The organism is Timonella senegalensis JC301, assembly GCF_000312125.1.
GTDB lineage: Bacteria > Actinomycetota > Actinomycetes > Actinomycetales > Cellulomonadaceae > Timonella > Timonella senegalensis.
The window spans coordinates 689,058-736,411 of the sequence record NZ_HE978641.1 but is presented as its reverse complement, the minus strand read 5'-3'; the positions used below and the strand labels follow the sequence as shown (position 1 = coordinate 736,411).

Below are 47,354 nucleotides of genomic sequence, written 5' to 3'. Positions count from 1 at the left end.
GGACCTACGAAATATTGAAAGGGGCGGGCACGGGTGACAGTTGCGGAGCAAGAGGCCGAGCGGGAAGAACGCGCAGGTCAGCAGGGGAAATTTGGTAAGAAGAGTCTTATCAACCTGCTGGGCCCTGCCTTCGTGGCCTCTATCGCCTACGTGGATCCCGGCAACGTCGCCGCCAACCTTTCCGCGGGCGCCGAGTTCGGCTACCTGCTCGTGTGGGTGCTCGTGGCCGCGAACCTCATGGCTGTTCTGGTCCAGTACCTGTCGGCCAAGCTGGGCATCGTCACCGACCATTCGCTCCCGGAACTCCTTGGCCTCCGAATGAAGCGTGGGCCGCGCCTCGCCTACTGGGGCCAAGCCGAACTGGTTGCTGCGGCCACCGACCTTGCTGAGGTCATCGGCGGTGCCATCGCGCTCAAGATCCTGTTTGACCTGCCGCTTCTCGTGGGCGGAGTCATTGTAGGTGCGGTGTCGATGGGCCTCCTTCTACTCCAGGGCACCGGCCGTCAGCGCAGGTTCGAGTTCGTCATCATGGGGCTGCTCCTCATCATCACGATCGGTTTCATGGCCGGATCGTTTGTCAGCCCCATCGACTGGCACCAAGTGGGCGGCGGCCTTCTCCCGCAGTTCGAGGGGCAGCAGAGTGTCCTCCTCGCCGCCTCCATGCTCGGCGCCACGGTCATGCCGCACGCTATCTACCTGCACTCCTCCTTGGTCAAGGATCGCCATGGCGTTGGCCACGGAACCGCCACCAAACGTCGGCTGCTGCACGCCTCCCGCGTGGACGTCGTCCTCGGCCTCTTTATCGCGGGGTCGGTGAACATCGCAATGCTACTCATGGCTGCCGCGGCCCTGCCCGGAATCCCCGGGACCGACACCATCGAGGGCGCCGCTGCTGCGATCACCGAGCACCTTGGCCAAGGCATCGGCATCGTCTTTGCCGTGGGCCTACTGGCCTCGGGCCTCGCCTCCACGTCCGTGGGAAGCTACGCGGGCGCCACCATCATGGCAGGTCTGCTCAAGCTCCGAATCCCGATCCTTGCTCGTCGTCTGGTCACTCTCATCCCGGCGCTTCTGATCCTCGGCTCGGGCTTCGACCCCACACGCGCCCTTATCCTCAGCCAAGTCCTCCTGAGCATCGGTATCCCGTTCGCTCTCATCCCACTGGTCAAGCTGACCAGCTCCCGCATGCTCATGGGCGAGTTCGTCAACCCCGTCTGGCTGCGTTTTGCCGCCATCGGCGTGGTCGCGGTAATCGTGGTCCTGAACGTCGCGCTGGTCGCACTCACCATCACCGGTTCCGTCTAGCGCCCGCTGCGCGACCCCCATTAACGACGATTACCTCGCCTTCCAGCACCACCCCATGCTGGTGGGATGGTGCTGGAAGGCGAGGTAATCGTCGTGAAGCAGTGCAGTTAAAGGCGCGTTAGCGCCTGACCAGCACCGAACGCGAGGGGTCAGGCCGAGACGGCGTCCAACTCGGCGAGCTGCGCTGGCGTCAGGTTGAACATGACCGATCGCACGATGTCCTCGACCTGGCCGACCTTGGACGCCGAGGCGATGGGTGCGGCGACCATGCTCTGCTGGCGCAGCCACGCTAGCGCAGTCGCGGCGATCGAGGAGTTGTGCTCGGCACCGATGCGCTCGAGGGCGTCTAGGATGGCGAGGCCCTTCGCGTCTGCGTACTTGGCGGCGCCGGTCGCGCGAGGCGAACCGTCGCCTGTGGAATCTTGCGATCGGTACTTGCCTGTGAGGAACCCGGAGGCCAGTCCCGAGTAAGGGACGAGCGAGATCTCGTGGCGCTCCGCAAGCGGCAGGAGCGTGGACTCGACCTCGATGCGGTGTAGGAGGTTGTAGCGCGGCTGGATCGCCACGGGGAGCGGGGCGCCCACGCCGTGGGAGATGTTGAGCCACTCCTCGATCCGCTCGGGAGTGTAGTTGGAGACCGCAATGTTCCTGATCAGGCCGTCGCGCGCAAGGTCACCAAACGCCGTCACGGTCTCCTCGAGCGGTACGGACGCGTCGTCGAAGTGCGCGTAGTACAGGTCGATCGAGTCCACGCCGAGTCGCTGGAGCGAGGCCTCGGCGGCCTTGCGGACGTTCGGTGCGGAGAGCCCAGGAAACTCCGGGTGTTGCGAAACCTTGGTTGCGATGATGGCGTTGCTCGGCTTGCGGCTGGCCAGCCACTGCCCGATGATCGTCTCGCTTTCGCCGCCCGAGTTCCCCGGCACCCACGCGGAGTACGCGTCCGCGGTGTCCACAAAGTTTCCGCCAAGCTCAAAGAACCTGTCGAGAACCGCAAAGGACTCGTCTTTGTCAGCGGTCCAGCCAAACACGTTTCCTCCCAGCGATACCGGGTAAACGTTGAGGTCGGACTTTCCGATCAGGGTCATCACATCTCCTTTGAAGTGCATGTGGCGCGTATGCGCTGGTCGCGCGCGCCCGCCGAGCTACGGGTACTCGGTCGGTTCCGGGTCTGTGTGCGGGAGACCCAGCGTGTGCAGTTGTGCGCACGTTTCGTGCGCTCCATTCTGCTAGATAACCGCGCAGATCCGTTAATTGTTCCCCGATTCCTTCAGCGAGATTGCACTTGGGGGTCCGAGATTGCACGGCCGCCGGGAAATCTCGGACCCCCAAGTGCAATCTCGGCGGGGTGCGGGGAGGGCGTGCGAGGGGAGGGGGGGAAGTCCGAGGCTCAGGAGTGCGACTTGCGCAGCGAGATCGCCGTGATGAGCACGGCGCCGAGCAGGATGACCGCGCCGGCCATTGAGGTGAGGTCGGCTCCGTGGCTGAACGCAACCTTGGCGGCCTCGGTGAGCTGGTCGCCCACGCTTCCGCCGATTCCGGCTGCCACATCCAGCGCGCCACCGAGGGTTTCGTGTGCGGCGGCCGAGTCCGCGGCGCTCACGCCCTCCGGCACCGTCAGCCCGTTGCGGTACGCGGCGGTCAGGACCGAGCCGAGGATCGCGGTGCCCAGAAGCGCTCCGACCTCGTAAGCAGTCTCCGAGATGCCGGAGGCAGCGCCGGCCTTGTGTGGTGGGACGGAGGCAAGGATCGCGTCGTTGGTCAGGGTCTCAGCCAGCCCAACCCCGAGGCCCACCATGAAGAAGGCTCCGACAAGCAGCCACACGCTTGAGTGGGCGCCAAGTTGTGTTGCCGTGGCGAAGCCAAGCATGGACAGCCCCAGACCCACGGGGATGAGAACCCGCAAAGGGAACCGATTCGCAAGCCGCACGGCGAAGAGACCGGAGGCAATCGTCGCAAATAATCCGGGCAACAGGTAGAAGCCGGCGTTCAGCGGGCCGTAACCGAGGACCAACTGGAGGTACTGGGACAGGTAGTAGACCATGCCGGCCATGGCCAGGACGGACATGAGGTTTGCCGCGATCGACGCGGAGAACACGCGGTTGGTGAAGAGGTGCATGTCGAGCATGGGGTTTTCGGCGCGTAGTTGCCGGCGCACAAACAGGAAGCCCAACGCGAGACCACCCACGAGGAATGCGACGCCAGCGGGCGCCTGGCCGCTCGCGGCCAGGGTCTTGATGCCGTAGACCAGCGTGAACATTGCGGCGATCGAGAGGAACACGGAGGTCCAGTCGAGTCGGCCGGGGTTGGGGTCGCGGGACTCGGGAAGCAGGAACAGGCCGGTGGCGAGCAGCACAGCGATCACGGGCACGTTGATGAGGAAGACGGAGCCCCACCAGTAGTGCTCGAGCATCCAGCCGCCCACGATGGGGCCGAGTGCGGCACCCGCGGAGAAGCCCGCAGCCCAGATGGCGATGGCCAGGCGGCGTTCGGTGTCGTTGAGGAACAGGTTGCGCAGGAGCGCCAGGGTGGACGGCATCAGGGTCGCGCCGAACAGCCCGAGTAGTGCGCGGGCGGCGATCAGGTGCTCGGCGGAGGTGGAGAAGGCCGCGTACACCGAGACCGCGCCAAATCCGATCGCGCCGATCAGCAGGAGCTTGCGGCGGCCGATCCGGTCGCCGAGCGTGCCCATGGTGACCAGCAGGCCGGCGAGTACGAGCGAGTAGATGTCGATGATCCACAGCAGGGCGGTTCCGGAGGGGTGCAGTTCGCGGGAGATTTCGGGCAGGGCAAAGGACAGAACCGTGTTGTCGATGGACACCACGAGGACCACGAGCATCAGGACCGCGAGGCCCAGCCAGTTGCGCACACTCGCCTTGGGGCCCTCGTCCGTGAGGGTCGTGGGGTTGGAAAGCTGCGACTGCTGGGTGGCAGCGTGAGGTACCCGTGCCGTGGTGTCCGGCAGAGTTGTCTCGCGCATGAGAGGTCCTTTCGAGTGTTTCTGACAAACCGTTACTGTACCGGCTAGACGGTATCACGCGCTCTTGTCAGAAGTCACGAGTAAAGTGAGCGATGTGACCACACACTCAACCCCCCAATCCGCCCAGTCTGAGTCTCAAGCCTCGCGTCAGCGGGCCCACAAGGACGTGCACCAGGAACGCCGTGCCTACAAGCGCGGAAGTGGCCGCGAGCGAGTGCTCGACGCCTACGCTCTGGTCCTGCGCGAGGAGGGGGTCAGCGCCGCAACCCTCGACGAGGTGGCCAAGCGCGCCGACATTTCCAAGGGTGGGTTGCTCCACCACTTCGCCTCCAAGGAGGCCCTGGTTGAGGGGCTCATGGAGCGTCTGAACAGGCAAAACATCGAGGATATTGAGAACACGATGGACGGCGACGACGGCGTCACCGGGTACCTCCAGGCCTCCATGGTTGGCGAGGACGAGTACAGCGCAACGTTCATGGCAGTCCTCAAGTTGGCGGGATCCGGCAACGAGGTCGTGGACAGCGGGCTACGTGAGGGCCTCGATGGCTGGCGCGACGCGCTCGACTCCGTCATCGACAACAAGGTCCTGGCGCGCCTGATCCAGCTGGTCGGGGATGGCCTGTACCTGCACACCCTCGTGGGCGACGCCCCCGACGACATCGACCGCCGCGTGGTCGAACTGGCTCGCGAGATTGTCAAGGAACGCACGGGTGCATAGCGGCGTGACTCCCGATTCGATGGCAGCTGCGTCCGCTGGTGCGTCCGCCACCAAGACTTCCAGCCCCGCCACCATGGCGGACGTCGCCCGCGTTGCGGGCGTTTCGCGCGGGACTGTGTCCCGCTACGTGCGCCAGACCGGTTACGTGTCTGCCGAGGCTCGCGCGCTTATCGACGATGCAATTGGCCAGGTGGGATATGTCCCGAACGCTGCAGCTCGTTCTTTGGCGGGGTTGCCCTCGCGCAACATTGCACTGATCGTGCACGAGGACGCCTCCACGTTCTCGCAGGACCCAAACCTGATGGCGATCATGGTCGATGCCAACCGGGTTTTGGTTGAGCAAGACCACCAACTCATGGTCCTCATGTACTCGCCGGCCCAAGGGGTTGAGCGGCTCAAGGAGACTTTGAACTCCCGGTTTATTGACGCGGTGATGGTGGCCTCCATCCGCATTGACGATCCTGTCGTGGAGGTAGTGCGTGCCTCCGGCCTCCCCGCCGCCCTGCTCGGCGGAAGCCCGGAGATGGGCCTGGCGCGCGTGGACGTGGACAACGTTTCCGGCGCGCGTGAGGTAGTTGAGCACCTCATCTACGGCGAGGGTGCCCGCGGAGCGGGAACCCCTGTCCGAGAGCTCGCCATGATCACCGGCCCGGAGGACGTGCAGGCCTCGCTCGACCGCCGTGCGGGCTTTGAATCCACGGCTGAGGCCGCAGACCTCACCCCTCGCTTCGCGCACGCCGGCGCATGGACCTATGAGGCAGGGGCTTGCGCCATGCGCCAGCTCCTCGAAGCGCACCCGAACGTGGATGCGATCTTCGCGGCCAACGATGCCCTAGGTGTTGCGGCTCTGGATGTCCTCGCGGAGGCTGGACGTAGCGTTCCAGCCCAAGTCCGCGTAGCGGGCTTTGACGATTCGCAGTGGGCAATCAAGCGCGAGTTGGGGCTGACAACGGTACGTCAATCGTCGTCAATGTTGGGCCAGGCGCTAGCGGAACTAGTGTTGCGGCGCCTAGCCGGGGACGCCTCTCCAACTGAATCGATCATGCTGCCCACGAGCCTGGTGGTTCGAGGGTCGACTCGGCGGATGGAACGCGTCTAAATCTTGCGTTCAGCACCGCTATCTTTCCCGCGAGCGTCCTTGATACACTCTGATGTGTTCGCGCGAACACACCCGCTAGGGACATTCCGCACACCCAACCACAACCACCCCACGGACACGCCACGGGGTGCCAATCCACACCGGAGTGAACATGACCAGCGTTAAGCCGTTCGTCCAGACCTCGCCCGCCTACGGCGGTGACTACAACCCCGAGCAGTGGGATGCCGCAACCTTTGATCGCGACCTCGAACTGATGGTCGAGCAGGGCGTGAACATGGTGTCGCTGGGCATCTTCTCGTGGGCCCGACTGGAGCCCACAGAGGGCACGTACGACCTCGACTGGATCGCCGACCTCATCGACCGCCTGTACGCCAAGGGCATCAGCACGAACCTGGCTACCGGAACCGCGTCCCCACCTGTGTGGATGGCCGAGACCTACCCGGAATCACTGCCCGTCAACGCCAACGGCGTGCGCCTGGGCTTCGGTTCGCGCCAGCAGTACTGCCCCTCCTCCCCTATCTACCGGGAAAAGTCGGCGTCGCTCGCAGGGGCACTGGCCGAGCGTTTTGGCGCGCACCCCGCGGTCAAGCTCTGGCACATCAACAACGAGTACGGCTGCCACATTTCCGAGTGCTACTGCGACACCTGCCGTGTGGCATTCCAGGGCTGGCTGTCCGAGCGCTACGGCACGATCGAAGAACTCAACCAGGCCTGGGGAACGGACTTCTGGTCCCAGCGTTACGCGGCATTCGAGCAGATCAACGTACCAAAGGCGATGCCAACCTTCCGCAACCCCGGGCAGATGCTGGACTGGAAGCGGTTCTCCAACCACCAGATCCTCGGCTGCATGCTGGGCGAGCTGAACGCTATCCGCGAGCACTCGGCGCTACCGATCACCACCAACTTCATGGGCGCTTTCGCGCCTCTGAACTACCGCGAGTGGGCCCAGCACCTAGACCTGATTACCGACGATCACTATCCAGACCCAGCGGACCCTGCAGCAGGCGCTGACATTGCGTGGCAGGCAGACGTGATGCGCGGTCTGGCAAAGGGCGCGCCGTGGCTGCTCATGGAGCAGACCACGGGCGCAGTCCAGTGGCGCCCACGCAACTCGCCCAAGCGCCCCGGCCAGTACGCGATGTGGTCGATGCAGCGTATGGCGCACGGCGCAGATGGCATCCTTCAGTTCCAGTGGCGCCAGTCCAAGGGTGGCTCCGAGACCTTCCACGCGGGCATGGTTCCGCACGCCGGCAAGGCCTCGCGCACCTGGCATGACTCTGTGTGGCTGGGCCAGGCGCTCAAGCGCCTCGCCCCGGTTCTGGGCGCGCGCTCCGAGGCGAGTGTGGCTGTTGTTATCGACTGGGAGTCCGAGTGGGCACGCTCCGTGTCCGTGGGCCCATCCGATCACGGCACCCCGTTTGAGGGCGCCAAGGCCTGGCACCGCACACTCTGGGAGCAGGGGATTGCCACGGACGTGCTCGGTCCGGACGACGAGCTGGACGGCTACAAGGTCTTGATCGTCCCCGAGTTGTTCATTGACCGTCCATCCGTTGCCAAGGCCGCGGAGCGCATTACCGCCGCTGGCGGGCACGTGATCGTGACCGCAGGAACCTCCGTGGTCAACGAGACCATGGGTGCACAGCTGGGCGGATACCTAGGCTCGTTCAAGGAATTGCTCGGCGTCCAGGTTGCCGACCACGCGCTCCTCACCGGCCCCGTATTCGGCCCGGGAGAGAACCGCCTCGCCACCACCGAGGAAACCACCCGCGCCAACACGGTCAACCGCATGTCCCGCGCAGTGGGAATCCCAGCCGCACACACCTGGCTCGGGCTCGAGGCCACCACCCCGGCGCTCGAGCGGGCGCTTGGCGCCGCAGGCGCCGAAGGTCTTGATCTGCGCGGCGGAATGTGGGCCGAGCACGTGATTGCAGCCATCCCAGCCGATCTGCTGGAACGTTACGACGGGGACCTGCCGGAGGGAATCGTCGCTAAGGGGTTTGCGGTTCCGGGCAAGATCGGCGAGGCCGACGTCATTGCGAGCTTCGACGGCCGCGGCGGTTCCGTGGACCTCGCCGGCATGCCGGCGATCACGCGCCGCACCATCGCGGGCGAGGGCGGCACCAAGGGTGGCGCCTGGTACGTGGCCACGGACCTTGACGCGCCGTCGCGCGCCGCACTGTGGACCATGGTCAGCATGTACGCGCGCATCACCCCGGTGATCGCGGGTCTGCCGGACGGCGTGGAGGCCCAGAAGCGTGGCGAGTTCACGTTCCTGCTCAACCACTCCGACAAGTCTGTGCAGCTCGGCGGCATCGTGGGCATCGACCTGATTTCCGGGCAGTCGTGCACGGGTCACGTCATGATCGCGCCGCGTAGCTCCATGGTGGTTGCGCCCGCCGAATAGGCAGGTTGCCTGTGGGGCAGTGGGCTGGTGACCAGCTTGCCCCACAGATGTTCGACGATCGGGCCGGGTTCGCAGCACACGCTGCGGGCTCGGCCCTCTCACTTCTTCGAACACACCATCGAACGGATGATTTTTAATCCGTTGGGTATCGAACGGATGATTATCGATCCGTTCGATGGGGAGGGTAGGGCTGGGCAAAGTAAGGGTGGGAGCACCGGATTGCACCCATTTTTCCATCGAGAGTATTCCTGAGCCCACTCTCGACGTCGAGAGTGGGCTCAGGAATACTCTCGATGAGTGGGTGGGGCGGGTGAGGGGCCCTATGTGCCCTATCTAAGCAGGCCAAACCCTGCTACAACGGAAGTATGAACGCACAACTTTTCAACAGGGAGACCGCAATCCGCGAGGGTGGCAACACCCAGCTGATTTTCGCTGCTGTGCTGTTCGTAGGCGCGGCAGTATTTTCGTTGCTGTGGGTAGTCAACGTGATTGAGCACCCCAGCGGCGGGGACGGTCGCGAGATCTCGTATCCGATCATCGCCGGAGGCGCGGCGCTCATAGGTTTGCTGTTCCTCATCCGCGCGCTGTGGAACAAGGCTCGACGCGCTGACGTGGACTATCACATCGCCATCGAGTTTGCGGCGCTCGCGGAGCGCCAGGAAGCTCAGGTTGAGGAGCTCGTGGACCGCGTGCGCCGAATCAATGCCTCCAAGGACCACTTCAGGCCCGAGAATACTCACCTTGAGCCTGATCTCGAGGTCAAACTCGACAACGAATAGCAGTACGTGGGTCGCAGCGCGGCTCTACCGCTCGAGTCCCTCGCGGGTGAGCAGCGATTCCTTGATCGCGAGCCCGTACCGGAACCCGCCCAGGCTCCCGTCCGTGCGCAGCACGCGGTGGCACGGCACGAACAGCGCCGCCGCGTTCATCGCGCACGCGCTCGCGGCCGCTCGTACGGCCGCTGGCCTACCTGAACGCTCCGCGTACTGCGTGTACGTGACCACCTCGCCCGGCGCGACCGTGCGGAGCACATCCCACGCGTGTTCGCGGAATGGCCCGGATTTTTGCCGCACCGGTACCTCCGCGAGCGCGCTTGCGTCGCCGTCGTAGTAGGCGGTCAGCGCCCTGTGGGCGCCCTGAACTACCTCGATTTCCGACGATTCACCTCCTTCCAGCACCACCCCACCTTCGGAGAGGTCGGCTGGGGTGAGTGTGGCAACGGCAGCTCTCGCGGGGCGCAGGCTCGCGTGTATCAGCGGTAGGAGCTCGTCGAGCTTCTCGGTCCAGCCCGAGGCCAACACCTCTGCAGTGGTGGCGATGAAGGTGAACGGGCCGTCGGGTGTGGAGGTGGTCAGTGCGTACGCCACCGTGGCTGCGTCCACGCTGGAGAGAGATTCTGGGGCAGTGAGTGGGGTGGTCATGATTCCTCCGGTGTGGAGCGATTGCTGGTTGGCTGCGAGTTTCCGCGTGCGTTGCCGAGGTCCCGGTTGGCAGTCGGGAAGTCGAGGTGGGAAACGGGATCTCGTGGAAGTGAGGGGCGTGTTGAGGGGGAGCCCGCCGCCTGCCACAGGTGCATGGAGGCGTACGAGCGCCAAGGCGCCCAACCCCTTGCGCGCTCCGCTAGAGCCCGATGGGCGGCCTGCTTGCTCGCGGCAGACTCCTTGCCCCGCTGGGACGGAGGTGGTGCTGGAGGGTGCGCAGGATCGTCGTTAATTGCGTTGGGCAGCAGCCCAAGGGCGCGCGCGCCCGCCACGAGCGCGACGTCACCTGCCATCCAGGCGTCCGTGTCACCGAGGACGCGAAGTGCCACGTAGGCGGCGGTCCACTCGCCGACCCCGGGCAGGGCAACCAGGCGTTTCCGCAGGTCATCCGAGTCGAGGCCTACGTGCAGCGCGAGGTCCCCCGAGGCGAGCGCGAGCGCGGCGCCGCGAACCGTGTTGATCGAGCGCCGGGGCAGGCGCAGCGTGCGATCGGGGTCGAGGTCGCCCTGAGCGGGAGGCTCGGGGACGGCATACGAGATTGCGTCGGGCGTGGGGAACAGGAGGTCCAGACCGGGAATCGAGGACTCGTAAGGCTCCCCGGCGCGGTGTGCCAACCGGGTTAGGTGCTTGCGCGCGGCCGCAACCGAGATCTGCTGGCCGATGATCGCCCTGATGAGCAGCTCGGCCGGGTCCACTGCGCCGGGCACGCGGATGCCGGGGGTCTGGGCCACGAGTGGGGCGAGCGCTGGGTCGGCGGACAGCGCGAGGTCGATTCCCTGGGCGTCCGCGTCAAGGTCGAACAGGCGGCGGATGCGCGCGGTGGCCACGGAGATGTCGGACAGGGTGGAGAGCTCTAGGCGGGCCTCGATGCGCCAGCTACCGACCGCGCGAGGGAGGCGAGAGGCCACTACCTCGACGGCGCCCGGCCCACCGGGCAGACTGAGCGTGCGGGCGTAGGAGAGCCGATCCGGGTCGCTCAGGTCTGCGGATTCGACGCCGGGGATCGCGCGCACGGCCAGGAACTCGAACACGCTGTGGGCGTCGAACGGGTCGCGGACGGGAAGGGTGATCCGGACGTTGATTCTTGAGTCTGAGCGTGCGGTGCGTCCTTGGGTGTTGCTGCTTCTCAGGGCGCTGGCGTTTCCTTGGGCGCTGGCGTCGCTGGCGGGTCCATCGGGAGTGCTGCAGGTGTGCGAGTCCGCGGTGATGCCCGTGCCGATGGAAGTTAGAGCGCTCGCGCGAGCTATGTCGGGCGCAGGAGCATTGCTATGCCGGCGTCGGGTGCGCTCGCGGATCTGGGTTGGGGTGGCATCAAAGACCTGTGCAAAGGTCTCGTTGAACTGGCGCACCGAGCCGAAGCCCGCGGCATGAGCCACGTCCGCGAGCAGGAGGTCCGTGCCTACCAGCAGTGCCCGGGCGGTCTGTGCGCGCCGAGCACGGGCGAGCGCCAAGGGGGCCGCGCCAAGTTCCGCCACGAGGGTTCGCTGGAGCTGGCGGGCGGAATAGCCAAGCCGGGTGGAGAGGCCCTCGATGCCCTCGCGGTCCACCACGCCGTCCCCGATGAGCCGCATCGCGCGGGCCGCAACATCGTGCCGGATGTTCCACTCCGGGGAACCGGGAGTTGCCTCAGGTAGGCAGCGCTTGCACGCGCGGAATCCGGCCTCCTGTGCGGCGGCGCTCGTGGAGTAGAACGCCACGTTCTCGGGCTTTGGTGTTCGTGCCGGACACGACGGCCGGCAGTAGATTCCCGTGGATTTCACGCCCGTGAAGAACTGGCCGTCGAACCGCCGGTCGCGCGTGCTAATTGCCCGATAGCGCGCCTCAAACACCGCGGAATCCTGCGCGTGGCGCGCGGATCCGACCGGTTCTGCGGTGGGGCGTTCAGTGGACATGACTTCACGCTAGCACGCACTCCGTGCCGTGGGCTGGCGGTTTTCGGACACGCCTGTGGGGTTGGTCCCACGCTGGAGAATTACACGTACTGGACCTCGATGGGCACCCCCAGGAACGTTGCATACCGCTCTGCCTCGCGGCGGACCCCATCCACGAACGCCTTGGGGATCTTCCACGACAGATCGAACAACTTGATCTGAACTACCGAAACCTTAGACAGGTCCTTGCGCGACCAGGTTCCCACGACCTTCCCACGCCACACCACCGTTGGCTTGAACATGCCGTTTCCGCCCGGCACGATCTTCTCCGAGTCTCCGGGCGATAGGTGCGCCGACCGGTCCTTGAACCCCAGCAGAAACTCGTCGAAACCCGGCAAGAGAAGAGCGTCCCGCACCTTGGCCGCACCCTCGGACTCGTGCTCCTCCATGCGCCGGGTGCTGATCCAGTACTCCTGATCAACTCCCTGAAGGCGAACCGGGTGGATCTCGTCCCCCAGTTCCTCCAAGCTAGCCCTCACGCTTGTGACCGGGAGCTTGGTGAAGTTGGTAATGTCAGCAACGCTCATGGGGCCACGCCCGTGCACCAGCCTGCCCGCAATCCGGGTGACGGTCTGCTGGAAGGTGAGTGGATCGTCGATAATTTGGGGGCGGGAATCCGCCCCGGGGGCGTGCGTGAGCCAGTGGCGAACCGACACGAGCAGCTGCTCCTTGCCCCGGATCGGGCCCCAGGCGATCAGGCCCTGATTGCAGAGCGTCAGGATCAGGTGGTAAACCTGCGGTGGATCGGCCGGCAGGCCGGCACGTTTCCACAGGTCAGTGGCCTCCTGGCGGGAAAGGGTCTGCCCGCTGTCGAGCGCCAACAGGAGCTCATTCCCGGCGGCCTCGATGATCTCGTCCGTGAGGCCGAGATGCTCGCGCCGCGGCGCCCACGACTTGAGCGAACGTGGGCCCATCGCATCCAAAACCCAGCGAATATCCTCGGTGGCCATCACGTGCAGGGTGCCGCGGAAGGGCCAATTACGCATGAGCGCGCCGTGATTGAACAGCTCCTCCACGTCCGCCCGGGTTGCCCCAGGCGCGCGCAACCCCAGCGACCACAGCACCCCTGGCAGGTCCTGGCCTTGCGAGGCTAGGGCATCGAACGCCCGCCCCTGGATGATCTCCCGGGTGGATGTGGTGTCCCCGCGAACGGGCTGCACCAGATCAAGTGCGCGTAGCCGCAACTCAATAAAGTCCTTGAGCGGCAGGGTTGTGGCGTTGCGAGGCGAAGTCGGCATCGGAGGCATAGGACTAGTAAAGACCCACCCGCCGACACTCGCACGTGGTGGTGCGGTTGGGTGGGGCTCGGTGCCACGGCACCACCCCACCTTTCGATCGAGAGTATTCCTGAGCCCACTCTCGATGTCGAGAGTGGGCTCAGGAATACTCTCGATGTGGGGATGGGTCAGTTTGCCACGGTGAAGCGGGTGTTCTGGTGGGCAGGGTTCTCAAGCTCGTCAACAACGGCCACCGCAAAGTCCTCGGCGGAAATCGAGTCGCCAACAGGCGAGTCCTTGCCCACCTTGTAGGAGCCCGTGCGGGTTCCCGGCGCAATCAGGGGCGCAGGGGACAGGACGACCCAGTTGAACCCGGTGGATTCTTTGTACATGTCCAGCACAGTGGACATGGTCTCGGCCTCGGGCTTGAACGCGGCGGGGAAGCCCTCGGTCTCGTGCAGGTGCCTGTCTCCCGCCATGAGGCTTCCGGCGCCGCCCACCACAAAGGTGCGGCCGGCGGGGCGGTTCTCGATGATGTTCTTGTGCAGTTCAAGGGTCGGGCGGTGGGACTGGCCCGTGCGGCTTGGTGGGATTGAGATAACCACGGCGTCGTGCTCGCGGGCAGTCTGGAGGAACTCGTCAGTGTCAGAGGCGTCGCCAATCTGAAGGGTTGCGCCCTCAACGTTGGCCTGGTGTCGGCCGATGACGGTGACTTCGTGGCCGCGGCCGATTGCCTCGAGTGCAACTCGTGAGCCGACCATCCCGGTTCCGCCGTAGATTGCGATCTTCATTCTTTCCTCCTGTGTGGTCATCAGATCTTCATTAGTTACTGTAAGAGAGTTACTATCGTTTGGTAAGTAGGCACTTTGAAGTAACTAGGATGTTGGCTCATGGAAGCAAATCCGTATGACAGGAACTGCCCATCGCGCCGTCTGCTCGACCGCATAGGGGACCGCTGGACTGTGCTTGTGGTAGGTATTCTGTCCGAGGGCCCAACGCGTTTCGGGGAGATCGCGCGGCAGATCGACGGCATCTCACAGAAGATGTTGACCCAGACTCTGCGCAAGCTTGAGGCTGATGGGATCGTGTCCCGCCGGGCATACCCGGAGGTTCCGCCACGCGTGGAGTACTCACTTACGGATGCCGGGCGCTCACTGCAGGAGCCGTTGAAGGCGCTCGAGAGTTGGGCTCGGGAGCACTTCGAGCTCCTGGATTCTATTGAGGTCTAGCGGATCTCGGGCCGCGAGTGTACGAACGTACTAGTCCCGGGTAGGCGACCGTTGCCCGAGCAAGAGGCGATGTGTACGCTCGTACACATGACGGAGTATTTCGCAGGCGACCCTCGAACCAACAAGCAGCGCATGGAGGACGGCGACTTCTACATCGCCGATGACCCCGACCTCGAATCAGCCAGCCAGCGCGCCTACGCGCTGCAAACGCAGTACGCGGAGTTGCACCGGACCGACCCGGACGCGGCCTACTCGGTTCTCCAAGAACTCCTTGGCGAACTCGGGGAGCGCTCGTACATCAAGCCTCCGCTGTTTGTGGACTACGGCTCCTACCTCAAAGTAGGCAAGCGGACCTTTGCCAACTACAACCTCACCGCGCTGGACGTCGCCCCAATCACCATTGGTGATGACTGCCAGATCGGCCCCAACGTTCAACTCCTGACCCCGATCCACCCGCTCGAGCCAACTCCGCGCCGCGACAAGCTCGAGGGCGCACTGCCGATCACGATTGGCAACAACGTCTGGCTCGGCGGCGGAGTGATCGTGTGCCCGGGGGTGACCATCGGCGACAACACAGTAGTGGGCGCCGGATCCGTGGTCACCAAGGACCTTCCCGCCAATGTGCTCGCGCTGGGATCACCTGCGCGCGTGGTGCGAGAACTCGAGGAGAAGGACTTCAACGTTCGCCCGGCAACTGGTGGCTCTGGCGCCTGAACAAGGCCTTCGCAGGAGCAAAACACGTGAGCAGGGTTGCGGAAGGTAGGAGATAGGCGTGGCAGAACGCAGAATCGACCCGGAGCGCAGGGAACGAATCCTTGCGGTGACTAGGGAGTTGATTGCCGCCAATGGCGTGGATGGGGTGACACACCGCAAGATCGCGGCTGCCGCGGACGTGCCGCTCGGTGCCATGACCTATTACTTCTCCGGCCGTGATGAGCTGTTGTTCGAGGTGTTTACGCGGTTCGCAGACGAGGTGGCAGCTCGGTTCGCCGCCCGAATGTCGGCGGCAACCAACTATCTAGAAGCGCGCGATGCCGTGGTCTCGATCATCACGCACGACGTATTTCCAGACAGGGAGCGTGCAGACGCTAGAGCGGAGCGTGCGCGTTCAAACGACCTCGTCATCACGCACGAACTGTATGCGCTGGCCGCCCGCCGCCCGGAGTATCGCGAGATCACGCACGCATGGATGGTCAAGAGCCGAGCCGCGCTCGAGCAGCACTTCGATCCCGATACTGCGCGCATGCTGGACGCTCTGATCGAGGGGCTCACCATTCACCGGGCGCTCGACACAGAGGACGTGGCGGACCTCGCCGTTGAGGCGGTCCTGCGGATCACCAACTAGTGCGAACCGCGTTACTTGGCATCCTTGATGGCGCTGACAAAGTCTGTGAGGGACACCGTGGTGCTGAAGTCCTCGCCAAAGACCTCGGGGTAAACGTGCTGTGGGCTGGAAATCTGTGGATCGTCGTCAATCTGGTTAATCAAGAACGTGCCCTGGCCGCCCAGCGGCATGAACCAACTCGCCGTGACGTCATGTGAGTAGCTGAGGAAGAGGACGTAGTCCTTCCCGGCCACCATGCGTGAGTACGTGAGTTCGTTGCTGCAGACCGAATTGGCATACTGGGTGACCTTGATGGGGGAGCCAGCAGCGGGTGGAGCGCCGAGGCCGTCTTTTGTCCACAGGACTTCCTGAACATGTGTGTTCACGGTTGTGCGCAGGAGATCGTCGGCGCCGAAGCCCGAGTCCGCCAGGTCAACCGCATGCGCCACGATGATGGCATCTGAGTCAGCCTTGGCCTCGGCCAGCTCGCCATACGCAAAGTAATCGAAGGCGACCGACTGCGAGCAGTTCTGAGGGCTCGTAAAGTTACGGACCCGATCCTTGATGAAGAACCATCCGCCAGCAGCCACTGCGGCAAGCGCAAGAACAACCAGGACGTTGGTGATGGCGTTGTGGCGCTTGGTGTTCACAGCGAGTTCCTTGCGTCGGTGGGTGGGCGCTGGTGGCTGGTAGTCACGTGCTGGGGCGCTGGTTGGGCCTTTCTAGCGGACATAACTGCGGTGTGACTAAGTAGAAAGTCCCAACCTTGCGCGTGAGGCGTACGATAAAACTGATGTCGGGAACGGCGATTAAGTTACAGCCTACCCAGTTTCATCACCCACTTTGGGGCTATGGCGCAGTTGGTAGCGCGTCTCGTTCGCAATGAGAAGGTCAGGGGTTCGAATCCCCTTAGCTCCACCATAAGAGGCTTACTGCAATCGGCGTCCTCGTAAACGCCGCCAGGCAGGTCAAGCCAGAGATTCTGTAGTTTGGCCAGGTCGCCCTTCGGGGCGGCTTTTGGCGTTTCTGGGCCGGTGTGGCGCGCTGTCGCGGCCTGGGCCGTACTGCGTGCTATCTCGGGCGTTGCGCCCGCTGTGAGGGGCCTCCCAGCCGCGTTCGGCGGCGAGGAGTTCCCGTAGCGGCGAGCGGATGTCGTCTCCGACGACCTCGTCGTGGGCGACGTAGACGTGGGCGAAGATTGCCTGGTTGGGCTTGCGGCGGGTGGCTTCGCTGGCGTGGAGGTACAGCTCATAGGGGTTCTCGAGCAGGTTCAGGTGCGCGTCGAGGAGCGCTCGGCCACTGGAGAGGTCGCCGTGGACTTGGCTGAGCTGTTCGGTGACGCGCTGCCGGTCGCAGGCTATCTCCCGGAGTCGCTGCCGGATGCGCTCCTGCGGGAGTGAGCTGTCTGCGGCGAGGTCGAGGAGGTTGTCTTCCTTGGTCGCGAGCTGCGCCAGCTGATCCTCCAGGTTCTTGCGGAGCAACTGCTGCGCGGCGACCTGGTCGTCCAGCGCCGCCTCGATGTGGTCGCGGACAGCGGCGACGAACGCGGGACTGAGGCGGATGGTCTTGTAGTGCTCGGCGATGGCGTCCTCGACGCGGTCGATCGAGGAGTAGGGGGCGCCGCAGACGTGGTCTTGCACGCCTCGGCAGAAGAAATACCCGTAGTCGGCGGTGCCGTGCCTGCCGGTGGTGCGCATGAGGATCATGCGGCGGTTGACGTGCTGTTCGAGGCGGCACTGGCCGCACCAGATGCTGCCCTCTCGGACGGCTTCGGCAGCGAGGATGAGCAGGACGACGACGTTGGAGCCGAGCGCGAGGAGCGAGACCGGGAAGCCGAGTGCGTAGGTCAGCACGCGCAGGCGGATGATCACGTTGATGTGCCACCGATCTTTGCGGGACAGGCGCATCCAGTCGGGCTGCTGGCGGATGTGTGCGAGGGCTTGCATGGCGCCGAACACCCAGCGCTCACGCTGTTTGTAGGCGGCCTTCAAGGTGAACGGCGGTTGCTCGATCATCTCGGTGTGGTGTCAGCCGAACACGTCCTTCCCGAACTTGAGATAGGCAGCGAGACCGAAGACGAGGTCTTCGGCGATGAGGGCGGAGCCGTCGAGGTTACCGATGTCCCAGCCGATCTGGTTCTCCAGATCCTGACGGACGACGAGGTTCGAGCCGTGCAGATGCATCGGTGGCGGGCTGGTCATGACGGAGTAGCACTCGTGGCAGCCGAAGGGACGGTTGGCCTCCATCGCCTTGTTCAGCAGCGTCGTCTCGTTCCAGCCCAGACCGTAGGAGATCATGCCCTCCGAGATCCCCACCGGATGACGACTCAGGCGATGCACCAAGCGTGCGAGGTTGTCGGGGGTGAAGACGGATTCTTCGTCGTAGTGCACGACGTAGGACTCGGTCGGAGAGGCGCGGTGCTGCTCGACCAGTACTCCAGCGCACGAGCCTTGAGGCGGGTGTCTTTGGGTGTGCGGTAGTCGGTCGGCAGGAGGTACGGCGTCACCGGGATGATCGCGTTTCGGTAGCGGGTCTGGAGAGCGGCCACCTCATCGGCGCCCTCAGTGATGATCTCGACCCTGACGACCTTCTGCAGCACCGGATAGCGGGCCACGCCTGCGAGGACGTTGTCGATGCCGCGCTGGACGACGGAGAGCGCACCGCCCTTGGTGGTGATCTGGATCAGGAAGCGATGCGTGTTCCCTTTCCGCTTCGCGTGAGCGAGAGATGCGGTGAGCTTCCGGTTGGTGACCTTCTCACGAGAGGCGTGCTTGTGGGCGCTGGCCTTGATCACCATCCACCAGAAGTAGAGGTAGGTCAGGATCAGGAGCACCATCGCCCCGAACAGGAACCAGCCGACTGGTGTGAGATCGGGCGCGAGACGCACTACGCGCGGACTCCCGAATCACCCCCTCGTGAGACGAAGATGCATGAACTGCTGGAGATGGTGTGGTGGAAAGCCAGGCGCATTACTGCTCTGGGATATAACACGAATCGATTACTGAGACAATAATGAAATTGTCTCTCTGCAGGTATTTATCCGTCGCTTTGCGATATTCCTATTCCGGCAAATTGCGGATTATGAGAGAATAGAGGGCAGATCGCAGCGTCCCGGTCGAGCCGTCCGGCTCCCGCCTGCGACAGCACGACCCGCCCGAGCGGCGCGGCACCCTAGCAGTGTCGGAGGCCGCCGGTACCGTGGGACACGGCACTATTAGCACAACTTAAGACGCGCCCAGCGGCGCAGAGGAGACTCACAGCATGGCACGCGCCGCGAAGCCGAAACCGACGAAGACACTCGAGCAGACCCTCTGGGAGGCTGCCGACAAGCTGCGCGGCAACCAGGAGCCGAGCGAGTACAAGCACGTCGTGCTGGGCCTGGTCTTCCTCAAGTACATCTCGGACCGGTTCGAGGAGCGTCGAGCTACTCTGCAGACAGAGTTGGCCACGGAGGGGATCAAGCCGGAGCGGCTGCCTGATTTCCTCGAGGATCGCGACGAGTACACCAGTCACAACGTGTTCTGGGTGCCTGAGCTCGCGCGCTGGGGCTACATCCAGTCCGTGGCGAAGCAGCCCGAGATCGGGCAGCAGATTGACCAAGCGATGGATCTCATCGAGAAGGAGAACCCGTCACTGCGCGGTGTGCTCCCGCGCAACTACGGCCGCGACGGCCTGGACAAGCGACGTCTGGGCGAGCTGGTCGACCTGATCGGTTCGATTGGCTTCACCGAGACCGACGATCACGGCGCCGACGACGTGTTGGGTCGGGTCTACGAGTACTTCCTCGGCCAGTTCGCCGGTAAGGAGACGGGCAAGGACGCCGGAGCCTTCTACACGCCCCGCTGGGTGGTCAAGCTCCTCGTCGAGATGCTTGAGCCGTACAAGGGGCGCGTCTACGATCCTGCGGCAGGTTCAGGCGGCATGTTCGTGCAGTCAGCCGAGTTCGTGAAGGCTCATGGTGGTAAGCGCACTGACATCTCCGTCTACGGGCAGGAGTACACCGACACGACGTGGAAGCTCGCCAAGATGAACCTCGCGCTTCGAGGTATCGAAGCCGACCTTGGGCCGCGCTCGGCCGATTCCTTCACGGAGGACTTGCACCCGGATTTGCGTGCCGACTTCGTCATCGCGAACCCACCCTTCAACGTCTCTGACTGGTGGGATTCCAAGCTGGCCGATGATCCGCGTTGGAAGTACGGAACGCCGCCGCAGAGCAACGCCAATTTTGCGTGGGTGCAGCACTTCATCCACCACCTCAGTCCCACGGGTACTGCGGGCTTCGTGCTTGCGAACGGAGCGCTCTCATCGCGAGCGGCAGGTGAGGCGGACGTTCGAGAGCGACTCGTCCAGGATGACCTTGTTGATTGCATCGTGTCGCTGCCCGATCGGCTCTTCTTCAATACGGCCATTCCAGTGTCGCTGTGGTTCGTATCCAAGGGCCGCCACGGGAACGGCCATCGCGCTCGCGCGGGCGAAGTGCTCTTCATTGATGCACGACGTCTTGGTCAGATGGAGACTCGTCGTCTACGTGCACTGAGCGACGACGACATATCGAAGATTGCAGGCACATACCACGCATGGCGTTCACGCAATCCTGCGGAACCTTATGTCGACATTGAGGGTTTCGCTCGGGTAGCGAGAGCCGAGGAGATTGCCGCGCAAGGCTACGTACTTACGCCGAGCCGCTACGTCGGGTCTATCGACAATGTAGTGGACCCAAACGCACCCGAATCGCTCACAGCACGAATCAACCTAGTCTCTGAAGCCCGGCAACTCCTGGTGGATTTTGACTCGGCTCGTGCCCAAGCAGAAGCTGCGCTTGCTGTGCTCTCGGACGCGCTCGAGGTCGATGAGTGGAGGGAAGTGTGCGTCGGCGATGTTGCGAAAGTCGTGGGCGGTGGCACACCGCCTTCGCGTGACGAGGCGAACTTCGGCGGCGGTATCCCTTGGATAACACCCAAGGACATGACAGGACATCAGGGCCGGTATATTCGTGCGGGCGCCAGATCACTGTCGGAGGCGGGTCTGGCTAACTCAAGCGCAAAGCTGCTCCCGAAAGATGCGGTACTCGTCTCCAGCCGTGCTCCAGTAGGCCTCGTCGCGATCGCCGCTCAGCCGTTGGCCACGAATCAGGGCGTCCGTTCTCTGATATTTGACGAGACTCAGGATCCCCTCTTCTGGTATTACCTGTTGCGCCAGTCCACTGGAGTCCTGGATGCACATGCCAACGGCAGCACGTTCCGAGAGATCAGCGGCGGCAGTATCGCCAAGCTCGCGTTCACCGTGCCATCGTTGGAGTGGCAGCGACGGATTGCTGAGACTTTGAATCGGATCGATGGACTGATTGAGCACAACCTCAACCTCAACGCTGTGCTCGGTCAGCTATCGGTCCTTGGCTCGCACTACGCAGTGAGGCGGAGCGAATGAGGATCCCAGATCTCTGCCTAATCGAGGGCTGCCTCCGTGTGGCGGCGCACAACGGGGACCATGACCTGCGGCCAGTGGAAGCATGGGATTTCTTTGGTGCAGCGGATCTGAACAAGATCAATAAGGCTGGATATGCGACACCGCGGGGCGGTGATAAGGGCGCCTATCAGAATCATGTTTATCGCAACAACAAGGTGATTGTTCCGTTTGAACACCTTGATTACGTCGACCTCACTCAATATGCCGACGGATACGTCGTGCGCCTGTTCCCGGATCAGTACTTTGAATCACCAGGGGTCGTACGGCAACGCTTCGCCGAGACGGGGTCTCCAGTTGTGGGGCGAGACGCGTTCGTGTTGTATCGCAGTCACGCGTCGCTGGAGGCGTTCCCGCCGCTGGCGGACTGGGAGGTGCGTTGGCTGTCGCGAGATGGTCGTCCCGTAGCCCGCCGTGGAAACCGTGCTGTCGACTCGGGGGAGTATGTCCTTCGTCTGTCGAACGCTGGCGCAACGAGGCCGAAGCGGTATGAGGGGCCCCCTCAAGGTATTTTCGCTCCCGAGTACGCTCCTGCTCAGACGAACTACGAGTGTCAGGCCATGCTCTCTTGGCTGATCGTTCATGCGCGGTCCAGTCCCTACACGACGTCCCAGGCATTGCATCTCAAGGCGATACTCGACCATAGCGGGTTGCTTGGAGATCGCTTGGAACGCGCGGGTGTCACTCGGAACGGGCTCTCTATCTGTCCGCTCTGCCTTCGGGTGATCGACTACGAAGAGCTCCACAAGTCCGTCGACTTCAGTCAAGTTGATGGGCTGCTGAACGCTGCGCTGCAAGTCGAAGGGGCCACGCGTTCCACGAAGGTCAACCTTTTCCATCTCGAACCTCTTGTCTACGAGGCATTGAATCATCGTCCGACCTCCGTCGCGTGGGGGCATGCAACCTGCAACACTTTGCTCGGGCAGCGTCACTGCTACTCCCTCGCAGAGCTGCAGGAAGCGGGACGGAAGATCGGTTTCCTCGATGAGGACGATGAGCTTGTGACGTTCGGCTGGATATCCGAAGACTTCAAGATGATCCGATCACCACATGGCGCGGTATGGGTCCAGCTAAGCGATGACATGAGTGCAGACGAGCAGGCAGCCTCCTTTGATGCAACTCAAGATCGCCCACTCGCTCCACCAGCCGCCGAGGAGCACGAGCAGTGAGCGCGTTCAACGAGAACATCGTCGAGCTGGCGGCGCTGGAGTACTTCGCGGAGCTGGGCTACCGCACCCTGCACGGGCCGGACATCGCTCCTGGCGAGCCGGGCGCGGAGCGCGACTCCTATGAGGAGGTATTCCTGTGGGCCCGGTTGCGTGACGCGATCCGTCGTATCAATCCGGGGACTTCCCCTGCCCTTGTCGACGAGGCGATCAAGCGGGTGCGGCGTGCGGAGTCGCAGAGCCCGATCGATGAGAACTACCGGCTGCATCAGCTCATTACCGAGGGCGTGCCTGTCGAGCACCGGGATGCCGACGGTGCGCTGCGCACGACCAGGTTGTGGTTGGTTGACTTAGATCGGCCGGAGAACAACGACTGGGTGGCGATCAACCAGTTCACGATTGTCGAGAACGGCAAGAACCGCCGGCCTGACGTGCTGGTGCTCGTCAATGGCATGCCGTTGGCGCTGCTGGAGTTGAAGAACCCGACTGCCGGGCACGCCACGTTGAAGTCGGCGTGGAACCAGGTGCAGACGTACCGACAAGACATCCAGTCCGTGTTCGTGCCGAACGCTGTCACCGTGATCTCCGACGGCACGTCGGCGGCGATGAGCAGCTACGCCGGAGCGTTCGAACACTATGCGCCGTGGAAGACCATCGAGGGCCGCGAGGTAGTCAGCGACCGCCCTGCCCTTGAAGTGCTTATCAAGGGAGTGTTCGAGCCGAAGCGGTTCCTAGATCTGTTGCAGAACTTCATCGTCTTCAGCGATGAAACCGTCACCGACAAGGCCGCTGGGCAGCCGAGGCGGGTGCTGGTGAAGCGGGTGGCGAAGTACCACCAGTACTGGGCGGTGAATGCAGCGGTCGAGTCGACCGTGCAGGCGTCTCGGCCTGATGGTGACCGTCGTGGTGGTGTGGTCTGGCATACCCAGGGGTCGGGCAAGAGCTTCGAGATGGTGTTCTATGCCGCGAAGATCATGCGCGATCCCCGGATGGCGAATCCGACGCTCGTGTTCATCACCGATCGCAACGACTTGGACGACCAGCTGTTCGGGGAGACCTTCGCCCCGGCGCGCATCCTGCCGGAGACCCCGGTGCAGGCCGCGACTCGCACTGACCTGCGGACGAAGTTGAAGCGCGCGTCGGGCGGCATCGTCTTCACGACGTTGCAGAAGTTCGCTCCCGGCGAGGATGGCGATGCCAACCCCGTGCTGACGGATCGTCGCAACGTCGTCGTGGTGGCGGACGAGGCGCATCGAAGCCAGTACGGCTTCGGAGAGACGCTGGATCGTCACGGACGCTTGCGCTCGGGCTTGGCGAAGCACATGCGAGATGCTTTGCCGGGTGCCACCTATCTTGGCTTCACCGGGACACCGATCGAGTCGAACGACAAGTCCACTCGATCGGTGTTCGGTGACTACGTCGACGTCTACGACCTCACTCGTGCGGTCGAGGACGGCGCGACCGTCAAGATCTTCTACGAATCGCGTCTGGCGAAGATCGATCTGTCCGACGACGACCTTGCCGCGCTCGACGAACTGGCGGACGAGATCACCGAGACCGTCGAAGAGGATGCCGCCACGGCTGCGAAGTCCCGCTGGTCACGGCTGGAGGCCATCGTCGGCGCCGACTCGCGGCTCGACCTCATCGCCCGCGACATCGTCGAGCACTGGGAGAAACGACGAGAAGCGCTGTTCGGCAAGGGCATGATCGTCACGATGAGCCGCCGTATCGCGGTGCGGCTCTACGAGAAGATTGTCGCGCTTCGCCCGGACTGGCATTCGGACGATCCCGCTAAGGGCAAGATCAAGGTCGTCATGACCGGCTCGGCTGCCGATCCGGCCGAGTTCCAGCCGCACATCCACTCCAAGGACGTCCGCAAAGACCTCAAGCTCAGGGCGAAGAACCCCGACGACGAACTCGATCTGGTGATCGTCCGCGACATGTGGCTGACCGGCTTCGACGCGCCGTCTATGCACACGATGTACGTCGACAAGACCATGCAGGGTGCTGGCCTGATGCAGGCCATCGCTCGAGTCAACCGCACCTTCCGGGACAAGCCCGGCGGGCTCATCGTCGACTACATTGGCGTGTTCGCGAACCTTCAGGCGGCGCTCCAGGAGTACTCACCCTCTGATCGTGACCAGGCCGGCGTACCGATCGACGAGATGGTCGCCGTCATGCTGGAGAAGCACGACATCATCCGGGGACTGCTGCACGGCGTCGGCTACGACTCCTCGCCGACGCTCACCGCCTCGCAGCGCCTGGCGGAGTACGCCAGGGTACTCGACTTCGTCATGGCCGACCCCGACCGCACGAAGCGCTTCAATGACCAGGTGCTCGCGCTCGCCAAGGCGTTCGCGCTAGCCGGAGCACGTGACGAGGCGGCAGCGATCCGCAACGACGTGCGCCTGTTCACCGACGTCCGTGCAGCCATCTTGAAGATCCAGAACCCTGACTCGGGGCGTGGCGGCTCTGGGGCGGTCGAGATCGACACCGCACTGGGGCAGCTGCTCAACGAGGCGGTCGCCGCCGACCAGGTCGTCGACATCTACAAGCTCGCTGGTGTCGAGACACCGGAGCTGTCCATTCTGAGCGATGAGTTCCTCGACTCGCTCGTGGAGAAGGACAAGCCGAACCTCCAGATGGGGCTCTTGCGGCGCCTGCTCAACGACCAGATCCGCACCGTGCAGCGCACGAACCTCGTACAGGCGCGGAAGTTCTCCGAGCTGCTGGACGAGGCGATCAATCGGTACACGAACCGGTCGCTGACGACGGCGGAGATCATCGCGGAACTGGTGAAGCTCGCCAAGCAGATGCGCGACGACGAGAAGCGACATGACGAGTTGGGGCTTCGCGAGGACGAGGTCGCGTTCTATGACGCCATCGTCCAAAACGACGCAGCCGTGCTGGAGCTTGGCGACGAGGTTCTCAAGGAGATCGCGCAGAAGCTCGTCAAGGCAGTTCGGGAGTCCGCAACCATCGACTGGAATCTCAAGGACTCCGTCCGTGCCACCATGCGCACCAAGGTGCGGCGCTTGCTGGCGCGCTACGACTATCCGCCTGATGCTGAGGCCAAGGCGATCGAGCTGGTGCTGGAGCAAGCTGAGTTGTTTGCTAAGGGGGAGGTATCGGAGGGATGAGCTACGCCCCGAAGGAGCCGACCGAGAAGTCCAAGTGGAGTCTCATCCCACTCACCCCTGAGTATCTCGAAGCTGAGCACAGTGGCTACGTCTCGGCGCTTGAGGCTGCGCTTGAAGACGATGAGATTCGTAACATCGCGCTGTCCGGAAACTACGGTGTCGGCAAGAGCAGTATCTTGCGGGAGCTCGGGAAGCGACTTGACGGCCGCGTTGTCGAGCTTTCGCTGTCCACCCTTGCCCCGATTGAAGCGTCCAAGCTAGACGAGTCGGTGCCGCTGCAGGCCACGACTCCGACGAACCGCATCCAGCAGGAGATCGTTAAGCAGCTGCTCTACCGAGAGGATCCCAGCAAGACTCCTGCATCTCGGTTTCGCCGGATCGAACGCTTCCAGGGGTGGAGAGAACTCGGCACTGCCGCCCTGTTGGGCCTCGCCGTTGCCGTCATCTTCCTTCTGACCGGGTGGACCGCGCGGATCGCGGCCACCTTCACAGCACTGAACGATCTCGGGGTCTGGGCACACCTGATCGTTTGGGTCGTGGCAACGACAGCGGTGCTCCTGGTGCGCTGGCTGTTCTACGGGAAGATCCGCATCAAGCAGTTCTCGGCGGGTGCGGCCACGGTCACCCTCGATGACAACTCCGTCTCGTACTTTGACCAGTATCTTGACGAGATCGTCTACTTCTTCGACGTGTCGGATCGTGACGTCGTGATCTTCGAAGACATCGACCGGTTCAACGACTCACACATCTTCGAGACGCTGCGCGCACTCAATACCTTGCTCAACGCCTCACCACAGATCGAGAAGCCGATCCGCTTCATCTATGCGATCAAGGACAGCATCTTCGATCGAATCGGGCTGGAAGCGGAAGGGCGCAAACTCGAGACCGACGTGCTCGCAATCGCAGATCCTGCGCAGGCCGAAGCGGTGCGTGCTAACCGCACCAAGTTCTTTGATCTCGTGATTCCGGTGGTGCCGTTCATCACGCATCGCAGTGCACGGAACCTGGCGACTCGGTTGCTGGCCGAGATCGAGCACAAGGTGGAGCCGGAACTGCTCGATCTGGCTGCGCAGTACGTCCCTGATATGCGGCTGCTGAAGAACGTCCGCAACGAGTTCATCGTCTTCCGCGATCGAATCTTCTCAGGCGACGGTGAGCAACTCGATCTGAGCGAGACTGACTTGTTCGCGATGATGCTCTACAAAAGCACGCACCTCACGGACTTCGAGACGATCCGACTCGGTAAGAGCAATCTGGACACCCTCTACAAGCTCAGTCGCGAGCTGGTAACCGAGAACATCAAGCGGATCGAGGGCGAGCGTCGTACGCTTCGGCAGCGGCTTGCACGCAAGAGCGGCGCAGAGTCGCGCAGCTCCCACCTTGCGGACTTGCTGGCGGCGCACATCGAACGGACGGCAGCCTCGGCCTCAGCGCTAGGAAGCCGACGTCGGAACGGTTTGACATCCTCGGTTGATGGCGCCCCGAAGTCGGACGCGGATCTACGAAGTGCGGAGTTCTGGGCGGCTTTCGTTGCGGCGGATGGTGACCCAGAGCTCCGTCAGCAGATGTCGTCTGGCAACGTACTAACGTTCTCGCGATCCAGCCTTGTCGGCGCGCTCGGTGATCCATTGGATGCTGACAGCTGGAGCGATGCAGATCGGGATCCGCTGAATGAACAACTCAACGAGAAGTTCGAGGACATCAAGTTCCTGCGCGGTGCGGACATGGGTGATCTGATCAAGCGCCCGGAGTTTCTAGTCATGTTCAAGGAACTCGACACGCCTGCGAGCGAAGGTACGTCTGCGACCTACAAGGAGACGGCGCAGTCGCTTGAGTACGTCGCCAAGGCACTGCTCAAGCCCGGCTTGGCCTATCAGCTTGTTCGGGCCGGACACATCAACCGCAACTTCACGCTGTACACCTCGACGTTCCACGGCGACCGCGTAAGCCCAGCGGCGACGAACTTCATCATCCACCACGTCGAGCGAGACCTGATGGATGCGCACTTTGAACTCGGCCCGGAGGATGTCGATGCCGTCGTGCGGGAACGTGGCAAGAGCGCACTGAAAGAACCAGCGCTCTACAACATCGCGATCCTTGATCGTCTCCTTGCAACCAACGCTGATGCAGCCGACATCATGATTCGCTCGCTGGTTGGCCTGGGAGAGAGTCAGACGCAGTTCCTGCAGGCGTACTTGACCGCCGGTGAGCAGCGCGCACAACTCGTCCAGCGGTTTGTGACAGTGTCGCCGAGAACGCTTCTCTACCTCGTGAACCAAGCGGAGCTGGACGACGCTTCGCAGCTAGAACTAGTAGACGTTGCACTGGCGAATCTGTCATCGTCAGCGCAGCGCACGGACGCGCGGGTCGTCGATTATCTACGAACGCACTACGCGGAGTTCTCCGTCCTCACGAACGACGGGATGTCCGCCCAGGCAGAGCGAGTTGGAGCGCTCTTCGCCGAGGCGAGTATCACGCTGCCTAGCCTGACGCCGCTCTCGGCAAGTGCCCGTCCGTCGTTCGTCTCGCGCGGTTTGTACGACATCACGCATGAGAACCTGACCCTCGCGATTGGCAATGACGAGACGGTTACTCTCGACGTCATCCGAGCGGCGAACAAGACGGTCTATGACTACGTCCTCGAACATATCGATGTCTATCTGGGCGCGATCGAAGGCTCTTCCGCAGCGGTCGATACAGGTGAGCAGTTCATCGCAGTGCTCGAGGAACTACTCGAGCAAGGGACGCCTCGCCTGGCCGACGTGGTTGAGCGCGCTGCGCCAGCGTGCCAGGTTGTCGATCTTGGCGCCATCTCCGAGGGAGCGTGGCCGGCGTTGGCTATGCATCAGCGGTTCCCTGCAACGTTCAACAACGTCAGCCGATACGTTGCTGCTCTTGGAGTCGATGCCCACCTCGCTCCGCTGCTGGCCGCAGCAGGCACGCTCACCGAGGCTGAGTCGGCCGACGAGGGCGAGAAGGCCACGTTGGCGACCACGATCCTTGCGGCGCGGGAGCAGCTGCCAGCCGCAACACTGCGCGCGGACCTTGTTGCGAGCTTGAAGCTGGGAAGCCACCTCGAGATTGGGGAGATTGCTGCCGAGACCGGCGACTTGTTCGCGCTACTCCTCAAGTACGACATCATCTCGGACACCGCCGAGTCATATGCGCACCTTGCGGCGACTGATTGGCCAACGCGAAGGGCGTTCATCCGCGAGTCGGAGGAGTTCGCGAGCCACATGACGCCGGAGCTGGTGCAGCCGGATCTGGCGGCGCTTCTCGCCGACAATGAGATCGAGGACGCGATCAAGCGGGTGATCGTCGAGCAGTCTGAAAGCGTACGCCGAGGTCGCTGGGCAGCGAGGGCTGAATGGACTGGCGCGCCTTGCTGTGAAGCACGGGCACACCATCCCGTCCGTTGTCGTGCAGAAGATGGCGCAGGGTGGCGCTTCTGCGCAGTACGTAGTACCCCTTCTCAAACCGCACCTTGGCGACCTTGCCCGCGCAGACCTCTTCGCGATCTTGCAGTCGCTGGGAGGCGACTATTCGAAGTTGACCACGGTGGGACGCACCGCCCTGCACATCGCAAATACCCCCGCAGACCGAGCCCTACTTGAGTGCTTGAAGGGTCACGGAACCGTCAGTTCGTATGACCCAGATGTATCGCCTATCAAGGTGAACAGGAGGCACAAGTGATGTGCATTTGCAGGCTGCGAGGACAGAGATGAGCGGGAAGACAACACATGGAGCGCGGTGGGTGCGAGCTGCACTCCAGGTGAACCCCTACGAATACCAGGGGAAGAACGCGCCATCGGCCACGTACAACACGGAGGCAGACTACAACAAGGCTCTGCTCGACGAGTGCGAAGCGCAGGGCATCGAGCTGTTTGCCATCACGGATCACTGGAAGGTCGACTCCTCATTTCAGCTCATCCGCGACGCGGCCGAGCGGGGCATCGTTGCCCTTCCCGGCTTCGAAGCGAACTCCGACGAGGGCATCCACATCCTTGTGATCTTCGAAGCGGGTACCACCGCAGCAACGATCAACGCCGCGATCGGGATGTGCGGGGTCGCGCCCGGCTGCGCCAACGGAACAACCGGCGAGCCGTTCACCGACATCCTCGAGAAGATGACCGCGCAGGGCGCCCTCGTGATTCCTGCCCACGTCAACGTTCCGAACAGTGGCCTCCTGACCGGCCGCGCTGGACAGCCACTCGTCACCAAGATCAAGCACTCGGACCTTCATGCACTCGGCATCACGCCGAGCCAACCCGATGGCACAGACCAGTCGGCGATCCTCAACGGCACCAAGCCCTACGACAGAGCTCACCCGCTCGCCGCGATCCATGCCGACGATGTGACGAAGCCCTCCGCCCTCCAAAGCGAGGGCGCGAGCTGCTGGTTCAAGGTCAGTCGCCTCTCCGTGGACAGTCTCAAGCTCGCCGTCCGTACTCCGGAGACCCGCGTCTCGCTGGAAGATCCCGCGATCGAGGCGCGCCCCATCCTGAAGGAGATCTCGTGGGTCGGCGGCTTCCTGGACGGCGTGACGATCCCGCTCTCGACCGATCTCACGACACTCATTGGCGGACGAGGAACTGGGAAGTCGACCGCCATTGAGAGCCTCCGATTCGTGCTGGGGCTCACTCCGATTGGTGCAGAGGCGAAGCGAGACCATGACGGCATCGTGAACGGCGTGCTCAAGTCAGGCACCGTGGTGAAGCTGCTTGTCGAGACCACCTCGCCGTCGGTGCGCACGTTCACCGTCGAACGCTCTGTCAACAACCTTCCGGTAGTGAAAGACGAGAGCGGTACTGCCACCAACCTGCGGCCAGTCGATGTCATCGCAAACGTGGAGATCTTCGGACAGCACGAGCTCGCCGAGCTGACGAACGACAGCTCGAAGGTCGCGAGTATGCTGCAGCGGTTCCAAGGGAGCGGCGAACTGACAGTCGAGCACACCGACACCTTGGAGAAACTCAAGCTGAATCGAGAGAAGCTGACTCGTGCGGAGGAAGGGCGAACTCAGCTCGAAGATGAGCTTGCGGATATCCCGCGGCTAGAGGAGCAGGTGCGGCACTACACCGACACGGATGTGCCGACTCGCCTCAAGGAAGTTACGCGACTCACCCAGGATGAAGCGGTGTTCACCGAGGCAACGGCGCGCGTGGCTACAGCTCAGGAATCGCTAACAGCGCTCACCGACCCGCAGCTGATCACGAAGCTGGAGGCCGCGTTCGAGAACATTGACGACTCACCCAGATCTGACTATCTCAAGCGCGCTCAGGCTGCGTCGACGACACTTGCCGCCAAGCTGGCTGCTCTTGCGGCTGAGGCCCGCACAGCGCTCGACGCGGCATCCTTGGAGATCGAGACAGCGAAGACCGAATGGTCAGACGCAGTTCGCGAGCAGCGCGACGAGCACGATGATGTGCTTCGCAAGCTCGTGGCGGAGGGGCTGGAACCCAACAAGTACCTCGACACGACCAAAGCGCTGGAGACGCTGAAGGCTAAGGAGTCTCGACGCGCCGGTATCGCAACGAGTCTCCAAGGCCTGCAAACCGAGCGGGACACCCTGCTGCAGACACTCGCAGGCCACGAGAACGACCGGGCACGAGAACTGACCGAAGCGATCCGTGCCGCGAACGCCGCGACCGGCGGTGTCGTGATCGTAAAGCCTGTCCCCGCGCCGGATCGGAAGCACATCAAGTCGTTGATCGACCAGTCCATCTCCGGTCAGCGTAATCGCATCATGGCGGCGATTGACCAGGACAACTTCTCAACGCGTGCTTTCGTGGAGGCGGCACGAGCTGGCGAGTCTGAGCTGAGTGCACAGTTCTCGATCACCGGCGCACAGGCACGATCTCTGATCGAGGCCGGTGAGCCCCTTTTCCGCCAGCTTGAGGAGCAGTCGGTTGGGCAAGCTGTGGAGGTGCAGCTGGACGTGCAGGCAGGAACCGGCACACGCGAGTTCAAGAAGATGGACGATCTGTCGAAAGGACAGCGTGCGACCGCACTGCTCCTTCTCCTGCTCGGCGCATCGAACGCTCCGCTCGTGATCGACCAACCTGAGGACGATCTCGACAACCGATTTGTTTATGACGGCATCGTCACCAACCTTCGGAGCCTCAAGGGTAAGCGTCAGATCATCGCGAGCACCCATAATGCGAACGTTCCCGTGCTCGGGGATGCTGAGTTGATTGTGGCTCTCGAAGGAGATGGCCAGAACGGCCGTGCGGCAGCGGACGGGATCGGCTCCCTGGACGATGTAGCCATTCGCTCACACGTTGAGAACGTGCTCGAGGGCGGGCCAGCAGCTTTCAACGCTCGCCAGCACCTTTACGGGTTCTAGCGTGAATTCCGGTCAGTACCGTCCATGTGAGTCACGCGTCGCTATGCCGCTTCGTAGAAGCATCGTGCGGATCGTTGTTGCGTCGAAATTGAGCTGCGCGCCGACACTCGCAAGCGAGAGGCCAGACTCATAGAGGCGTGCGGCCATGTCGACTTGGCTCGGGCTCATGCCCTTCGGTCGTTTCGGCGTGCCCGTCCTATCGAGTACCTCGCTGACCGTGACGCGATGAATACTGTGCTTCGTCGCGATCGCTTTCATCGTCTGCCCTGCCTGGTACTCGGCCACAATGGCCCGCTCCGTTTCAGTAGGCAAGTGCTTCCCTTTACGCCCCGATCGCGGAGGGCGCGGCACGCGTCGCGGCGCTGCACCTCTGATCTGACCTCGGGCCTCTGCCACCAGGCCATCGAGTTGGCGGACTGTCTCGTCTTGATTGCAGTAAGTCCGTAGGAGCTCCACCACTGAAATCCCTGGTCAGCGCGCTGACTGGGGTTTTTTGTTGCGCTGACCCCGCCCATGGAGCCTATTTTCGACGATCGTGGTCACCACCTAGCGACACGCTATAGCTCCGTTTCGCAATCTCGGAGACAAGAGGCCCGTAACCGATCCGCTGACAGATGCACTAGATACTCTTGCAGCATGGCCGATACTAAGCAGATCAAAACGATCGGTGAGCACCACGTTGCCGCTGCGGCTTGGATTGAGCACATGCACTGGCTAACCGAACCCGGTATACCAATCGGACAGCGTAATGCGCCGGTTGATCGTTCCAGAGTGCGCCTGCAAACTTTCGAATCATATGAAGGTCAGTGGGATTTTTTACTTGCTGTTGAGCCGGAAGTTCCTGTGCTCCTGCCGCGGTACTACCGTGAACTTGCTCAAGACGGTCGTGTCGGTTTGCCGCCGGAACATCCTTGGAAGAAGTCGCTACCAAGTTGGTAACAAAGGGTTGATCCGCGAGTGGTTTTCGATCCGGTCTAGTCTGCATTCGTCCTTGTGAGATCACCTTGCCGCGCGCCTCGTCTCCGAATGCCAGGTGGGGACAACACTCGGATGGTTTGTATGCCGCTGAACTGCGACAAGGGAAGAGTGGATGATTCTCAGAGGCTGTTGCTGAAGGTGATTGTGGGGCACGGGCGATAGGTTTACGATCTCTAGCAGATCAGACATCGTGCACACCCCCACCGAAAGCAGACTCATGCCTAATCTCAGAAAGTTCTCCGCCTTCGTGGTCGCAAGCTTCACGGCGCTAGTACTAGTTGCTCCTACGGCACATGCAGTACCTGTCCAAGCGCAGACTGCGGCCGCAGTCGTGCAAACCGCCAAAGTGGCGCCGACGGTCACAATCAAGAAGATCGCGAACAAAAATGTTCTGAAGGGCAAGACTGCAACCATCAAGCCGAACGTTTCGATAAAGGGAGACGTCAAACTGGTGGCGAAGACGGTCACGGTCAAGAAGGGAAAGCAGACGACTGCAAAGACCAAGACGTCTGTGAAGCTGAAGGCCGGAACGTACAACGTCACGACCGCCGTCACATACAAAGTGAAGTCTGGTGCCTCGTGGAGTGCAACCAAGAAGAAGAGACTGGTTCAGACTCTCAAAGTTGTCACACGCACGAAGACGTGGATGTGGCTGGATGAGTATGAGCGAGAACTGATTGCGAACCTGAACGATACTCGCGCCGAAGAAGGTCTTCGGCCTTTAAAGAAGGACGCAACTGTAGATGCAGCAACTTACAAGGTTGCAAGAATGTATACAGGCGACCTCAAGTGGAGCACGAGCTTTGTGAAGGCAAATGTTCACGACCAGTTCTCAACCTATTTTGACTATCCAAGATCAGCGGCCAAGCAAGCATACTTGGACGCCCTGATGGTCTCCTTCAGTGAAAAGCTAATAAAGAAGAGCTACACCAAGATTGGTGTGAGCATGATCTACTACATTGATCCTGATACCGGTGGGCCAGGCTATGGAGAAGTGTTCATCAAGTACGCAAAGTAACGACCGCACTGGTAGAAAGGCCCTATGGGACTGCTTGATAGGTGGTTTGACCAGACTGACTGGCCGCGGGATCCGCGGTTGGATATCTTTCGCGATGGCGTGTGGGAGCTGTCGCTTGACGGTGAGGTCAAAGGGTGGCTGACCACGTCCGTGAACATTATGCGCGGACGGCCGCTCTTCTGGGTCAAGCAGGAGCAGATGTGGTACCAAACGCACTGGCTCGATGGCACGCACGGGTTCCCGGAAGAGGACTATGGCCCCGCTTGGTATGCGGTCAAGGAACTGCGGGCTGGGAAGTTCGAGGGGCGGTATCCCGAATCTGACCAGGACGCGTGGTTCGAGGCCGCACCACTCACGGGTTTCGAGCGCGATCGACTTTGGGACGCTTTGAAGCACGGATAGCTTGGGTTGGTTGATGCGCCCCGCGCGGGTAACGTTTAGCGGTCCTGCCCGAGCGCTTGAACGATTGAGTCCCACAACCCGCTCAACCCACCAGACCAGGCCCCACGTCATGCCTGAGCGAAATAGCCGTTCGACTTCAATCAGCGGCCCCAACTCGCGGATCGACAACTTTGGCAGGTTCATCCTTCAACCGTCGCCGCCCTCGCCGCACCCCAGGTCCACAGCCGTGCGGTGGGCGCTCGAACCCGCCTTAGCGCTCGGTGCGGAATCAGCTCCAACTTCCGTCTTAGCCATCAACTCCGCCACCACGGCCGCCGTCGTCGCGTTCACCTTCCCTGAGCGCACCCGGTCCGCGCCCGCATACCGCGCCTCCCAGTGGTCGGCGGGAACGGCTGCGCTGGTGTCATCGTGGTGGTGCGTCATGTTGTTTGTCCTCCCACCAGCCACTGATTTTCGACGATTCTGCCTGCGCCCCAGCCCCAATCGTCGTCAGTTTCTTGGTGCGTTGGGTGGGGTGCGCCCGGCGCAGCTGCTCCCTACCGATGTATGGCGCGCTCTGCGCACCACCCCCCACCGATGTATGCCGCGCTCTGCGCGCCATCCCCACCGATGTGTGCTGAAGTCACCGATGTATGATTCCCGGTCATACATCGGTGACTTCAGCACACATCGGTGAGCCCGATCTGCGATCCGCACCCAGTTCTGCTCAGCAAACCCCGGCCTTGCCGGGCCAAGGCTGGCGCGAGGTGGGGCTGGAATGGGGCCAAGATCGTCGGGAATCAGTTGACGTAAGCCCAGTGCCAGGGTTCCTCGCTGATGGTTTCCTTGAAACCGTACTTGCCGGCGTTGGCGCGGAGCCACTCGACGGCTTCCCAGCTGAGGGTCATGTCCACCGCGGTGCCGAGGCCGTGCTCGGAGGTGCCGACTTTGGCGGCGCGGCCGCCGTCCTCGAGGGTCCCGAGCTTCGCCACCAGATTCTTTTGCTCATCGAGAGAGCGGTACGCGGAGTTCACTGTGTATTCGTGACCTGCAGCTTTGAGCGCTCTAGCGAGTTTCTTGAACGCCTTGGCTGGCTTCTTGGCAAGCTGATGGCCGTTGCCAATGCTGGTGAGTACGGAGTCGGGAAGTTCGCCGTTCTTGTACTTCTCGTGGGAGACCGGCGCGGACTGTGTCGCGCCCTCACCCTTCGCCCCGCCATCGTTTGCGACACCGCCGCCTGAGGTCAGAACATACCCCAGAGCCGCGAATAGCGCGGCAACGGTCCCAATCACGATCACCTTGAACGCATCCAACGAGACTGCTCCGGACTTGGGCGCGGGAGTTGGCGCTGGCCGTGGAGCAGGCCGATTGGGCGGGACAGTAGGCGGGACGGACGAGCGTGAAGTCGGCGCGGAAGGCGCAGGTGGGGGAGTGTGGGGGTGGTTCGGCATACTTTCCATCTTGGTGGGATCTTCGCCGGAAATCGTCAGCCTGCGAACCCGTAGATGTGTGCGGTTCGTGACGAAAAACTGCGAGCGTGCGACTACGGTCGCACGCCCAAATGGTTACGTGGGGTGGAGGGGATCTTCTGGTGCCGAGATCTACCGTGGGGGTTCGAGATCTACCGCCCGCCGATAGATCTCGAACCCCCGCGATAGATCTCGCGCGGAAGTGGGGAAAGCCGGGGAAAGCCGGGGGAAAGGAGGGGAAAGTCGGGGGAAGGGTGGGGAAGGTCGGGGGAAGGGTGGGGAAAGAGAGGGAGCCGAGAGCACCTCCGGGTGGGATGAGCGCCCCAACCCGAAGCTCGCCTACCTAGTTGGCGTCGATCCAGAGCCTCTGCTCGAGCTCCGCGATGACCTGAGGGATCCGTTGCGCGGATACTGCCTCGCTGAAGTAGTAGCCCTGCGCGTACTCGCAGCCGAGTTCGCGGGCAAACTCGAGCTGCTCGGCGGTTTCAACGCCCTCGGCGAGCAGCTTTGCGCCGTGTGCGCGGCCCTCAACGATCAGGCTTTCGAGCCGTGCGCGTTCGGTCGGTACGTTCATGGCGCGCATGAGGAGGAGCCGGTCGAGTTTCACAATGGTGGGGCGCAGGTAGCGGATGCGTAGTTCGTCGGAGTTTCCCTCGCCGGCATCGTCTATCAGCAGCATGCAGCCCAGCTCCGCAATCCGAGCCATGAACTGGTCATACTCGTTCAGACGCGCGGAATCTTCCAGGATTTCCAATCCCCAGGTTCGTTCTGAACGTCCCTCAACGAGCTTTTTCAAACGTGGATTCAGAACGCCCTGCGCCGAAATGTTGAGTGTGCAGAAAAGCGCGGTCGGAAGCCCACGGGCCTCTTTCATCGCGATGTCCAGCAGTGGAATCTCGACTTCGTCGTAGCGTCCCTCGCGCTTGGCCTGTACCAAGAATGGGAAGGCTGAACTGCCATCCTCATGGCGCGCCAATGCTTCAACGCCGCTCACCTGCCACTTTTCCAGATCCAGAATTGGCTGGAAATAGGCGGTGAGCCCGTTAGTTGTCACTCTTGATTCAGTCATAGTCATCACTGAAATCACCCCCTGACATGCAACCTTACCTGCATGGAGGGGGTCTCCTGATAGTTTGATGGAGGTGGCGCACTACGAGTCCGCCGAACGATCTATTGTCTCGCTCACCAGCTCCGACGTCCATACGGAGGGTTTAGAACTGTTTGCCGGAATTCTCGCGCGTTATCAACGGCTGACTCGCGTTATCTCTCGTTCTTATCAATCGCTCTTTGATAAAGGATCGTCGTATTCGGCGGTTACCGCACTATTTGCGGGTCTCTTTGCGATTTCTCTTTTGCTGCAGTTCTTCGATGAGGGCCGTACCGCACTTTCTCGCCCCGCCATCGCAATGGCAATCGTGGTGTGTATTGGTTCCGCGTGGTTTGCCCTGCACCGCGGACAGGCGCTTCCCCGGTGGTTCGGTATGGCGGGAGTTGCGGCCCACGCGGTCGTTGCAACCTACGTCTTGTCCACCGCCCCGGCGCTCATCGAGGCGACCGCGATCCTGCAAGAGATGCCACTCATGGCAATGTACCTGGCGTGGTTCTACCCCAAGCAGACGGCGCGGCTCTCGCTCACCGCATACCTAGTGCTCGTCCTCGGCGTCTCCCTCGCGAGCGACGGCCGCTATCTGGGCGTGTCTGGTTCCATGCATGAGGTCATCCGCGTGACCCTCTTCATGGTGCTCTGCATGGAGCTTGGGTTCCTGTGGCGGGGTCGAGTTCGGGCAGATCAGCAAGTGGATCAGTTGACCGGCGCGATCTCGCGCGAGGGGTTCTCGCCTCGCGCTCTTAAAGAGTTGGATCGGGCCAAGCGCCACGGCTACGAGCTTTCCCTGGCGCTCATCGACCTCGACGACTTCAAGTGCGTGAACGACACCAAGGGCCACGACGCCGGCGACCAAGTCCTCGCAAACGTGGTCTCCGAGATCCGCAACTCGATCCGCGAGACCGACTCGATCTACCGCATCGGCGGCGACGAGTTTGTCCTCCTCCTGCCTCACACCAGCGAAAACGCCGCCCGCACGATGCTCACGCGCCTGCGCTCCAACGCGCATCACCCGTGGTCACGCGGCGTCACGCAGGCAATCGACAACGACACCCCCGAGTCCATGGTGCTCCGCGCCGACAAGGACATGTACGCGGACAAGCGCCGGGCCTGACGGCCCTCGTGTGAGGGATTCTTACTCGGCTTTCGCCTCGTTTCACACTGATCTTCGACGATCGTGCCCCAGCTATCAGGACCCGTCTGGTTGGTCCACAGCCTCGCGCCGTTCGATGGTTTCCCCAACCCTGGGGGCCGCGTGAGCGCCCTGGTACGTGTTGAACTGTTCCGCAGCAGTAGGCGCTGACGCAACTGGCGGAAGCGCGGGCGGAACTGCCGGGGATGAGGCGGCAGAATCGTCGTTAATCTTCTCCCGGGCGGTCTTAGCCCAGCTGCGGGCGCCAACGAGTTGGCGCAGTAGCGCCCGATACACAACCGGGTAAATGATCCACGAGTACACAAGGTAAACGTGGGCGAACACGATGTTCACAAGGAAGCCCACGAAGCCGCGCTGGCGGCGCGTGAACATGACGCCCAGGATGCTCGGCATCGCGGCCAACAGGTACAGGACCAGGATCAGCCAGAGCGACCAGTGGGGCTCGACCACGCCGATGGCGAGGAACACCAACGAGAGCACAAGCGTCAGGCCCAGCCACGCCTGGATGAGTGGGGTGAGCAGGTACCAGAACTCGTCGAGCTTGGCGCGGAAGTTGATGTGTGGGTTCCGCATGGACGGGATGATGTGGTCGAAGACCTGCCAGGTGCCCTGTGACCAGCGAGTACGCTGCCTAAACAGGGCTCGCAGGGAGTTGAGGCCCTGCTGGTTGATCGACACCTCTGTGGATTGCTCGCCCTTCCAGCCGTTGTGGATAAGGCGCAGGCCGATGTCCTGGTCCTCGGTGAGGCGGCCAGACTTCCACGGGCCAACCCGGCCGTGGTCGTCCTCAACGGCCACGGAGTCAAGCGCAGTGAGGCGGTTGAACTGGCCGTTTCCGCCCATGTTGGCGGTGCCCCAGCCGGCCCTGCCCAGCTGGAACACTGTTCCGAATACGCCGAACTCGATGTCCTGCGCCAGAGTGAGCAGTGATGTGCGGTTGTAGATCCGCACCTGCGACTGCACGCCACCAACCTTCTCGTCCACGAAGTGCCGGGCGATGCGGCCGGCTGTGGGGTCGAGTCGGCCGTCGGCGTCCACGATGGTGACAATGACCTTGGCAGGGTCCCACCCCTGGTATGCCCCGTGGCCGAGCACCTGGGAGTGGACAAAGCGCCAGGCGTCGTTGAGCGCCTCGGACTTTCCCTGGCGCGCGTTCGGGGCGGTGCGGGTCAGGACCGTGAGGCGGTCGATGTCCTGGGCGAGCCCCGCGAGGATCGTGCCGGTGTCATCGTCGGAGCCATCGTTGATCACGAGGATCCGGGAGTGCGTGACCTCCACCTGGGACAGGCGTTCCACGGAGTCCGCGATAACCGCAGACTCGTTGAGCGCCGGCACCATGAATACCCACAGATAGTCGCTCTCGTGCTCCGCGGGATCGTGGTTGGTCTTGGCTAGCCTGCGGGCCCGGGCGAACTGGCGCTGAGCCTTGGCAAGCAGCACGACCAACGAAAACAGGCTGATTGCGATGGCAAAGAACGCGATCCAAAAGATCGGAATCGACCACCAGGGCAGGCCCGCATACAGGTTGGCCAGGAAGTTGGCGGCCTCGTGGACCCAGGTGGGGAGGGCTGAGCTAGACACGCGCCGGCTCCGCGTCCTCGAGCGAATCGAGCCCAAGCCTGCGCAATACGGCGGACCGCATGCCTCCAGTTTGGAAGTCTTCCGCAGGCTTGCCCTCAAGGAAGATGTGCTCAAGCGCGGCGACGATACGCTCCGACGCGCGACCGTCACCATACGGGTTGACGCGACCCGATCGTCGTGAATATTCGGCGTCATCGTCGAGGAGGCGGGACGCCTCCGACACGATCCGCGCTGGGTCGGTGCCCACCATGAGGAGGGTGCCGGCCTCAACGCCCTCTTGGCGTTCGGTGGTGTCGCGGGCCACCAAAACAGGTGTGCCAAGCGCGGGGGCCTCCTCCTGGACGCCACCCGAGTCGGTGATGATGATCGTGGCAGCGGCCATGAGGCGCGCGAAGGCGAGGTAGTCGCGAGGGCCCACTAGGTGGGCGTTGGGCTCGTTGCTGAGCGCAGCGAGCATGGGCTCGCGGGCCAGAGGGTTCGGGTGCATCGGCACCACAAACTGCGTGTCCGGGTACTCGGATGCGAGCTGCTTGATGGCGGCGGCAATGTTGGCGAGGCCCGTGCCCCAGTTCTCACGGCGGTGCGCGGTGACGAGGACGAGGCGCGGAGGTGTGGGGAGTTCCGAAGAGGCATTCTCTGAGCCGGCGGTAGCGAGGAACTTCGCCTCCAGCTCCTCGAGCCCAGGGCCAAACCCACCCTGCTGCTCGGTTGCCCACTGGAGCATGTCGATCGACGTGTTGCCCGTGACGAGCACGCGGTCGTAGTCCACGCCCTCGCGTACCAGGTTCATCTTGTTTGAGGTGGTGGGGGCCAGGTGCAGCGCGGCGATGCGCGAGATCAGCTGGCGGTTTCCTTCCTCAGGGAACGGGGAGAGCAGATTCGACGTACGCAGGCCGGCTTCCACGTGGACCACGGGGATCTGCAGGTTGAACGCGGCGAGTGCTGCGGCGAGCGCGGAGCTCGTGTCGCCGTGGACCAGGCACACCTTGGCGCCGTGAACCGAGCGGCGGCCCTCGTCCTGGTACTCGGAGGGGAGTTCCTCGGACGACCACACCCGGTCCACGCCCGTAATGATGCGGGCCACGACCTCGTTTAGGGTCGGCCGGCGGTCACCCATAGGCGCCGATGCGCGCAGGTTCACGTCTAGGCGCAGCCCCGAGGCGGTGATCAGGTCCTCGACCATGTCTGTGTGCTGGCCAGTGCTGACCACGACGGGCCTAAATTTGCCGGAATCCTGAAGCGCGCGGATGACCGGAATCATCTTGATAGCCTCCGGGCGTGTGCCAAAGACAACGAGCACACGAGTGCGGTCTGCGTAGGGAATCATGAGTGGCGGTCTCCGATACCAAGTGTTGGGTTGTACGCCCGGCGCGCACCCCTGCGCGGCCGACGGTTCTGCTCGTGCGTGCCCTGGTTGTGGGATAAACGCGCGGTTTGTGCGCTTTCACACGGCGATGTCTTCCCTGTGAAACGCGTGTTTCCATTATTACCTTGCACCTCCCCGAATCCGCGCAGAAAGGCCCTGCGGCGCTCGAAACCGTAGAGCCGCACCGCTCCCGCGCCCGCACCGACTCGTCCCTCCCCGCTTCCACACGTCCTGCTCCCGCACACCTCCCTCCCTGCGCCGTCCCACTCCCAAGTCTCCACCGATTCACGACGATTGAGCTGGGTACCAGCCAAGATCGTCGGGAATCAGGGTGGTCGCGCTGGGACGGCGCGCAAGCGCGCCGAAGCGCGCCGGAACGCACCGGGGATTTCGGCGAAACGCGCACCGGATATGACGCCAAGAAATAAAACTTAATTACCAAGATTCATAATCAAGAATTGTGGTCTGACCACAGGGCACTAAAGTCCCAGAGACACTACTGTGACGTTGGTTAAGGTGAGGTACAGCCAACGGAGACTTCTAGGACACACTCGCAGGCAACCACGTAATTTGACCTGTTTTTAGCGCCCACAATTGGCCGAAAGGTGTCCCCGGAATTCCCTTTCAAGAAACAGGAAAATCACGTGACAACTTCAGCCACGCGTAACAAGAGCAAAATCCACTATGCCTGGTGGATCCTCCTAGCAATCAGCATCATTGTTGGTTGCGGCAAGGGAGTTCTCATGAACACGGCGGGGCTCTTCCTGCCACCCGTTACCGAGGAACTCGGTGTGGGTATGGGAACCCTGATGCTGTACTTCTCCGTCTCGGCGATCGTCACCCTGGTCTTCCTGCCGCTCGGCGGAAAGCTCATGGCAAAGTACGACCCGCGGCAGATCATCATTGCCTCGATCATTTTCCAGGGTGGCTCGTTCGCCCTGTTCGGCCTGATGAGCTCGGTCTGGGGTTGGTACCTCCTGGCGATTCCGCTGGCAATGGGTGGAACGCTGCTCGGCGTGATTGTGGGCCCGGTCCTCATCAACACGTGGTTCCGTAAGCGCAACGGCCTCGCGCTGGGTGTTCTCACCGCAACGGGTGGTCTGATGGGCGCGATCGCGCAGCCCGTCGTGGCAAACATCATCGCGGGCTCCGGTTGGCGCACCGCATACATCACCGTTGGTCTTGCCTGCATCGCAATCGTCATCCCCATCGCGCTGGTCCTGCTCAAGCGATCGCCACAGGCGATCGGCACGCAGCCATTCGGCTCCGACGAGATTGAGCAGGCTGCGGACGCGGCAGATGCCCCAGCAGCGGCGGCGGCCGAAACTGTTGCGCCAAAGCGTGAGGACGGCATCGAGATTGGCGTTGCTCGCAAGTCGGTTCCGTTCTACCTGATCCTCTCCTTCTTCTTCCTGATCACCTCGATCTCGAGCTTTTCCATGCACATCCCTAAGCACGTGGCCAACCTTGGCTTTGACACCGTGTTTGCCGGAAGTGTCATGAGCCTCTACATGATCGGTGTGCTGGTTGCTTCCCTCCTGCTGGGTTACCTGGTGGACGCGCTGGGCGTAAAGATGACGGCAATCCTCACCATGGCCGTAGCAATTGTTGCGATCTTCATGATCCTGTTCGGCGGAGCAAACACCCTGATCATCAAGGTGGCGGTCGCGATGTTCGCAGTCGTCGGAGCCTCCATCACCATCATTGGTCCAGCTCTCGTGTCCGCACTGTTTGGTAAGCGCGACTACGCACTCGTGTACTCGAACGCCTCACTCGGTTTGGGTATCTCCTCGATCGTGGCGCTTCCCGCCTACGGATTCATCTACGACATCACCGGCTCGTACACCCCAGTGCTCTGGGCGCTCGTGGCAATGCTCGCGCTCAACATCGTCTGCGTCCTGTTCGCCTTCAAGAACCAGAAGAAGATGGTTGCGAACGGCCTGTGGATTACGGAAGGCGGCACGGAAGGCGGAGCGGAAAGCGGTGAAGCTGCCGAGGCAGCAACCGTAGACGCGTAAGCTTCCCAACTTGGGCCCAGAGGCAATCATCCTGCCGCTGGGCCCAACCTTTACCCCGAGGTTGGTGGGCCGTCAGCCCCACCCCACCCCATCTCTCCAACCACTCCCAGCAACGACGCAAGGGTTCCCCCATGAAACTCGAAAACAAGGTAGCCATCATCACGGGTGGCGCAGGCGGCATTGGTCGCGGAATCTCGCTCGCCATGGCAAAGGAGGGTGCAAAGCTAGCCATCGTTGACATTAACGAGGAAGCTGGCGCCAAGACCCTCGCCGACGTCTCCGAGTTCACGGAGGCCATCTTCATCAACAAGGACATTTCCAACCAGGACAATGTCAAGGCGATCGTGGCCCAGACGGTTGAGCACTTTGGCCACCTCGACATCTTGGTCAACAACGCCCACGCCTCCCGCCAAGTTCCGTTCATGGAGCAGACGCAGGAGATCATGGACCTGTCCTTCAACACGGGCTTCTACCCAACGTTCCACTTCATGCAGGCCGCATATCCGCAGCTCAAGGCGAACAAAGGGAAGGTCATCAACTTTGCGTCCGGTTCCGGCCTGACCGGTAAGGCCAACCAGACCTCATACGCCGCCGCCAAGGAAGCGATCCGTGCGATCTCCCGCGTAGCCGCCAACGAGTGGGGCGCCGACGGCATCAACGTCAACCTCATCTCCCCGATTGCGCTCACTGAGGGTGTCGTCGCCTGGTCCAAGGCCCGCCCGGAGCAGTACGAGCAGATGGTCAATGGCATCCCGCTCCGCACGCTCGGCGATCCCGAATCGGACATCGGCCGCGTGGCCGTGTTCCTCGCGTCGGAGGACTCGGACTACATCACCGGCCAGACCATCATGGTCGACGGCGGATCGATCATGCTCCGCTAACTCCCAGCAGGTCGCGCACGTAGGGCCCCGGTCATCGACCGGGGCCCTACGTGTTATGCGTGGCCGCAGTGCGCGTTCCGCGCGCCGACTCCCAGCGCAATCCCCTGATTCTCGACGATCGTGGTCACGACCCAGCCAAAATCGTCGTTAATCTGTGTCCGGTTTTCGGCGGGACGCCGGGACGGGACTAGAGCGCTGGCTCGACGCCGAGGGAATCGAGGAGGGCGAGGACGCGCTCGCGGATTTCGTTGCGGATGGGGCGGACGGATTCGATGCCCTGACCTGCGGGATCGTCGAGTTTCCAGTCCTCGTAGCGCGTGCCGGGGTAGAACGGGCAGACGTCGCCGCAGCCCATGGTGATGACCACGTCCGATATCTCGACGGTCTCGGGTGTGAGGATTTTGGGCTGTTCGGCGGAGATGTCGATGCCCAGCTCGGCCATGGCGGCTGTGGCTACGGGGTTAATGGCGTCGGCGGGCGCGGAGCCTGCGGAGCGGACCTCCACGTTTCCGGCGCCCAGGGTGCGCAGGAAGCCGGCGGCCATCTGGGAGCGGCCGGCATTGTGGACGCACACGAAGAGGACGGAGGGCTTGTGTGGGGTCGGCGGGGTCTGCGGTTCCATGGGTGTCCTAGTCTGGGAGGTTCGTTGTGGGGGCGGCGGTGTCGGGTTCCCAACGCAGGATCTCGCCCGGCTGGCACTCGAGTGCATCGCACAGCGCCTCAAGCGTGGTGAATCGGACCGCCTTGGCGCGGCCGTTCTTGAGCACTGCGAGGTTGGCCGGGGTGATGCCCACGCGGTCGGCGAGGGTGGCCACGGACATCTTGCGCTTGGCCATGAGGACGTCGATGTCTACAACGATCGGCATCAGATCACCTCGTCGAGTTCGGATTTGTAGGCCGTAGCTTCCGCATCCCTGCGCACGGCTTGCGCGAGAAGTGCGCGCATCACCAAAACTACCAGCGCGACCCCGGCAACCACTAACGCGAATCCGCCGATCAGGGCGATCATTCCGGGCGCCACCTCATCGCCGGGCACCAAGTGGTTTAGGCGCGCAAAGGCGATGCCATGCCCCACTATGAGCGCCGAGATCGCGAAGATCGCACCGATAACCATGTCCACGTACTTGAACGCGGACGAGGAAAACACGGTGCCCTTGCGGACCAAGCCCAGCAGCTTCCAGATGCATACCGCGATGACCTGGAGTGCCACGATCTCTAGGAAGAAGATGGCGATCACGGGGATGCGGATGGCAAGTGGGATGTCGTCGATGTCGCGCCACGCGAGAGTGAGCATGACTGTTTGAACGAACACGGAGCCGAGGAGCGCGAGGGCGATGACGACCCGCAGGGCTGTGATGACGTGGGATTTCATTGTGGGCCTCGAAGGGGAGAGCAATGCGTGATCAAAAGCGTGATCGCGCTGTTTAGCGGTAGTAATCTATCGCTGTTCGATAGGTCGCGCAAGCGGGTGCCGCCTGCTCTGCCCGCCCCGCCCGACCCGTCCGGCACAACCTGCCGACCAGCCCCAACCCACCCGGCTGTGGGCCACCCGAGTGCGTTCAGTCACTCTCGAATGTGTAACCGCGTATCCTACATTCATTTCCGCAGGACAGTATCCACAAGTCGCCTAACCAGGACTTTCGCGACGCGATCTTGATTATTTGACCAGTAAAATAACTGGTTGAATGGGACCTTGTTACTGCAATTCGACAACAAAGGAACGAGCAAGTGACTGACATCGACGCCCGACCAACAAGGTCCAAGGGCAAGGTCCACTACGCATGGTGGATCCTTCTGGCTGTTTCGATCATCGTGGGTATCGCAAAGGGCACCCTGATGAACACGGCGGGACTCTACCTGCCACCCGTGACCGCCGAGCTCGGCATCGGCATGGGCACCATGACCCTTTACTTCTCCGTATCTGCGATCGTCACCCTGATCTTCCTGCCCATCGGCGGCAAGCTCATGGCCAAGTACGACCCACGGCAGATCGTAATCTTCTCCATCATCTTCCTCGGCGGATCGTACGCAGCATTCGGCCTGATGAGCTCGGTGTGGGGCTGGTACCTCCTTGCCGTTCCACTCGCTGTTGGTGGAACCCTCCTCTCGGTCATCGTTGGCCCAGTCCTGATCAACACGTGGTTCCGTAAGCGCACGGGTCTTGCGCTCGGAATCCTCTCGGCCGCTGGAGGCCTCCTCGGCGCGCTCTCTCAGCCAATCGTCGCCTCGATCATTGCTGGTCCAGGCTGGCGCACTGCCTACATCGCTGTGGGCCTCGCTTCCATCGCGATCGTCATCCCGATCGCTCTCGTTCTTCTGAAGGCATCCCCTGCAGCACACGGTGTCCTTCCACTCGGCGTCGACGAGGTTGCAGCTCCGGCCGCAGCCGCCTCCGCCGGAAACGCAGCCGGTGCTGCTGGCGCTGCGGGTGCAGCTGGGGCAGCTGGCGCTCCAGCCCGCGAGCCTGGCATCGAGATCGCTGTGGCACGCAAGTCGCTTCCGTTCTACCTGGTCCTTGCGTTCTTCTTCCTGGTGACCTCGATTTCGAGCTTCTCCATGCACATCCCTAAGCACCTCGCGAGCCTCGGCTACGACACCAAGTTCGCCGGAACCGTCATGTCTGTCTACATGGTCGGAATCCTTGTGGCGTCCCTCGTGTTGGGTTACCTCGTGGACGTTCTGAGCACGAAGATCACCGCGATCCTGACCATGGCTCTCGCGCTTCTTGCTGTTCTCGCCATCATCTTCGCGGGCACGAACACCGTGATCATCACGGGCGCTGTTGCTGTGTTCGGTGTGGTCTCCGCATCGATCGGTATCCTCGCGCCGGCACTCGTGTCGAGCCTGTTCGGCAAGCGCGACTACGCTCTCGTCTACTCGAACGCTTCGCTCGGTCTGGGTATCGCCTCGATCGTTGCGCTACCTGTTTACGGCTTCGTGTACGACAAGACTGGCTCTTACATTCCCGTCCTGTGGACGATTGTGGGAATGCTCGTCATCAACATCATCTGTGTATTCGTGGCCTTCCAGAGCCAGAAGAAGATGGTGGCCAAGGGCCTGTGGATCACCGAAAACGCCTGATTCCCTAGGTTCTGGTGCTCTCGGGAGCTCGGGAGCTCGGGGGCGCCGGGGAATCCGGGGCACTGGGAATGCCCGGAGTTCCGGCTCCTCGTTTCAACCGCGTTCGGTCTAGGTAAACCCTGAGCCCGCACGCCAAGGGCGATGGCCCGTCACTGACCGTGACGGACCATCGCCCTTTTCGCGCTCTCTTCCGGCCTCTCGATCCCCGACCGCCCGCACCCTCGCCGTCCCCCGTTTTCCCCCGCCCCCCACCTCGACGAGCCTTGCCCCGCGAGATTGCACTTGGGGGTCCGAGATTGCCCGGCCGCCGGGCAATCTCGGACCCCCAGCTGCAATCTCGGCAGTGTGGGGTGGCATCCAAGGCAGTGGGGGGCTTCCAAGGCAGTGTGGGGTGGGCCGGCTTGCGCCGGCTCCCAGCGCACCACCTGATTCACGACGATTTTGGCTGACAATCAGCCAAAAGCGTCGCGAATCTATGTCTGGGACCCGTCAGGGTCCTCATCCCACTCTCACCCGTGCGCCG

Annotated in this window: 38 protein-coding genes, 1 tRNA gene and 2 pseudogenes; 22 read left to right on the top strand and 19 right to left on the bottom strand. The window is 62.6% G+C overall.

Features of this window, described 5'->3' with window-relative positions:
* The first annotated feature begins 33 nt into the window (after window positions 1–33).
* Window positions 34–1,305: an Nramp family divalent metal transporter gene (locus HGSM_RS03110; RefSeq protein ID WP_019147276.1), complete on the top strand. Its 1,272-nt coding sequence runs from the start codon at window positions 34–36 to the stop codon at window positions 1,303–1,305.
* A gap of 149 nt (window positions 1,306–1,454) precedes the next feature.
* Here HGSM_RS03110 and HGSM_RS03105 read toward each other — a convergent pair whose 3' ends face one another.
* Window positions 1,455–2,390 carry an aldo/keto reductase gene (locus tag HGSM_RS03105; protein WP_019147275.1) on the bottom strand — a complete coding sequence of 312 codons (936 nt, stop codon included), beginning with the start codon at window positions 2,388–2,390 and terminating at the stop codon, window positions 1,455–1,457.
* A gap of 302 nt (window positions 2,391–2,692) precedes the next feature.
* Window positions 2,693–4,282 carry an MFS transporter gene (locus tag HGSM_RS03100; RefSeq protein ID WP_019147274.1) on the bottom strand — a complete coding sequence of 530 codons (1,590 nt, stop codon included), beginning with the start codon at window positions 4,280–4,282 and terminating at the stop codon, window positions 2,693–2,695.
* Between the two features lie 94 nt (window positions 4,283–4,376).
* Between HGSM_RS03100 and HGSM_RS03095 the strand changes: the two genes are divergently transcribed.
* The 4 genes from HGSM_RS03095 to HGSM_RS03080 all read left to right on the top strand — a co-directional run bounded on the left by HGSM_RS03095 (window position 4,377) and on the right by HGSM_RS03080 (window position 9,282).
* Window positions 4,377–5,000 carry a TetR/AcrR family transcriptional regulator gene (locus HGSM_RS03095; RefSeq protein ID WP_019147273.1) on the top strand — a complete coding sequence of 208 codons (624 nt, stop codon included), beginning with the start codon at window positions 4,377–4,379 and terminating at the stop codon, window positions 4,998–5,000.
* Window positions 4,993–6,099 carry a LacI family DNA-binding transcriptional regulator gene (locus HGSM_RS03090; RefSeq protein ID WP_195891330.1) on the top strand — a complete coding sequence of 369 codons (1,107 nt, stop codon included), beginning with the start codon at window positions 4,993–4,995 and terminating at the stop codon, window positions 6,097–6,099. The genes HGSM_RS03095 and HGSM_RS03090 overlap by 8 nt, the downstream gene beginning before the upstream one ends.
* 151 nt (window positions 6,100–6,250) lie before the next feature.
* Entirely contained in the window at window positions 6,251–8,503 is a 2,253-nt protein-coding gene (locus tag HGSM_RS03085; RefSeq protein WP_019147271.1) for a beta-galactosidase, read from the top strand.
* 365 nt (window positions 8,504–8,868) lie between these two features.
* Window positions 8,869–9,282, top strand: coding sequence for a hypothetical protein (locus HGSM_RS03080; protein WP_019147270.1), 414 nt, complete (start codon window positions 8,869–8,871; stop codon window positions 9,280–9,282).
* A gap of 24 nt (window positions 9,283–9,306) precedes the next feature.
* On the opposite strand, the gene HGSM_RS03075 is transcribed toward HGSM_RS03080, so the two are convergent.
* The 4 genes from HGSM_RS03075 to HGSM_RS03060 form a co-directional block, all read right to left on the bottom strand.
* Window positions 9,307–9,924, bottom strand: coding sequence for a methylated-DNA--[protein]-cysteine S-methyltransferase (locus HGSM_RS03075; protein ID WP_019147269.1), 618 nt, complete (start codon window positions 9,922–9,924; stop codon window positions 9,307–9,309).
* A complete protein-coding gene (locus tag HGSM_RS03070) occupies window positions 9,921–11,876 on the bottom strand; it encodes a DNA-3-methyladenine glycosylase 2 family protein (protein WP_019147268.1) in 1,956 nt (651 codons plus the stop codon). The genes HGSM_RS03075 and HGSM_RS03070 overlap by 4 nt, the downstream gene beginning before the upstream one ends.
* An 80-nt stretch (window positions 11,877–11,956) precedes the next feature.
* Window positions 11,957–13,153, bottom strand: coding sequence for a winged helix DNA-binding domain-containing protein (locus HGSM_RS03065; RefSeq protein WP_195891329.1), 1,197 nt, complete (start codon window positions 13,151–13,153; stop codon window positions 11,957–11,959).
* A gap of 167 nt (window positions 13,154–13,320) precedes the next feature.
* Complete coding sequence (locus HGSM_RS03060; RefSeq protein WP_040594563.1) at window positions 13,321–13,923, bottom strand: NAD(P)-dependent oxidoreductase; 603 nt, start codon at window positions 13,921–13,923, stop codon at window positions 13,321–13,323.
* A gap of 99 nt (window positions 13,924–14,022) precedes the next feature.
* Between HGSM_RS03060 and HGSM_RS03055 the strand changes: the two genes are divergently transcribed.
* The 3 genes from HGSM_RS03055 to HGSM_RS03045 all read left to right on the top strand — a co-directional run bounded on the left by HGSM_RS03055 (window position 14,023) and on the right by HGSM_RS03045 (window position 15,706).
* A complete protein-coding gene (locus tag HGSM_RS03055; protein ID WP_019147265.1) occupies window positions 14,023–14,361 on the top strand; it encodes a winged helix-turn-helix transcriptional regulator in 339 nt (112 codons plus the stop codon).
* A gap of 87 nt (window positions 14,362–14,448) precedes the next feature.
* The gene (locus HGSM_RS03050) at window positions 14,449–15,075 is read left to right on the top strand and encodes a sugar O-acetyltransferase (RefSeq protein ID WP_019147264.1); all 627 of its coding nucleotides are present in this window, start codon (window positions 14,449–14,451) and stop codon (window positions 15,073–15,075) included.
* A gap of 58 nt (window positions 15,076–15,133) precedes the next feature.
* A complete protein-coding gene (locus tag HGSM_RS03045) occupies window positions 15,134–15,706 on the top strand; it encodes a TetR/AcrR family transcriptional regulator (RefSeq protein ID WP_019147263.1) in 573 nt (190 codons plus the stop codon).
* 11 nt (window positions 15,707–15,717) lie between these two features.
* Here HGSM_RS03045 and HGSM_RS03040 read toward each other — a convergent pair whose 3' ends face one another.
* Window positions 15,718–16,335 (bottom strand): hypothetical protein, encoded by a 618-nt coding sequence (locus HGSM_RS03040; RefSeq protein WP_019147262.1) that lies wholly within the window; start codon window positions 16,333–16,335, stop codon window positions 15,718–15,720.
* Window positions 16,336–16,530: 195 nt separating this feature from the next.
* On the opposite strand from HGSM_RS03040, the gene HGSM_RS03035 reads away from it, so the two are divergent.
* Window positions 16,531–16,606: transfer RNA gene (locus tag HGSM_RS03035), tRNA-Ala, on the top strand.
* A gap of 47 nt (window positions 16,607–16,653) precedes the next feature.
* Here HGSM_RS03035 and HGSM_RS13565 read toward each other — a convergent pair.
* The 3 genes from HGSM_RS13565 to HGSM_RS03020 are packed head-to-tail and all read right to left on the bottom strand — an operon-like array spanning window position 16,654 to window position 18,572.
* Window positions 16,654–17,700: a hypothetical protein gene (locus tag HGSM_RS13565; RefSeq protein WP_051009564.1), complete on the bottom strand. Its 1,047-nt coding sequence runs from the start codon at window positions 17,698–17,700 to the stop codon at window positions 16,654–16,656.
* A 12-nt stretch (window positions 17,701–17,712) separates the two neighbouring features.
* On the bottom strand, window positions 17,713–18,024 hold the full coding sequence (locus HGSM_RS03025; protein WP_230197490.1) for a hypothetical protein: 312 nt from the start codon (window positions 18,022–18,024) through the stop codon (window positions 17,713–17,715).
* Window positions 18,012–18,572 (bottom strand): hypothetical protein, encoded by a 561-nt coding sequence (locus HGSM_RS03020; protein WP_019147260.1) that lies wholly within the window; start codon window positions 18,570–18,572, stop codon window positions 18,012–18,014. The genes HGSM_RS03025 and HGSM_RS03020 overlap by 13 nt, the downstream gene beginning before the upstream one ends.
* Before the next feature lie 374 nt (window positions 18,573–18,946).
* Here HGSM_RS03020 and HGSM_RS03015 point away from each other — a divergent pair.
* The 6 genes and pseudogenes from HGSM_RS03015 to HGSM_RS02995 form a co-directional block, all read left to right on the top strand.
* Window positions 18,947–20,384, top strand: a pseudogene (locus HGSM_RS03015) (N-6 DNA methylase); the annotation flags it as partial.
* Between the two features lie 11 nt (window positions 20,385–20,395).
* Window positions 20,396–21,112, top strand: coding sequence for a restriction endonuclease subunit S (locus HGSM_RS15045; RefSeq protein WP_407635104.1), 717 nt, complete (start codon window positions 20,396–20,398; stop codon window positions 21,110–21,112).
* Between the two features lie 74 nt (window positions 21,113–21,186).
* Window positions 21,187–22,317, top strand: a complete 1,131-nt coding sequence (locus HGSM_RS03010) for a restriction endonuclease (protein ID WP_154646224.1) — start codon at window positions 21,187–21,189, stop codon at window positions 22,315–22,317.
* Window positions 22,314–25,454, top strand: a complete 3,141-nt coding sequence (locus HGSM_RS03005; RefSeq protein WP_019147257.1) for a type I restriction endonuclease subunit R — start codon at window positions 22,314–22,316, stop codon at window positions 25,452–25,454. Before HGSM_RS03010 ends, HGSM_RS03005 begins: the two co-directional genes overlap by 4 nt.
* A pseudogene (locus HGSM_RS03000) lies at window positions 25,451–29,147 on the top strand (YobI family P-loop NTPase). The gene HGSM_RS03005 and the pseudogene HGSM_RS03000 overlap by 4 nt, the downstream one beginning before the upstream one ends.
* 28 nt (window positions 29,148–29,175) lie before the next feature.
* The gene (locus HGSM_RS02995) at window positions 29,176–31,800 is read left to right on the top strand and encodes a TrlF family AAA-like ATPase (RefSeq protein WP_040594558.1); all 2,625 of its coding nucleotides are present in this window, start codon (window positions 29,176–29,178) and stop codon (window positions 31,798–31,800) included.
* A 12-nt stretch (window positions 31,801–31,812) separates the two neighbouring features.
* Here the strand turns inward: HGSM_RS02995 and HGSM_RS02990 are convergent, their stop codons facing one another.
* The gene (locus tag HGSM_RS02990; RefSeq protein ID WP_154646223.1) at window positions 31,813–32,112 is read right to left on the bottom strand and encodes a helix-turn-helix domain-containing protein; all 300 of its coding nucleotides are present in this window, start codon (window positions 32,110–32,112) and stop codon (window positions 31,813–31,815) included.
* A gap of 324 nt (window positions 32,113–32,436) precedes the next feature.
* Here HGSM_RS02990 and HGSM_RS14320 point away from each other — a divergent pair, with 324 nt between their 5' ends.
* The 3 genes from HGSM_RS14320 (at window position 32,437) to HGSM_RS02980 (ending at window position 34,198) form a co-directional block, all read left to right on the top strand.
* Complete coding sequence (locus tag HGSM_RS14320; RefSeq protein WP_154646222.1) at window positions 32,437–32,739, top strand: hypothetical protein; 303 nt, start codon at window positions 32,437–32,439, stop codon at window positions 32,737–32,739.
* Window positions 32,740–32,995: 256 nt separating this feature from the next.
* Window positions 32,996–33,796 carry a hypothetical protein gene (locus HGSM_RS13560; RefSeq protein ID WP_019147254.1) on the top strand — a complete coding sequence of 267 codons (801 nt, stop codon included), beginning with the start codon at window positions 32,996–32,998 and terminating at the stop codon, window positions 33,794–33,796.
* A 24-nt stretch (window positions 33,797–33,820) separates the two neighbouring features.
* On the top strand, window positions 33,821–34,198 hold the full coding sequence (locus tag HGSM_RS02980) for a hypothetical protein (protein WP_019147253.1): 378 nt from the start codon (window positions 33,821–33,823) through the stop codon (window positions 34,196–34,198).
* 186 nt (window positions 34,199–34,384) lie between these two features.
* Here the strand turns inward: HGSM_RS02980 and HGSM_RS14570 are convergent, their stop codons facing one another.
* From HGSM_RS14570 to HGSM_RS02965, 3 genes are all read right to left on the bottom strand, one after another.
* Window positions 34,385–34,621 carry a hypothetical protein gene (locus HGSM_RS14570; protein WP_019147252.1) on the bottom strand — a complete coding sequence of 79 codons (237 nt, stop codon included), beginning with the start codon at window positions 34,619–34,621 and terminating at the stop codon, window positions 34,385–34,387.
* Between the two features lie 356 nt (window positions 34,622–34,977).
* Window positions 34,978–35,469 (bottom strand): M15 family metallopeptidase, encoded by a 492-nt coding sequence (locus tag HGSM_RS02970; RefSeq protein ID WP_195891327.1) that lies wholly within the window; start codon window positions 35,467–35,469, stop codon window positions 34,978–34,980.
* Between the two features lie 520 nt (window positions 35,470–35,989).
* The gene (locus tag HGSM_RS02965) at window positions 35,990–36,715 is read right to left on the bottom strand and encodes an EAL domain-containing protein (protein WP_195891326.1); all 726 of its coding nucleotides are present in this window, start codon (window positions 36,713–36,715) and stop codon (window positions 35,990–35,992) included.
* Between the two features lie 73 nt (window positions 36,716–36,788).
* Between HGSM_RS02965 and HGSM_RS02960 the strand changes: the two genes are divergently transcribed.
* The gene (locus tag HGSM_RS02960) at window positions 36,789–37,865 is read left to right on the top strand and encodes a GGDEF domain-containing protein (protein WP_195891325.1); all 1,077 of its coding nucleotides are present in this window, start codon (window positions 36,789–36,791) and stop codon (window positions 37,863–37,865) included.
* Window positions 37,866–37,940: 75 nt separating this feature from the next.
* Here HGSM_RS02960 and HGSM_RS02955 read toward each other — a convergent pair whose 3' ends face one another.
* A complete protein-coding gene (locus tag HGSM_RS02955; RefSeq protein WP_019147248.1) occupies window positions 37,941–39,485 on the bottom strand; it encodes a glycosyltransferase in 1,545 nt (514 codons plus the stop codon).
* Window positions 39,478–40,812: a non-hydrolyzing UDP-N-acetylglucosamine 2-epimerase gene (gene wecB, locus HGSM_RS02950; protein WP_019147247.1), complete on the bottom strand. Its 1,335-nt coding sequence runs from the start codon at window positions 40,810–40,812 to the stop codon at window positions 39,478–39,480. The genes HGSM_RS02955 and wecB overlap by 8 nt, the downstream gene beginning before the upstream one ends.
* 683 nt (window positions 40,813–41,495) lie before the next feature.
* On the opposite strand from wecB, the gene HGSM_RS02945 reads away from it, so the two are divergent.
* Together HGSM_RS02945 and HGSM_RS02940 are read left to right on the top strand one after the other, a co-directional pair.
* Window positions 41,496–42,869 (top strand): MFS transporter, encoded by a 1,374-nt coding sequence (locus HGSM_RS02945; RefSeq protein WP_019147246.1) that lies wholly within the window; start codon window positions 41,496–41,498, stop codon window positions 42,867–42,869.
* 131 nt (window positions 42,870–43,000) lie between these two features.
* Window positions 43,001–43,750, top strand: a complete 750-nt coding sequence (locus tag HGSM_RS02940; protein ID WP_019147245.1) for an SDR family NAD(P)-dependent oxidoreductase — start codon at window positions 43,001–43,003, stop codon at window positions 43,748–43,750.
* A 187-nt stretch (window positions 43,751–43,937) separates the two neighbouring features.
* Here the strand turns inward: HGSM_RS02940 and HGSM_RS02935 are convergent, their stop codons facing one another.
* Genes HGSM_RS02935 through HGSM_RS02925 form a run of 3 tightly spaced genes read right to left on the bottom strand, consistent with a single transcriptional unit; the run spans window position 43,938 to window position 45,122 of the window.
* Window positions 43,938–44,372: an arsenate reductase ArsC gene (locus HGSM_RS02935; protein ID WP_019147244.1), complete on the bottom strand. Its 435-nt coding sequence runs from the start codon at window positions 44,370–44,372 to the stop codon at window positions 43,938–43,940.
* A 7-nt stretch (window positions 44,373–44,379) separates the two neighbouring features.
* The gene (locus tag HGSM_RS02930) at window positions 44,380–44,616 is read right to left on the bottom strand and encodes a helix-turn-helix domain-containing protein (protein ID WP_019147243.1); all 237 of its coding nucleotides are present in this window, start codon (window positions 44,614–44,616) and stop codon (window positions 44,380–44,382) included.
* Window positions 44,616–45,122, bottom strand: coding sequence for a DUF2975 domain-containing protein (locus HGSM_RS02925; RefSeq protein ID WP_019147242.1), 507 nt, complete (start codon window positions 45,120–45,122; stop codon window positions 44,616–44,618). Before HGSM_RS02925 ends, HGSM_RS02930 begins: the two co-directional genes overlap by 1 nt.
* Window positions 45,123–45,478: 356 nt before the next feature.
* Between HGSM_RS02925 and HGSM_RS02920 the strand changes: the two genes are divergently transcribed.
* A complete protein-coding gene (locus tag HGSM_RS02920; protein ID WP_019147241.1) occupies window positions 45,479–46,831 on the top strand; it encodes an MFS transporter in 1,353 nt (450 codons plus the stop codon).
* The last annotated feature ends 523 nt before the right edge of the window (window positions 46,832–47,354 follow it).

What these genes read in the sequence shown, in the direction of transcription:
- HGSM_RS03105 (WP_019147275.1), bottom strand. Translation starts at nt 2,390, where the DNA reads ATGACCCTGATCGGAAAGTCCGACCTCAACGTTTACCCGGTATCGCTG.
- HGSM_RS03100 (WP_019147274.1), bottom strand. Translation starts at nt 4,282, where the DNA reads ATGCGCGAGACAACTCTGCCGGACACCACGGCACGGGTACCTCACGCT.
- HGSM_RS03085 (WP_019147271.1), top strand. Translation starts at nt 6,251, where the DNA reads ATGACCAGCGTTAAGCCGTTCGTCCAGACCTCGCCCGCCTACGGCGGT.
- HGSM_RS03080 (WP_019147270.1), top strand. Translation starts at nt 8,869, where the DNA reads ATGAACGCACAACTTTTCAACAGGGAGACCGCAATCCGCGAGGGTGGC.
- HGSM_RS03075 (WP_019147269.1), bottom strand. Translation starts at nt 9,924, where the DNA reads ATGACCACCCCACTCACTGCCCCAGAATCTCTCTCCAGCGTGGACGCA.
- HGSM_RS03070 (WP_019147268.1), bottom strand. Translation starts at nt 11,876, where the DNA reads ATGTCCACTGAACGCCCCACCGCAGAACCGGTCGGATCCGCGCGCCAC.
- HGSM_RS03065 (WP_195891329.1), bottom strand. Translation starts at nt 13,153, where the DNA reads ATGCCGACTTCGCCTCGCAACGCCACAACCCTGCCGCTCAAGGACTTT.
- HGSM_RS03060 (WP_040594563.1), bottom strand. Translation starts at nt 13,923, where the DNA reads ATGAAGATCGCAATCTACGGCGGAACCGGGATGGTCGGCTCACGAGTT.
- HGSM_RS03055 (WP_019147265.1), top strand. Translation starts at nt 14,023, where the DNA reads ATGGAAGCAAATCCGTATGACAGGAACTGCCCATCGCGCCGTCTGCTC.
- HGSM_RS03050 (WP_019147264.1), top strand. Translation starts at nt 14,449, where the DNA reads ATGACGGAGTATTTCGCAGGCGACCCTCGAACCAACAAGCAGCGCATG.
- HGSM_RS13565 (WP_051009564.1), bottom strand. Translation starts at nt 17,700, where the DNA reads ATGATCGAGCAACCGCCGTTCACCTTGAAGGCCGCCTACAAACAGCGT.
- HGSM_RS02995 (WP_040594558.1), top strand. Translation starts at nt 29,176, where the DNA reads ATGAGCGGGAAGACAACACATGGAGCGCGGTGGGTGCGAGCTGCACTC.
- HGSM_RS14320 (WP_154646222.1), top strand. Translation starts at nt 32,437, where the DNA reads ATGGCCGATACTAAGCAGATCAAAACGATCGGTGAGCACCACGTTGCC.
- HGSM_RS13560 (WP_019147254.1), top strand. Translation starts at nt 32,996, where the DNA reads ATGCCTAATCTCAGAAAGTTCTCCGCCTTCGTGGTCGCAAGCTTCACG.
- HGSM_RS02980 (WP_019147253.1), top strand. Translation starts at nt 33,821, where the DNA reads ATGGGACTGCTTGATAGGTGGTTTGACCAGACTGACTGGCCGCGGGAT.
- HGSM_RS14570 (WP_019147252.1), bottom strand. Translation starts at nt 34,621, where the DNA reads ATGACGCACCACCACGATGACACCAGCGCAGCCGTTCCCGCCGACCAC.
- HGSM_RS02965 (WP_195891326.1), bottom strand. Translation starts at nt 36,715, where the DNA reads ATGACTGAATCAAGAGTGACAACTAACGGGCTCACCGCCTATTTCCAG.
- wecB (WP_019147247.1), bottom strand. Translation starts at nt 40,812, where the DNA reads ATGATTCCCTACGCAGACCGCACTCGTGTGCTCGTTGTCTTTGGCACA.
- HGSM_RS02940 (WP_019147245.1), top strand. Translation starts at nt 43,001, where the DNA reads ATGAAACTCGAAAACAAGGTAGCCATCATCACGGGTGGCGCAGGCGGC.
- HGSM_RS02935 (WP_019147244.1), bottom strand. Translation starts at nt 44,372, where the DNA reads ATGGAACCGCAGACCCCGCCGACCCCACACAAGCCCTCCGTCCTCTTC.
- HGSM_RS02930 (WP_019147243.1), bottom strand. Translation starts at nt 44,616, where the DNA reads ATGCCGATCGTTGTAGACATCGACGTCCTCATGGCCAAGCGCAAGATG.
- HGSM_RS02925 (WP_019147242.1), bottom strand. Translation starts at nt 45,122, where the DNA reads ATGAAATCCCACGTCATCACAGCCCTGCGGGTCGTCATCGCCCTCGCG.